Consider the following 57,671-nt stretch of genomic DNA (forward strand, 5'->3'; position numbering starts at 1 on the left):
GTATTCTCCATCTTTTTTCTCACCTTTATCTATAACCGCATAATAATCTTGTATTTCTTTATTTGAAAAGAAGTTGTCTACAAAAGCATGTACACCTTCTGTTTTTGTATTTAAATAATATGCCGTCCCCCCTAAAATAATGGCGAACACAGCTAAAACTTTAATTACCAATTTCATAAATGCGCCTCCTGTTTGCACTTCTTTCTCACTAACCTTATGTCTATACATGTATTATACGAAAAACAACATACTATACTCTATCGAAACGCCTTACACTTTCCTTACATTATTGTAAGAGTTTTTCCCTTTATAGCAAATTCCCATCAAAAAATTTTTCCGTTTAACAAACTTTTATATTATTATTGAATGATACGAATTTTTATTACAAAATCAAAGGAGACAGTTTTCAAATGGCTATCTTGCAAGGTTTAGCACTATTACTTGTTGTACTTTGTCTATTTACACTTTTTAGTTACCGTGCTCCTTACGGCATGAAAGCAATGGGTGCTTTAGCTAATGCAGCAATCGCAAGTTTTCTTATTGAAGCATTTCACCGTTATATCGGTGGGGAAATGTTTCATAATGACTTTTTACAATCAGTAGGAGAAGCTTCTGGTAGTATGAGCGGTGTCGCAGCGGCAATTTTAGTCGCACTAGCAATCGGTGTTTCACCCGTATATGCTGTTTTAATCGGTATCGCTACTAGTGGATTCGGTATTTTACCAGGATTTTTCGCTGGATACATTTGCGCTTTCGTCGTGAAATTTCTCGAAAAGAAATTACCGGCTGGTGTAGAATTTTTAGCAATTTTATTTATTGCTGCACCAATCTCGCGCGGCATGGCAATGCTTATGGATCCACTCGTGAACGCAACGCTCGGTAAAATCGGTTCTATGATTTCAGTTGCAACTACAGAAAGTCCTATCATTATGGGTATTATGCTTGGTGGATTAATAACAGTTATTTCTACCTCTCCATTAAGTTCTATGGCACTAACTGCAATGCTTGGATTAACAGGTTTACCAATGGCAATTGGTAGTCTTGCCGTAGCAGCCTCCGCCCCGATGAACTTTATTTTCTTTAAGCGACTAAAAATTTGCTCGAAGAAAGATACAATCGCTGTAGCAATCGAGCCTTTAACACAAGCCGATGTTGTTTCAGCAAATCCAATTCCTATTTATGCGACAAACTTCGTTGGCGGTGCACTTGCTGGTATTATTACATCTCTGTTCCAGCTCGTTAATAATGCGCCAGGAACAGCATCACCAATCCCAGGACTTCTTGTCTTATTCGGATTTAATGACGTTGTAAAAGTAACAATTGCTGCTGTATTATGTGGAATCGTTACCACTATTGTTGGATATATCGGATCAATCATATTCCGCAAATATCCAATTCGTTCTGCCGATGAAATTCGCGGCATTACTTCAGAAGAGAAAGTTGCATAAGAAAAAGAGCTATTCTCATCGTTTGAGAATAGCTCTTTTTTATGTCGCATGTTGGTAAATGAAATTATATCAGCGATTTATTAAATATATCGACCGTAACTCGAATTATATCGGCGATTTTTCGAATATATCGACTTACCGACACATAACGACAAAGTAAGAGCCCCCTATTCATATAGGGGGCTCTTACTTTATCCAGCTACGGCAGCTAGAATCTCCGACCATTTCACACTCTCGGCCTGCACCAAAAGCGCTTCTCTGTCGAGCATTCCATGACCTGCGATTCTGAGCAAGCCGCTTCACTTTTATTTCACCCAACCGAGCAGCATTTCCCGCACGAATTTGCTTGCTGCGACTGGTGTTTGATCACTATGGTCGTAGACAGGAGCTACTTCTACTAAGTCTGCTCCAACTACATTTATATTTGAATTTGCAATTGCCACGATGGAATCTAATAATTCTTTAGATGTGATACCTCCAGCTTCTAACGTTCCTGTCCCAGGAGCATGAGCTGGGTCTAATACGTCAATGTCGATTGTGACATAGACTGGGCGTCCTGCAAGTTTCGGTAATACTTCTTTTAACGGTTCTAATACGTCAAACTTATATAAGTTCATACCTACTTCTTTTGCCCATTCGAATTCTTCCTTCATTCCAGAACGAATACCGAAAGAATATACGTTTTCCGGACCAATTAAATCGCACACTTTACGAATAGGTGTAGAGTGGGATAAAGGCTCTCCCTCATATGACTCACGTAAGTCAGTATGAGCATCCATATGGATGATTGCTAAATCCGGATATTTTTTTGCCATTGCCTTAAAAATTGGCCAAGACACTAAGTGCTCTCCGCCGAGACCTAGTGGAAACTTACCGGCATCTAAAAGTTTTGATACATACTCTTCAATCATGTCTATGCTGCGCTGTGCGTTTCCGAATGGTAATGGAATATCACCCGCATCAAAATATTTTACCTCTTCTAGTTCACGATCTAAATATGGGCTATATTCTTCAAGACCGATTGATACTTCACGAATACGTGCAGGGCCAAAACGAGAACCTGGACGGTAGCTTACTGTCCAATCCATAGGCATCCCATAAATAACTGCCTCTGACTCTTCAAAACTTGGATGACTTTTAATAAATACTTTACCTGAATAAGCTTCATCAAAACGCATACTCTTTTCCTCCTTGTGTGGAACTTAAGGTATCCCAACCTTTCATTATTTCTCAAATTTGGAGCGAGTTGCTCCTCTTTCTCGATTTACCGGGTCTTCTGTTTCATAACAAGAAGACGATTTTCTTTACAGGAGTGTAAGTAGCTAGCATGTTCAAGTCTTCTGGACAAACACCTTAAATGAGCTACTTACACTTTATTTGTTCAATACGATTCTCTTACTTAATTAAATCGCCAACAAATTTCGGTAATGCGAATGCTGCATTGTGTAATTCTTTTGTGTAGTATTTCGTTTCGATTTCGTGGAAACGCTCTTCACTTACTTCTAATGGATCATGTTTTTTAGATCCAATTGTGAACGTCCAAAGACCACTTGGGTAAGTTGGAATGTTCGCTGTGTATAAACGAGTAATTGGGAAGATCTCTTTTACGTCTTTAAACACAGTTGTAATTAGTTCTGGTGTGAACCAAGGGTTGTCCGTTTGTGCAACGAAAATACCGTCTTCTTTTAACGCTTTAGAAATTCCAGCGTAGAATCCTTTTGTAAATAAGTTTACTGCTGGTCCTACTGGCTCAGTAGAATCTACCATAATTACGTCATATTCATTTTCGCTTTCTGCGATGTGTAGGAAACCGTCTCCTACTTTTACTTCTACACGCTCATTGTCTAATGCGCCTGCAATTGATGGTAAGTATTGTTTTGAGTACTCAATTACTTTTCCATCGATTTCAACAAGAGTTGCTTTCTTTACGCTTGGGTGTTTTAACACTTCACGAATAACACCACCATCGCCGCCACCTACAACTAATACGTTTTCAGGGTTTGGATGTGTAAATAAAGGTACGTGCGCTACCATTTCATGATAAACGAACTCATCTTTTTCTGTTGTCATAACCATGCCATCTAAAATAAGCATGTTTCCGAACTCTTCCGTCTCAACCATATCAAGCTTTTGGAATTCTGTTTGCTCCGTATGTAATGTGCGGTTAATACGCGCCGTAATCCCAAAATGTTTTGTTTGTTTTTCAGTGAACCATAGTTCCATCGTACAATCACGCCTCTCAATGCAAATTTATAATAGGGACATCATTAATGTCCCCTAACAAAAATAAAACAAAACATCCAAAAAGTATAGTTAAAAGTACAAAAATACCGAAAATATATTTTAGTCAGAGGGTTCTAACATATATGTATAAAGAAACCCTTTCTTAAGAAAGGGTTTTTGTCTCTACTTCTACCGGCTTTCCAACCGGAATTAAAATCATTACACAACCGACTAACACAACAATTCCACCAACTAAAAACGGACTTTGCGGTGAAACAGTGTGACCGATGATTCCGGATAAGATTGGTGCAATTGCGCCACCTAACCAACGAACGAAGTTATAAACACCTGATGTAACAGATCTTTCATAAGGTGAAATATCCATTACATAACTTGTAAATAGTGCATTATTTAATCCGGATGCTAATCCTGATAGAACAATTAATACAATTTGTAACCACATAATTTTCACAAAGAATAGTGCGATTAAGAAAAGCGCAAATACAAGTAAACTACCTTTCAACAATGCTTTTGGCTCATATTTACCTTCTAACTTGTGAGCCAAAATGGCAGAACCGTAAGCTAACGCTAATCCCCATCCGCAAAATACAAACCCTAATTGAATCGCAGATAAATGCATAATAAGTGGTGAATATGCTAATACAACGAAAAATCCGTAGTAGTATAACATTCCTGAAATTGCACCTTGCATAAACGGTTTATACTTCACCAGGTTAAGTAATTCTCCCACGCCTGCCGCTTTACGTTTCACTTTTCGCTCCGGTTCTTTTACAAAAAAGAAAACTAAAATAAATGCTAAGAAAATTAAAATACTCGTCGCAAAAAATGGGTAACGCCAAGAATGCCCACCTAATATCCCGCCTAATAACGGTCCGCCTGCCATCCCTAAACCGATAGCTGCTTCATATAATCCTACTGCTTCATGAACCTCTTTACTTAATGCAATCAATAATGTCATTGCCGTTGCAAAGAACATCGCATTCCCTAATCCCCATCCAGCGCGGAAAAGAGATAATTGAGCAATCGTTTGCGATATACCGCATATAAACGCAAATACAGTCACGACCGCAAGACCGATCGTCATCATTCTCTTATCACCAAATCTCGATGCGAATATTCCAGCTGGTAACATCATAATTGCCATCGTTAAAATATATGCTGTAAATAACATCTCTACTTGCCAATGCGATGCACCAATCTTTTCAGCAATAATCGGCAAGATTGGATCGACTACCCCTATACCTGAAAAGGCAAGGAAGGTAGCCACCACTGTAATCAATCTCCCTAGTTTTTGTTTGCTCTCCATTTTGATTACTCTCCTTTTGTATTCTCTAAAAATGTCGCTGCACGATGTAAACTATCTTCGAGTTCCGCCTTTACGCGCTGCATTTGCTCCATTTTCTCGTCTAGCGTTTGCACTTGTTTTTCAAGCATCTCTTTAATTTCTTGAATCACTTCGCGGTCACGAGGATTCTCACTATTTCTTCTTTGCTCCATTCTTTCTTTTAATGATAAGAAATGTTGCATTTCTTGAAGCGTGATCCCTAGCACTTCTTTCGCTTCCACAATCCTTTTAATTCTAGCGATGTCCTCGTCTGTATACAGGCGAATGTTCCCCTCACTACGTTCAGGGGGATGAATTAAACCAATTTCCTCATAATAACGAAGTGTACGTTTTGTTAAACCAACTTGCTTTGTGACTTCATCAATTTTATACATGTTTATTCCTCCCTTCACTCAATTATTACATTTTACGTTAACGTTAACTTTTGTGCAACTGTTAGACTTTTGTAAATGTTTATCCTATTCAATTGTATTTTTCCAAAAGCAGTTTCATAATGAAAGAAAAGAAACGATAAGGAGATTTCCGTATGAATAAACCACTTATTTTCGCTCATCGCGGGGTAAAAGGAACACATCCAGAAAATACGATGATTGCCTTCCAAGAAGCTGAACGCATTGGTGCCCATGGCATTGAACTTGATGTACACCTATCAAAAGATGGTGAACTTGTCGTGATTCACGATGAAACAGTAGATCGTACAACAAATGGCATAGGTCTTGTTTCTGAAAAAACGGTAGCGGAATTACAAGCTTTAGATGCCGGCAGCCATAAAGACCCTTCTTTCCATGAAGCAAAAATCCCAACGTTACGCGAAGTATTCATTTGGCTATCTACAACAAAGTTACAGCTCAACATTGAGTTAAAAACAGATGTCATTCACTATCCAAATATTGAAGAAAAAGTTGTCGCTCTCGTTCGTGAATATCATCTATCTAATCAAATTATATTCTCATCGTTTAACCACGACTCTGTTTCATTACTAGCAGAAATAGCTCCTGAAATCCCAAGAGCAATTTTATATGATACACCACTTGCTGATCCGATTGCTGAAGCAAAAAATAGAAACGCAACTGGTTTACACCCTAACTTTCAATTATTAACAAAAGAATTTGTCCAATTTGCACAAAATCAAGGGTACACTTTCCGTCCTTACACAATTAACGAATACAAAGATTTACAAACTATGATTGACTACGGCGTAGATGTCATTATTACCGACTGGCCAGCACGTGCCTTTGAGCTCCTTTCTTAATTGAAGGAGCTTTTTGTTTTCGAAATTTCATTGTTTAAAATAACCGAAAACCCTCAATACTAATACAATAATGTTTGTATTAGTATTGAGGGGCTGAAAAAGATGAATCAAACTATGAATCCGAAACTTAAAAAATATAAACGTCTTTTCTTCACCGTAATGTTTTCTTCTGTTCTTTTTTTCGTTTTTTCCTTTTTTGTTATTATTATAGTTGCAAAAATTATGGGACCTCCTCCTGTTGCCGTCCCGCAAACGAGTGTCTTTTACGCTAATGATGACACTGTTATCGGACAAAGTAATGAAATGCAAAAACGTTATAATGTATCTCTCAATGAAATCTCTCCTTATGTAAAAGAGGCAACACTATCTATCGAAGATCAACGATTCTACAAACATCACGGCTTTGATATGAAGCGTATTGCTGGTGCTATTGTTGCCGATTTAAAAGCGATGGCAAAAGTCCAAGGTGCTAGTACGATTACACAACAGTATGCTCGTAACCTATACTTAGATCATGATAAAACATGGAAACGGAAACTATTAGAAGCGATGTACACAATTCGCCTTGAAGTGAACTATAATAAAAATCATATTTTAGAAGGATATTTAAATACAATTTATTATGGGCATGGTGCTTACGGAATCGAAGCTGCGTCTCGTCTATATTTCGATAAAACAGCAAAAGAACTAACATTAGCGGAAGCTAGTATGCTCGCAGGTATTCCGAAAGGCCCTAGTGTCTACTCTCCCTTTTTAAAAGAGGATCGTGCGAAAGGACGACAATCTCTCATATTAGACGAAATGGTAGAACAAGGTTATATTACGAAGAAACAAGCAACTTCAGCGAAGAAAGAGCCATTAACCTTTGCCTCATTAGATACGAAAAAAGTGGCAGAAATCGCGCCTTATTTCCAAGATGCTGTACAAGCTTCTCTTCTTCGTGATATCGGATTAGATGAACAAGCATTACAAAAAGGTGGTTTGCGTATTTATACAACGCTAGACCCTAAATTACAATCGGTCGCAGAGCAAGCTGTAAAAGATCATATACCTGACACAACAAACATACAAACGGCACTCGTTTCTATGAATCCGAAAACAGGTGAAGTAGCTGCCCTTGTTGGTGGAACTGATTATAATACAAGTCAATTTAACAGGGCTACACAAGCTGCTCGCCAGCCTGGATCTACGTTTAAGCCATTCCTATATTATGCGGCATTAGAACGAGGATTCACCCCTGCTACGCGCTTAAAAAGCGAATATACTGTTTTCACTTTAGGTGACGGTGTTTCAAAGTATAAACCGAAAAACTATAAAGACTATTATGCAGACGATTTTGTAACAATGGCACAAGCTCTTGCGGTCTCTGATAACGTATATGCCGTGAAGACCAATTTATTTTTAGGCGAAGACATTCTTACAAAAACAGCGAAGCAATTCGGTATTACTACCGCATTAAAGGATGTTCCGTCTCTTGCTCTCGGTACATCTCCTGTAAAACCAATTGAAATGGTTAACGCTTATAGCATGTTCGCAAATGGTGGAAAAGAAGTAAAACCAGTGTTTATTCGCCGCATTATGGACCATGAAGGAAATATGTTATACGATGCTCATTTGGAGAGTAAGCAAGTTCTTGATAAGAGCAAAGCGTTTGTGATGGAAGAAATGATGACAGGTATGTTTAATAAAAAACTAAGTAGTTATGCTGCTGTAACTGGTCAATCGATGTTATCAAAACTATCAAGAACATATGCCGGAAAATCTGGTTCTACTGAAACGGATAGTTGGATGATTGGATTTACCCCGCAAATCGTAACGGGTGTATGGGTTGGATACGATCAACCTAAATCAATTTCAAATGTAGCAGAACAAGGATATGCAAAAAGAATATGGACCGATACGATGGAAAAAGGCTTAGATGGACAACCTAAAAAAGAGTTTAAACAACCAAGTGACGTCGTTGCAGTCGATATTAACCCTGAAAACGGAAAAATCGCTACAAAAAACTGTCCCATTTCAGTTAAAATGTATTTCGCAAAGGGTACAGAACCGACTGAATATTGTATGGACCATGTTGATGATAAAGAAGAATTTGAAAAGACAACTGAAGAAAAGAAAAAAACAAGTTGGTGGAAAAAATATCTTCCTTGGTAAAAAAATAGCTGACGGGCATCCGTCAGCTATTTTTTATTCACTTAATAATGCACGGCGCAATTCTTCACTAGATTCGTTCCAAATCGCTTCATTATGTTCTTTCAAGAACGTACCAAGTACTTTTTTAGATGATTCATCCATATGGTCAACCATAATGTGACGCTTCATTGATTTATCCATTTTGTTTACGTGCTCTGGAAGTGATTTATATCCGCGGCGAATTTCACGGTCAACTGTCATTTCACAAGCTGTTACACCTGCATAGTAAGCACCTGTCGCAGTTCTTTCAATCGTTACCCACACAAGCCAAAATGGTTTTCCGTTTGGAACTTCATCTTTATTTGTTAAAAATTTAATACCTTTTTCGACTGTACTACGAGCATGCATCGCACCGATATCAACAAATGCTGTTTTCTCTAGTACATCGACAAATACAGGTGAAATATTTTCTAGACTTAATGCTCCAACACCAAAACCACCATGTCCATCCGTTGAATCATTTTTCACGATATTAAAACCGATTTTTTTCTTTTTCTCTGTCATATGTAAGCTCCTCCTCGTTTAAAGGCCGAAAATAGGCGCAATGATATTCTGTAAAAATATTAATACATACGGAATAACAACATTAAAAATAGGCTGGATTGTGTAATTGCTAAGCGGTGTAATAACAAGAATTAATAACGCTATCGCTCCATACTTTTCATACTGTGTCATTTTCGCACGAATATTTGCTGGTGCTAGATCCTCCACTACGCGATATCCATCAAGTGGTGGAATTGGTAATAAGTTAAAGACAAGTAAAACGATATTCAACATAATAAAAATCTGGAAAAATTGAGCTAATGTATCTGCTACTGCAGATGGGATTGAGTACAATACGCCAAATTTTAATAAGCTATACCAAATAATTAAACCGATTGCGCTTAAAATTAAGTTACTAATTGGTCCTGCAATCGAAACTAATATTCCCGCAAGACGTGGTCTTTTAAAATTATACGGATTAACTGGTACCGGTCTTGCCCAACCGAAACCAAGAATTAATACAGCAATCATCCCGATAGGATCTAAGTGTGCCATCGGTGATAAAGTTAATCGGCCTTGCCTCTTTGCTGTATCGTCTCCAAATTTATATGCAACATATGCATGCGCAAATTCATGCACTGATAATGCAATAACAATCGCCATTGCTACCAACGGGATTTCTTGCAATGGATATCTAAATAACTGATCCATACTCCAACTCCTCTTCAATATGTCCAAAAAAGAAAATATTTGTTTTTTCGATTGTTCTTCCCCATAATCCGCTATAATAAGAGTGTAACTTACATAAAAGGAGCGATTATATATGCCATACGTAACAGTGAAAATGCTAGAAGGACGCACAGAGGAACAAAAGAAAGCTCTTGCTGAGAAAGTAACAGCAGCAGTAAGCGAAACAACTGGTGCTCCTGAAGAAAACATCGTTGTTTTCATCGAAGAAATGTCTAAAAACCATTATGCAGTTGGCGGAAAACGCTTAAGCGACAAATAATTTCAAGTTCTTTCATAAGAAGCAGCTCTTAGCTGCTTCTTATTTTTTTCCTTCTAGTAACTCGATGATTCTCTCTTTATATTTTCCTTTTCTTCCATCTTCATAGATTAAATCATGCGGATAGAATAGTTTTTGATCCCTTCTCTTCTTACCAGTAATCGCCTCAACAATATCCGATTCACGTGAAAGCTCTCTAAGCTCCCCATTTGGCATAAGAAGTAAGATTGGTAAACGCTCTTCTTCTTCACCAGCACGGTAAAAGTCGTACGGTAAGTCTGATGTTGAATCAACTACTAAATAGTATTCTGGATCAAGTCCAATCTTTTTGAATAAGCTACTTAATTCCATCCAATTATCTAAACCGTGCTTATCTGTAAACTCTACGTATTTAAATAGGTTTCGATTCATAAAACGGCGGCATAAATCACTTAAAATTGGATCTTCTTCGTCTTGCCATACTTGGAAGTAATAATACATAACGTTCTCGTCTAACTTTAAATAATCCTCTACTGTTACTTCTTCTTCAAATAAAGAATAGAAATGAACCGGATGATTTTTAAATGTATAATACTTCTCGTGCAATGATTTTGCACGGTGTAAAATCTTCGTTAAAATGACTTCGGCACTGCGCGTTACCGGGTGGAAATATACTTGCCAATACATTTGATAACGACTCATAATATAATGCTCAACAGCATGCATACCACTATTTTTAATGACTACTTGATTCCCATACGGACGCATGACACGTAGTATACGTTCCATATCAAAGTTTCCATACTTTACGCCAGTGAAATACGCATCTCTTAATAAATAGTCCATACGATCTGCATCAATTTGGCTGGAAATCATACTAATCGCTAATTTATTAGTAGATGTTTTTGCGATTACATCGGCCACCTTTTGCGGAAAGTCTTTATCCACGCGGCTTAACACACGGTTAATTTCCGTATCTCCAACGATAATTTTTTGCGTAAATTTCTCATGATCTAATGAAAATACCTTTTCAAACGAGTGAGAAAATGGGCCGTGACCGACATCATGAAGTAATGACGCACATAAACATAACAATCTATCTTCAGCATTCCAGTTCGGTCTGCCATCAAACACATCATCAATCATACGACGAATAATTTCATATACACCTAACGAATGAGTAAAGCGACTATGCTCTGCACCGTGAAATGTAAAAAATGTCGTTCCAAGCTGCTTAATACGGCGCAAGCGTTGAAATTCTTTCGTTCCGATTAAATCCCAAATAACACGATCGCGTACGTGCACATATTTATGTACCGGGTCTTTAAACACTTTTGTTTCGCTGAGTTTGTCGTTTAAATATACCACCTTCCGACATCCCCCTTTCTTTACTGCATTCTTACTATATATTATAAACGAAATAGGAAACAGAAAGAAATGAAAGACTATATTAATTGCCCTTATATAAAGAAAAAATCACTTTTACCGAAGTAAATGTGATTTCTTTTTATACATTATTTACCTAAAACGAATTCAGCAACTTCATCTAAGATCATTTCTTTACCTAGAGGGAAGTAACCTTTGTTTAAGTCTTCGTTTTTAATTGTAAATACGTGGTTATTTTTAACAGCGTTCATGTTTTTCCAAATTGATTCTTCTTGGAATTCTTTTAGACGCTGAGAACCGTCACCAGTTGTAAATACAAATAGGTAATCTGGGTTGTAATCGATTAAAGCTTCTTTTTGTACTTGTACTAATGGTTTATCCGTTGGTGTACCTTTAACTGCTGGTAATTTCAAGTCATTAAAGATTACGCTACCGTAACCGTAGTCACCGTATACACGGAAAGCATTTGGATATGCAGCCATTTTCATGAATGTTGCATCGCCAGTTTTCGCAACGATTTTGTCATGTAATTTGCTTGCTTTTTCTTCATACTGTTTGAACCATTCTTTTGTTTCTTTCTCTTTACCGAAGATTTGACCTACTTCTTCGAATTTTGGACGCCATTGGTCTAATGGAGTTTTTAACATAACTGTTGGTGCAATTTTAGATAGTTGATCATAGATCTTTTCTTGACGATTGTTTACAAGAATTAAGTCTGGTTTTGCAGCAGCTACTGCTTCGATGTTAATTTTATCGCCCCAAGCAGAGCCAACTGGTTTTACGTCTTTTAATTTCTTTTCAATATGTGCATCAATTTTTTCTTGAGATGTATTAGCAGTAATAATTGGTTTCATACCAAAAATTAATAATTCTTCTGTTGAACCACTAAGGTCAGCAATTTTCTTTGGATTTGCAGGGATTTTAATTTCCCCTTTTGCGTGTTGTACAGTGCGCTCTTCAGTTTTCGCATCCTTCGCATCTGCTTTCTTCTCTTCTTCTTTGTTAGAACAAGCTGCAAATAGTACAGAAGTAACGACTAGTACCATTGCTAATAGTGCCATTTTAAAATTCTTCATGTTCCCACTCCTTCTAGCTGTATTTCTCTTATAAGTTACAATGAACTATAAGAAACAAGATTAACAATTAATAAATATATATCGATTAATTGTTGCTTATGCCCCGTTCTAACGGGTGTTCAACTTCCTATTTACTAATAAGAAGCTCAACGTCCATTAGAAGTCCCCCTCTTTACGAGGGGGATTCTACTTATGCTTTTTTACGCAATTGATTACTAATCATCGCTAGATCATACGTTAAACAAATTGGTTTACAGTTTACTGGACATGGAACGATTTGAGCTTCAATCTCAAATACGTTACGAAGTGTTTCACTCGTCATCACTTCATCTGGCGTTCCTTGTTTCATTAACTTACCCGCTTTTAATGCAATCATATGATCTGAGAAACGAGAAGCATGGTTTAAGTCATGGATAACCATAACAATCGTTCTACCTTCTTCTTCATTTAACTTTTTCAATAAGTTTAATACTTCTAATTGATGCGCCATATCTAAGTACGTCGTCGGTTCATCTAATACTAGTAATTCTGTTCCTTGTGCAAGAGCCATCGCAATCCATACGCGTTGACGTTGTCCACCTGATAACGCTTCTGCTGGACGATTTGCGAATTCTGTCATTCCCGTCACTTCAAGTGCCCAATGAATGTAACGATAATCCTCTTCTTTCAACGTTCCAAATCCTTTTTGATGAGGAAAGCGTCCATATGAAACAAGCTCAAACACAGTAAGGCCAGTTGGCACTTCTGCAGTCTGTGGTAAAATTGCCATTTTCTTTGCGATTTCTTTCGTTGGTTGTTTCTCAATTGCTTTTCCGTCAAGATAAACAGTACCTTTTTTCGCCTTCAAAATACGAGAAGCCGTTTTTAATAATGTGGACTTCCCACAACCATTTGGTCCAATAATTGTTGTAATTTTCCCTTCCGGAATTTCAACTGTTAATCCATCAATAATTAACCCTTCATTATAGCCAACAGATACCGCATCAACTGCTAAAGTTGCCATACAAAAAGCCTCCCTTTATTTTGTCCTCATAAGTAAGTATATGAAATACGGTGCACCAATTACAGAAATAACAAGACCGACCGGTATTTCTGAAGTTGTTAACACACTTCTTGAAATTACGTCTGCGAATAAAAGTAAAAACGTCCCTATTAGTGCAGCCGTAGGCAGCATAATTTGATGTTTACCACCAACAAGGCGCCTCGCTAAATGCGGAGCCATTAAACCGATAAAACCAATTCCTCCGGCAACAGCGACAGATGCACCAGCTAAACAAACTGCAATAAATAATAATTTACGTCTTTCTTTTTCTACATTTACACCAAGGCCAACAGCTGTAGAGTCGCCTAGGTTCATTACATTTAATATGTGCGCCTTACTAATAGCAAGTGGCAAGAAAATAACCATCCATGGAAGTACACTTAATACGAACTTCCAATCTGTGCCCCACAAACTTCCTGCTAACCAAATCGTTGCAAAACGAAAATCGTTAGATGTCATCTTCATAGAAAAAATTAAACTAACAGCACCAAACCCAGCTGCAACAGCGATACCAACAAGTATTAATCTCGTTGATGACACGCCGTCTTTCCATGCTAGTAAATAAATGATAACTGCTGCTAATATCGCGCCAACTAACGCGAAGAATGGAAGGATAAATACAGATAAAAATGTACCAGTCCCAACTTTCCCGAAGAAAAAGTAGACGAATATAACAACTGTTAATCCCGCTCCAGCGTTAATACCGATAATACCTGGATCAGCAAGGGGATTTCGTGATAACCCTTGCAAAATCGCACCGGACATTGCTAAAGCAGATCCAACTAATATAGCAATAACCATACGTGGCATACGGAATTCAAATAAAATAACAGACTGATCTTCAGCCCCAAGTCCAACCAATGACTTTAATACGTCCATTGGTGGTATTTTAAATGTCCCTGTATTTAAACTTACTAAAAATACAGTAACGATTAATCCTACTAAAATTGTTAAAACCGAAACGTTCTTTTTTGTTAAGACACTTGTCCTCACATTTTCCCTCTCCCTTCGTTACGTGCTAAGTAGAGGAAGAATGGAACCCCAATTAGCGCTGTAATTGCTCCAATTGGCGTTTCAAACGGCGGGTTAATAACGCGAGATAACATATCTGCACATTCAATTAACAGTCCGCCTAAGACCGCAGAACATGGAATAACCCATCTATAGTCTGAGCCTACAAGGAAACGAGTCATATGCGGGATTACAAGACCAACAAATCCAACCGATCCTGCCATAGAAACTGCAGAACCTGTTAACACAAGAACAAGTACTGTTCCGATAAATTTAATTAATGTCGTATTTTGACCAAGTCCAATCGCAATTTCTTCACCGAAGCTTAAAATTGTAATATACCTCGACATTATTATTGCAATAAAGAGACAAACAAGACCAATCGGTACTAACATATTAATACTTTCCCATTTCACTCCAGCAACTCCGCCTGCATTCCACATACTCACCTCTTGGGCGAGGTTGAAATATAACGCAATTCCAGATGAAATGGCCCCTAATAAAGCACTAATTGCCGCTCCCGCTAAAGCTAACTTCACAGGCGTTAATCCACCTGGTGAAGAAGACCCAACACCATATACAATAGCCGCTCCAAACGCCGCTCCAATAAAAGATGCGATAACGAACATTAAATAAGGTGAATTAGGGAAGAATGCATACATAATCGCAATCCCAAATACAGCCCCATCTGTAATCCCCATTAATGATGGAGAAGCAAGTGGATTTCGTGTCATACCTTGCATAATTGCCCCTGATACCGCTAAAAAGGCACCAGCAACTACGCCCCCTATCGCTCTAGGCATGCGAAGTTCTTGAATTACGTTATGGTGCGTAATAGAACCGTCAAACTGAAACACAGCTTGCCATACAGTCTTTAAACTAATATCTGCCGCTCCAAACGAAATAGAAACTGCCATGCTTAAAGCTAACAAAATTGTACCTACTATTAAAATAATAGAAGCAATGAGCGGTCTGCTCTTAATCTCTTTAACATTCACATCTTGCTGTTCTATACTCCTTGCGCTCGCTTCCATCCCTCAACCATCCTAACCAACAACATATATTTATTGAAATGAAATTTATTCTCAAATAGTAATAAAAAAATAAGCGAATTAATCTTTTCTTGATAATGATTCTCAGAATCAGACACCTTCTATTCTACCTATCGCTTCCAAAGACTGTCAACTATTATTTTGAAATACAAATTCATATAGGTCGAGACCTTAATACATAGATAATGACCATCTGTCATTATCTATTATCATCACCATTTAAGCTTCCACAGAATAGATCCTTCCTCTTCTGGACATAAAAAAAGAAGAGTAATCTGTTCACTCTTCTTGTTCTTACTTCTTTAACTTTGCTTCAATTTTTACAATTAATTCATCTTCTGTTGGAGCCGCAACTGGACGATTATTTACAAATGCGAATGATTTTTTACGACCAGGACCACAGTAAGACTGGCATGCAACTTCAATCGTTGCACATGAATCTACCTTTTTTAACTTCGGAATTAACGTTTTAACGTTCGTTGCCTGACAATCATCGCACACACGAAATTCGTTTCCCATTATATATAACACTTCCTCTATTTTAAACTTTTCACAAGTACATTTAAAAATAAACACTAAATGGTATTTTACCGCTCTTTGAAGCTCGTTGCAAGTTTCCCTATAAAGCTCTTTCTTCATATAATGCTCCATATTTATATGTTCTCCTACAGAAGTTTCCGTCATTCTTGGCAAAATTTATCCCGCTTTAATGGGCAGTAAGACCTCCACCTCAAAATGCAGCGAAAGCAAAGAATCTAGGGGGGCGGGCTGCCCATTAAAGTCCGATTGGTGAGGGATGATAATCAGTGAGGGATGAAGAAAACCCCCACTGATTAAAGTTTCACTTTATACCTTTCATCGAAATCTACCATATTTTTAAAAGCTTTGTATAAAAGCTCCTTTTTTTGCCCATTATAAAAATAGGAAGTTCATAAAAAGAAAGGGAGTTGAATCTATGAAAGTAAGACAAGATGCTTGGACAGATGAGGATGATTTATTACTTGCTGAAACTGTACTTCGTCACGTTCGAGAAGGAAGTACTCAATTAAATGCATTTGAAGAAGTAGGAGATCAATTAAATCGTACATCGGCTGCCTGTGGTTTCCGTTGGAATGCTGTTGTTCGCTATAGTTATGAACAAGCTCTTCAACTAGCAAAAAAACATCGTAAAGATAAAATGCGTGCTGCAAGCGGTGAACAAGCGAAAAAACGTTTACTTTATACACCACCGGCTTCAGAGGTGATAACTGATTATGAAGAATTCGTACACGAGGAAGCAATTGTACAATATAAAGAAGCTATTCCATATCAAGAATCTACTGTTCCTGCTGCAAAAGGCTCTATGACAATGCAAGATGTTATTTATTTTTTACAAACAGTCGGATCTTCAAATATAAAAGTGACAGCTCTTGAAAACGAGAATACGAGATTGAAACAAGAAATCAAATCACAAATTCTTCGAAATGAAGAACTAGAAAAGAAACTAGAAAAATTAGAAAAACAATCTCATACTGTACAAGAAGATTACGAAACACTTATGAATATTATGAACCGCGCTCGTAAGTTAGCAGTTATGGATGACGAGGAACGTTCTCAAACATCTTTCCGAATGGATCGAAACGGTAATTTAGAAAAAATTGCAGAATAAAAAGGATGCATTGCATGCATCCTTTTTTGTTATTTCACTTCAACCATATGCACTTCTTCTACGTTAGAACCTCTCTTTATATCTGGGAAGATTTTTTCCTTTGGATTTTCTTTAAAGGCTGCTAATCCAATCGTTTTTACCGGTTCATTTATCTTTGTATATTCGGCATCACTAACAACTGCATACATATCTGTATATTTACGCGCATCACCGATTACTACATTACCTTCATATTTCATTTTCTTTCCATCAATTACTACATCTTTTTGTTCCTCTTTAGCAAATACGATTCCCACTTCATCTGAAACAGATGGCAATGCTTTAATTGGTTCCACATCTTCTTTTACTACCTTTTTCAGCATGTTTTCTTTTACCATTTTTTCAGCTGTTGTTTTATTCATAATTAAAACCTTTTTCTCATTAACCGTACCTAGTTTTGCTTCGAATTTACTTTGGGATTCAATTTTATCTTTATATTGGTCCATTGTTTTTTGAACGCCTGTTTCATCTCCGTACATAACAACGCCCTTTGCTTGTGGCGCAATCATATCCATAATCGAACAGCCACTAAATACGGCAGCTGACATAATCGCTACGAGTCCTAATTTAACTTTTTTCATTTGTATGCCTCCTAAAATCATAATTGCATCTCTTAGTTTAACGACAGTAGCTCGTTTTACCAATTCACTTTCCTTACAACAACATTACAATTTAGTAAGATTTCTCCCTAAAACTATTTTTTATATTTTTGCTATAATAGAGATTGTCATTTTAAAGATAAGGGGTTAGTTATATGAGCAATTCCCGTTCCATTTTATCTCAGCCAGAGTGGCGTATTGTAGATCAGTCTAGTTTGGGACCAACATTCCATGCATTGCAGTCATTCGCAATGGATGACACGTTATGCACAAGTATTGGAAACGGTCAATCAGCTGCAACAATGCGTTCTTGGGTTCATCACAATACAATTGTTCTTGGCATTCAAGATTCACGCCTACCACACTTAGAAGAAGGTATTTCCTTTTTAAAGGAAAACAACTTCAATGTTATCGTTCGTAATTCCGGTGGACTTGCAGTCGTACTGGATGAAGGTGTTTTAAACGTATCGCTTTTATTCCAAGAGACGGAAAAAGGTATCGATATTGATCTTGGATACGATACAATGTGGCATTTAATTAAAGAAATGTTAAAAGATTACGATGTTACAATCGAGGCAAAAGAAATTGTTGGTTCTTACTGTCCTGGTAGCTACGATTTAAGTATTCGCGATCAAAAATTCGCTGGCATTTCACAGCGCCGTATTCGCGGCGGTGTCGCTGTCCAAATTTATTTATGTGCTACAGGAAGTGGCTCTGAGCGTGCCGCACTCGTTCGTGATTTTTACAACCTAGCCATTCAAGGAGAAGAAACGCGCTTTACGTATCCTGAAATTGTACCGAGCACGATGGCTTCACTTTCAGAATTACTTGGCGAAACCATTACAGTACAAGATTTAATGATGCGCCTTTTAAAAACATTGCAGCAATTCGCTCCAAAGTTAACACCATCTCAATTAACAATAGATGAAATACCTTTATATGAGACGAATTTACAACGTATTATTGATCGTAACAATAAAGCACTTGGCTTAGAAAAATAAAGACCGTCGCTATTATAGCGACGGTCTTTATTTCAATTCATTATAGAATTAAAGTGCTTGAGCTGCTGTAATTAAAGCTAACTTGTACACTTCTTCTTCGTTACATCCACGAGATAGGTCATTTACAGGCATGTTTAAACCTTGTAAGATTGGTCCTACTGCTTCGAAGTTACCTAAGCGTTGAGCGATTTTGTAACCGATATTACCAGCTTCTAAGCTTGGGAATACGAATACGTTAGCATCACCTTTAATTGTAGAACCTGGAGCTTTTTTCTCAGCTACAGATGGTACGAATGCAGCATCGAATTGGAATTCTCCATCTAAAGTTAATTCTGGAGCCATTTCTTTTGCAATGCGAGTTGCTTCTACAACTTTTTCTGTTTCTGGAGATTTCGCAGAACCTTTTGTAGAGAAGCTTAACATAGCAACGCGTGGATCAATACCGAATAGTTCAGCAGTTTTCGCACTCTCGATACCAATTTCAGCTAAATCCTGGCTGTTTGGTGCAATGTTAATTGCACAATCAGCGAATACATATTTCTCTTCTTCACGTACCATGATGAATACGCCAGAAGTTTTTGTAACGCCTGGTTTTGTTTTGATGATTTGAAGTGCTGGACGAACTGTATCAGCTGTAGAGTGAGCCGCACCACTTACTAAACCGTGTGCTTTGCCCATGTATACAAGCATTGTACCGAAGTAGTTTTCGTCTTTAAGGATTTTGCGAGCGTCTTCTTCAGTTGCTTTACCTTTACGGCGTTCAACGAAAGATGCTACCATTGCATCCATTTCTTCGTATGTAGCTGGGTCGTAAATATCAACGCCTGCTAATGTTAAATTCATGCTAGCAGCTTTTGCGCTAATTTCTTCTTTATTACCAACTAAGATTGGTTGTACTAACTCTTCTTTTGCTAAACGCTCTGCAGCGCCTAAAATTCTTTCATCAGTTCCTTCAGGAAGTACGATAGAAATGCCTTTTCCTTGAACTTTTTCTTTTACTGTTGTAAATAAGTTGCTCACGAATAAACCCTCCTACTTATGTTAAAAAAACTCTATCTTTAAGAATACTGCTTTTCCTCTCTATTTTAAACTTATAGCTCCCAAAAAATAGATAAAATAAAAATGATTATTTTTTCATAAAATTCAGCCTAGGAATAACACCCCTTTAAGCCTTGTCCCCTCCTATTTTCAAATAAACTTAAATGTGACAATTTTATGCGCCAAAGCTTTATATAGATGATTTTAAAACTATATATGCTATAGTTAACGTGTAAAACTATCATTAACTGAGGTGAATAGAATGAGTGAAGCAACAACAACGTTAGATGGCTGGTATTGTTTACATGATTTACGTTCTATTGATTGGGCTGCATGGAAAACATTATCTAGCGACGAACGCGGACAAGCTGTGTCTGAATTTTTAAATGTCGTTGAAAAATGGAACGAAGTATCTACTGCGAAAAAAGGTAGTCATGCAATGTATACAGTTGTTGGCCAAAAAGCTGATATTATGCTTATGATTTTACGCCCAACAATGGAAGAGTTAAATGAAATTGAGACAGAATTGAATAAAACAACATTAGCTGAATATATGGTTCCTGCATACTCTTACGTATCTGTTGTTGAACTAAGCAACTACCTTCCAGCTGATGAAGACCCATATCAAAACCCACAAATCTTAGCTCGCTTATATCCAGAACTACCAAAAGCAAATCACATTTGCTTCTACCCAATGGACAAGCGCCGCCAAGGTGATGATAACTGGTACATGCTTCCGATGGAAGAACGTAAAAAAATGATGTACAGTCATAGTAAAATTGGTCGCCAGTACGCAGGTAAAGTACGCCAAGTTATTTCAGGATCTGTTGGATTCGACGATTTTGAGTGGGGCGTAACATTATTCGCTGACGATGTTCTTCAATTTAAAAAACTTATATATGAAATGCGCTTCGATGAAGTAAGTGCTCGTTATGGTGAATTCGGAACATTTTTCGTTGGAAACATTTTACCAGACGCAAAGGTAGAGAAATTTTTACACATATAAATCGTGAAAAAGGAACGAAATTCGTTCCTTTTTTTATTACCTTCTATATTTCTCTTCAAAAAACTGCTTTTCTCCGCAAATTTGAACAAAAATCGACAAATCCCTTTCAAATTCCTTACAAAATTGTAACCTTTCTATATCCAAATTTATGCTAAAATGGTACGAGCTACATGCTAATAACGATGCGAAGGTGATAATCTATATGAAGAAAATCTTGTCTATTTTACTAGTGTTTTTATTGTCAATTTCTTCCTTAGGAGTAACAACATCCCATGCGGAAGAAAAAATACACATTGAGGCCGCTGCTGCACTTCTATTTGATGCAGATACAGGAAAAATACTGCATGAACAAAATCCAGATGAATTGCTAGCTATCGCTAGTATGTCAAAACTAATTGTTGTTTATGCTGTATTAGAAGCAATTAAAGAAGGAAAAATCACTTGGGATACAAAGGTAAATATTTCTGATTACGCTTATGAAGTTTCACGTAATAATGAATTCTCTAACGTTCCGTTTGAAAAGGGACGTCAGTATACTGTAAGAGAATTATATCATTCTATCGTTATCTTCTCTGCAAACGGATCTAGTATTGCCTTAGCAGAACTTCTTGCAGGAAGTGAGAAAAACTTCTTAAATCTTGCAAATGAACATGCAAAGAAACTAGGGTTAAAGAAATATAAATTTGTAAACGCTACTGGGTTAAATAACGCTGACTTAAAGGGAAAACATCCTGAAGGAACGGATCCGAATGGAGAAAATTCCATGTCAGCTCGCGATATGGGTATGCTTTCAAAAGCAATGATTACAAAGTATCCAGAAATGCTAGAGGATACAAAACAAAGATTTAGAAACTTTCCAGATAATCATCCGAAACCAATTCGTATGGAAAACTGGAACTGGATGTTACCAGGTGCTGCTTTCTCTTATGAAGGAACAGATGGTTTAAAAACTGGTAGTTCTGATACCGCTGGATACGGATTCACTATTACAGCAAAACGTGGCGACTTACGCCTTATTTCAGTAATTATTAAAACAAAATCAATGGACGAACGTTTCACTGAATCTCGTGCATTAATTGAATATGGATTTAATAACTTTGAAAAACAAAAATTAAAAGTTGATAAGCACAATACAATCTCTGTAGTAAAAGGTAAAGAAGATCAAGTAACTGTTGCACCTGAAAAAGAAATAACAGTCATTGCGAAAAAGGGTGACAAATCACCTTACAAAATTTCTACTGAAGCGGATAAATCACTCGCTGAAGATGGACATTTAGTCGCTCCTGTTAAGAAGGATGCAAAGGTAGGTTCCATCGTTCTAGAACCGACTGATAAATATGGATTCTTAGATGGAAATAAAAATATGAAAGTTACTGCAAAAACGACAGAAGAAATTGAAAAAGCAAATTGGTTCGTATTAACAATGCGCTCTATTGGAGATTTCTTCTCAAACTTATGGTCTAAAGTATTTTAATGATGAAAAGCTAGCTCACGCTAGCTTTTTTTATTTTCCTCCCTCCATGTAAAACTTCGTTTGGTTGTCATATCTGAGTCCTTTTCCTCATACGTATGAACTAGTAATTGTTACACACTTCATCTAGAGATAAACCTCTTTCCACAAGGTATTCCAAAAAGAGAGGTGACACATAATGGGAGTTATTGCTTATAACGAAGAAGATGTAAAGTTATTAGCTAGACTGATGCGTGCTGAAGCTGAAGGAGAAGGTCAACAGGGGATGTTGATGGTCGGAAACGTTGGGGTAAATCGTGTCCGCGGAAACTGTTTAGATTTTAAAAAAATACGTAATTTACGTCAAATGGTTTATCAAAACCCTGGTGGTTTTGAGGCAACACAAAAAGGGTATTTTTATCAACGTGCAAGGGAACAAGATATCGCTTTAGCAAGACGAACGATTCAAGGACAACGTTTTTGGCCTGCCAATTTTGCCTTATGGTTTTTTAGACCGGAAGGCCCTTGTCCGTCAACTTGGTATAATCAACAAAACTCTGGTCGCTTCAAAAAGCACTGCTTCTTCCAGCCATCTGGCGAAGATTGTCCTAGCGTTTATTAAGGATTGATAATGAGGAGGGATTTTTGAATGGCACAGCAACAAAACCCGTATTACGGAACTGGATTTTATCAACCATCTGGAACTTATGTACAACCGCAACAAATGACCCCACAACAACAGCAACAACAGCAAGCAATGCAACAACAAGCTGCGCAAGCTCAATATGCCGTTTCTCAAGGCATGTTACCATTAGAACAGTCGTATATTGAAAATATTCTCCGCTTGAACAAGGGCAAGCAAGCTACGGTTGTAATGACTTATGAACGTGGTAGCTCACTCGGTACCCAATCGTATACAGGTATTATCGAAGCAGCTGGTCGTGATCATATTGTAATTAGTGAGCCACAATCAGGGAAACGTTTTTTACTATTAATGATTTACTTAGATTATGTGGAATTCCCAGAAGAAATTGCATATTTACCCGGGCAACAAGCTACCTATGCTCCAAGACCATAAAAAAAGCTGGCATATGCCAGCTTTTGTTTTTTATAATCCTTTTACAACTGCAGTTCCAACTAAGATCCATGCCACGATAAATGCTACACCACCAAGAGGTGTAATTGGGCCAAAGAACTTAATACCTGTCGTACTTAATGCATACAAACTACCTGAAAACATAATAATCCCAGCTACCATAAGCCAGCCAGCAGTAGTTAAAAGTGATGATTGAATCTTATCCATCAATAAAGCAACTACGAATAGTCCACCTGCATGAAACATTTGATATGTAACGCCTGTTTTCCAAACTTCTAACATTTTTGCAGAAACTTTATTTTCTAAACCGTGTGCTCCAAAAGCCCCTAACGCAACAGATAATCCCGCTGCAATACAACCTAGTAAAAAGAAAATTTTCATCTTAATTCCCCTTTTTTACCTTTATCATAAGCAATTTTTTCATATAAGCCAAACGATTTATCTTCTAGAAATCAAATAAAGAATTACCGTTTGCACCTTCTTCTTTTATATAAACAGGTTCTCCAGAAACCGGCATAACTGGTTGAACTGTCGTCATTGGCTGAGATCCAATTACTTGCGATGGAATCTCAGGTTCTCTATACATAGAAGGCTCAACTTGTTCATCTAATAATAAATCACATAACGCTCGCACAACTAATAAATGCGCTTTTGATTGTTGTCCTTCACTGCTTTTTGCCTTTGCAATTTCATTCGCCATTTTATTTAAAATCTTATCGCTCGATATTTGCATTCCTTGTCACCTCATACTTTGTAGTTCTTTCTCAAATTGTCCCAGCTTCTCTACTGAACCAAACACTATTATCATATCATGTTCTTGTAGTTTTTCCTGCCCAGTCGGATTATGTATAACATTCCCATTTCTCAAAATCGCTAAAATTGTTACATCAAATTGATTTCTCACATCGCTCTCTAGTAACGATTTACTAGCTAAAATAGAGCCCTCGCCGACTGCAATTTCTTCAATTACAAATGACTGCTCCACACCATACAGTACTGTATCAATATAATGAACTGTTAGTGGATTCGCAATACCTTTTGCAATATGAATTCCTGCCATGCTAGATGGATTAATCACCTTATTTGCCCCAGCCCGCTTCAATTTATCTTCAGTTTCTGGTTTTTCTGCTCTTGCCACAATTTTAATTGCATCGTTTAATCCTCTTGCCGTTAATGTAATAAATACATTTTCAGCATCATTTGCTACGATGGCAACTAAACCAGCTGCCTTTGAAATTCCAGCATGATGTAACACTTCGTCTTCCGTTGCATCCCCGTGTACATATAAAAGTTTTTCCTTCTCTAATATGCTTTCATCTTTATCCACAACGACAAATGGAATTTTCTTTTCTTGCAATTCATGTACAACTTGAAGCCCTACTCTACCACAACCACATACGATAATATGATTTTGTAACTGTGCTATTTGCTTATCCATCTTTTTCCTCCGCACTGCATGAAATAAATTCCCTTCAACAATCATAGCTGCCACTACACCAATTGCATACGTAACAATACCAACGCCAACAGGTATGATAAGAAGCGCAAAAACTTTTCCTGCCTGTGTTACAGGAACGGCATCTCCGTATCCAACAGTTAATACAGTAATCATCGTCATCCAAAATGCTTGAAACAAACTAATCTCTTCAATCGCCATAAATCCTAACGTTCCTAGAATTACAACGAAGGTCATACATATAACTGCTATCCATAATTGCTTACGTGCATTCATATCGTGTTTCAACTCTTTTCTCTATCTACAATCTTTGCCAGTGGAAATGAAATACATATATACTAGATACGGAATCTATGAAAGAGGTTGATATAATGAAAACATTTCTTTCCGCCTTACAATGGGCGCTATTTATTTTAGCTGGGAGCCTTATTGTACCAATTAGCGTCGCAACTAATTATGGTCTCGATGGCGCTGAAGCTATTGCATTCGTACAAAGAACATTATTTGTTCTTGGCTTTGCTGGCCTACTGCAAGCTATATTTGGGCATAAACTTCCTATTCAAGAAGGTCCAGCAGGCCTTTGGTGGGGGATTTTCTCCCTTTATGCAAGTTTAGGTGTCGTATTATTTGGATCCAGCAATGAAACGCTGAAAGTCCTTCAGTATGCCTTCCTATTAAGTGGTATCATTTGTATTATTCTTAGCGTTTTTGGACTCATCGATAAACTAGTTCGCTATTTTACACCGACAGTCATTGGAACATATTTATTTCTTCTTGTCGCGCAACTTAGCGGTTCCTTCCTAAAAGGAATGTTCGGCCTTGACGGACAACATACAGAAGTACAAGCTAACGTATTTATTCTTTCACTCATTGTTATTTTACTATCCTTTTTCATCATGAAGCTACCTATTATTGGACAATATTCCGTTCTTTTCAGTATCGTCTGCGGCTGGATATTATTCGCATGCTTCGGATTATCTAATCCAGTAACGCCTGTGAACGATATAATCCGTTTTCCGTCTCTGTTTGTTTTCGGAATGCCTCGTATTGAATGGAACATGGCAATTACGGTAGTTTTCGTTACACTATTACTTCTAACAAATATGTTGGCAAGTATTCGCGTTGTCCAAAAGATTGTCTCTAAGTATGAAAAAAATGCAGCACCAGATCGTTTCAAACAAGCCGGCATTATAACAGGAATCAATCAATTGCTAGGAGGTCTTTTTTCAGCTATTGGACCTGTCGCCATTTCTGGATCAGCAGGCTTTATCGCAACGACTAATATTTATAAGCGACTCCCATTTATGTTAGGATCAAGCTTTATTATTCTCGTTAGTATATTCCCAAAGATTACTTCATTCTTTGCGGCAATCCCTGTCGCAGTCGGATATGCTGCCATTTATCCTGTATTTGCAAGCATGATTGGTCTTGCCTTTCGCGAATACGAAACAGTACAAGATAAAGAACGATTATTTAAAGTAGCAGGTCTTTCAATCTTTACAGGAGTCGGGGTTATGTTTGTTCCAGCAGGGGCATTTTCTACGCTCCCACCATTTTTAGCATCGTTTTTAAGTAACGGTCTCGTTCTTGGATCTGTAATGGCAATTTTGCTTGAAATACTATTTTCTCGTTCAACAGAAAAACAACCATCGTAAATTGGAAAACTTCCATTATTGCACTCTATCTTTAGAGTTGTTACGATAATGATAAAGTGAAAGCTAATCAGGCGTTAGCGATATAAATTATCATGGGCAACATGCTCATGGTAATTTATACTAACAATATAGAACTTTTCCTAATTGCATATGAAGAAGTTCGATGTCTTACTATATATTCCCCAATATCTTCATAAAACTTTATTTCTATTTCAACAAAGAGAGGAATTTTCAATATGACTTATAAAATGATTGTTTTAGATTTAGATGATACTTTATTACGTGACGACCATACTATTTCACCTCGTACGAAAGAGGCTCTAATGACTGCGCAAGAGCAAGGTGTAAAAGTTGTACTTGCTTCTGGACGTCCAACATTCGCAATGCGTGCAATTGCAAAGGAATTACATTTAGAAGAGTACGGTAGCTTCATTCTTTCCTTTAATGGCGCAAAAATTATTAACTGTAAAACAGATGAAGAGTTATTCAGTAGTACGTTATCCCCTGAAATCGTTCACAGTCTATATGATATTAGTAAAGAAGAAAATGTATGGATTCACACATACATTGGCGACGATATTATCACTGAAAAAAACAACTCTTATACAGAAATTGAAGGTCAAATTACGGGTATGCCAATCGTAGAAGTAAATAATCTGAAAGAATCTGTACAACAACCAGTTGTAAAAGTATTGATGGTAGAAAATCCAGAGCATTTACAAACGGTAGAAGCAAAACTACAAAAACAACTAGAAGGCCAATTAAGCGTTATGCGTTCTAAACCATTTTTCTTAGAGTTTACTGAATATGGTGTTACAAAAGGAACAAGCTTAAATCAATTAATTCAAACACTAAACATTCAGCGTGAAGAAGTTATCGCAATGGGTGATAGCTATAACGACCAAGCGATGATTGAATTTGCTGGTCTTGGTGTTGCAATGGGCAATGCACCAGATGATATTAAAGAAATTGCAAACTACGTAACAGATACAAATATGAACGATGGCGTTGCAAAAGTAGTTGAGAAATTTGTACTAAAAACCGAGGTACTTGTTTAATATTTTCATTCACAAAACCTATTTGAAGTCAAATACTTCAAATAGGTTTTTATTTAAATTACCACGCTTTTGTGACTATATTTTGAACTTTGCACTATTCTCGTAGTGTAAACTTTCTTTTTGTATATAATGAAACAAAATAGACTATTTTATTTTGAAAAAGAATACAAATTTACTATATACAAGCATACGTTAAAGGAGGCTATTTCATGTTATCTACACCGATCGGACGATTAAGAGCAATCGGCTTAATTGAGGGGATTTCTTTCCTATTACTATTATTTGTAGCAATGCCATTAAAATATTTCGCAGGATTTGCAACAGCCGTTAAAATTACAGGTATGGCTCATGGTGTTTTATTTATTCTATTCATCTTTGCGGTAATTCAAGTAACAATCGTACACCGCAAATCAATTGCATGGGCACTTGGGGCATTTGTTTCATCAATTATTCCATTTGGCACGTTTGTACTAGATGCAAAATTAAAGAACGAACAACAATAACAAAAAGGTAGTTAACAACTGTTAACTACCTTTTCTATTTATAGATTTGGAATTTTCCAATCAATTTCTCTCTCACCCATATTAGCTAAAATCGTATTTACTTTAGAGTATGGTTTACTACCAAAGAAACCACGTCTTGCTGATAGTGGGCTTGGATGTACAGATTCGATAATATGATGCTTCGTATTCGTAATTAACTTTTTCTTCGCCTGTGCATGACGTCCCCACAATATGAAAATAACTGGGTTTTCACGTTCATTTAATAGCTCAATTACACGATCTGTGAAATGCTCCCATCCTTTCCCTTTATGAGAATTCGCCTCACCTTGACGAACTGTTAATACCGTATTTAATAGTAAAACCCCTTGTTCTGCCCACTTTACTAAATAACCGTTATTCGGGATTTCATAACCATATTCATCTCGGAGTTCTTTATACATATTTAACAATGACGGTGGCGTTTTAATACCGGGTTGTACCGAGAAGCTTAAACCATGCGCTTGCCCCGGTCCATGGTATGGATCTTGTCCTAAAATAACGACCTTTGTATTTTCATAACTTGTATACTCTAGAGCACTAAAAATATTTTCTAGCTTCGGATACACAACATGTGTACTGTACTCTTCTTTCAAAAAACCAGCCAGCTTGTGATAATATTCTTTCTCAAATTCTGGCGCCAATAAAGAACCCCAATCATTTTTCAAAACATTTTTCATGCGTTCACTTCCCGTCCAATTAATTCACCATATCCTGCTTTGTAAATACTACAAACGAAATAATAAGGGACACAACAGCCCAAACAGTTAAATTCATTAAAGAAAACCCCATCGATAACCCTTGTAATGCAGGTAATTTCCCTGATAGATAATCTGTTAATGATAAATTCACACTAAAAATATATTTCGCGCCTTCCCATGATGTTGCGAATGAGCTTAAAATACCACCTGCGATTAATGCCGCTAACATAACGCCCATACCAGCTGGTGTATTTCGAATTAAAACAGAGACCATAAACGAGATAGTTCCGATAACGATAGCAACAAACCAAGCTAATCCATACGCCATCAAGATATATTGCCACTGCGGAATAAGATGTACAAAATTCGTATTTAACGTTTCCTTATCAATAACAAACCCTGTTAAAACAGGTAAATTCCATCCCGAGTATCCAAATACAAGCCCTGATAATACGTAAGCAAACAAGCCGACAAGGAGCAGTATAAGTGAAATGAAAAATAACATCGTCACGTACTTACTAAGGAGTACTTTCCAGCGCCGAATCGGCCGCGTAAGTAGCATCTTCATCGTTCCATCACTTCGTTCTCCTGAAACAATATCAATAGCGACAATCATTACAAGCAGCGGAATAAACAATGTAATTCCTTGCTCAATAAACGCCCTTACAAAAGTTGGCGCGCCCGGTGCCATCGGGTTAATATCATGATCTAAATAATATTGTTGCTGCTCCACTCTTACCTTCAGCCAATCACGCCATTCTTCCGGTAGTCTAGAATTGTTCAAGCGGTTTTGAGAATCAACAATTTGTTGTTGCAACGAAACTTTCCAATCCGTTGTACCTAGCCTTTTTTGTGTCGTTTCTATTTCACGATACTGCGCATACACAAAGAGCGGGATTAAGATGGCTAAAATAAGCATGACAACAAAAATACGTTTCTTACGATAAATTTTCTCCGATTCATTTAAAACTAGATTCGCAAATTCACGCATGCTGCTCACCCCTTGTGAGTTCAATAAATAAATCTTCTAGCGTAAATACAAGCTCTTTAACACTATGCACATCCACCCCATGTTCTACAAAATGTTTATTCCAATTACTTATAGATTTGATATCCATACGGCATAGTAATCGATTACCTTCTATACCTACTTCTCTTACTTCCTCAGCATCTTCTAGCATATCTTTCGCCTTAGAAATCGGTGTAACAATCCATTCTACACGATCACTTGCTGTTTTAATTAACTCTTCAATCTTGGCAACTGTTATCATTTTTCCTTTATGAATAATCGCAACCCGATCGCATATCATTTGTACTTCGCTTAGCAAGTGACTTGAAATAAACACACTCATATTTTCTTCTTTCACAAGCTTATGTATAAATTCCCTAAGTTCTCTAATTCCAGCCGGGTCTAAGCCATTTGTTGGTTCATCTAATATGAGCAATTTTGGATTTCCAAGAAGCGCTTGCGCAATGCCAAGGCGCTGTTTCATACCGAGTGAGTACGTTTTTACTTTATCGTGAATTCTTTCATCTAAATGAACCATTTGAGCAATTTCAATAATACGTTCATCTGATATATCACCTAACATACGGGCAAATTGTTTTAAATTCTCCCATCCCGTTAAATATGTATACAGTTCAGGGTTTTCAACGATACTCCCAATTTGACGCATCGCTTCTCTGAAATTTTCCTTAATAGAATAACCACCGATAGAAATTGTACCCTCTGTTTCTTTAATCAATCCAACTAGCATCCGAATAGTAGTTGTTTTTCCAGCGCCATTTGGTCCTAGGAAGCCAAAAACTTCTCCTTGCTTTACATCGAAGGAAATATTCTCTACAATAGTCTTCTTTCCAATTACCTTCTTCACGTCTCGTACAGAAAGTATCGTCGTCATTTTACCCCTCCTTGTTCTAGTTTTAATTTACTCGCAACATTTTGAACTAATCGGTCCGCCATATATGTATACCCTACTTCATTCGGATGGAAATGATCGGAGTATAATAAATCTTTCCCGCGGTTTTGGAATAAATCAAATGTCGGTGTAATATACACATTTTTATTATTTAGCGCTAATTTTTCTAGAGATGCATTCCAGTCTACAACAATGTTTGATGATCCCTTTAAATCTTCTACATCTTCAAAAGGATTGTATAAACCAAGCCAAAAAATAGGACTATCTGTATTGAACTTACGAATTTCTTCTATAATTTTCTTCGCTTCATTTTGGAACGTTTCTGTATCAGGACGGTATGTTTCTAAATCTATCTTTCCGAGCGATTCCCACCCTGGAAATAAATCATTTCCCCCTATCGTTAAAACGATTACATCTGCTTGCTTAATTGAATATTGAGCGCCACTACTCTCCATTTGTTTTAATAAGTCGGGCATTTTTGCACCACTAACAGCTAAGTTAGTTAAAGCAACCTTTTGCTTATAATCTTTTTGTAAGTCTTCTTTCATCCGTCCAATATAGCCAATTCCTTCTTTATCACCAACACCGCGTGTTAATGAATCACCTAGACTAACAATTTGTAACGCTCCCGTTTTCTTTTTCTCTTTTGCCACTACATCGGTCTTTTTAATTAAATTTGAAGCTTTCGGATTTAACACATCATTTACACCTGAAACAAAGCCATATGCAAATAAACAGAAAGATGCAATTGTGATGAGTAGAATTACTTTTACTACTTTTGATCTCATATCAAAACCCCTTTTAGCCCTCATAGATTGTCCATAATTATACCAAACGCAATTTTGAAAAGCGATTTTCACACCTTGTCTATTATGTTGTTTCCCTATGTACTAATTCTGGCAATAACTCTACGTGCTTTACATCTATTTTCTCATCATTAATCTTTTCATATAATAATTCGAATGCCTTCACACCAACATTTTTACTACAATACGAAATCGTCGTAATGCCTAAAATATCTGCCACACCTTGATCATCACAACCAATAATCGTAATATCTTCTGGAATACGAATGCCTTGTTTTTTCGCTTCTGTTACCATTCCCGCTGCAATATGATTGCAAGATACAAGAAACGCTGTCGGTTTTACTGACATATGGGCCCATTCCCTAATTACATTACGCCCATCCTCCACCGTAAAACAGCCTTTAAATTTCCAGTCCTCTATCGGTGTTACAGCAATCGGTTGAAGCGAATCCTCATATGCTTGTTTTCTTCTCTGGCTATTAATGCTATTACTTCTTCCAATGCAATACCCAATACTTGTATGGCCGGCATCTATTAAGCTCTTCATCCCGCGCGAAAAGACTTTATAGTAATCAATATGCACACTCGAAATGAAATTCGAATCTATTTCTTCACACATAACAATTGGACCAAATTTCGTATATTCTTCAAGCTTTTCCTTACTATTCGCCCGGGAGCATATAATAACCCCATCAAGCTTTTTCATTTTTAACATATTCAAAATTTCTAATTCTCTTTCCTCACTATAATTCGTCTGACAAAGCATCATATTATAATTATTTTTTGCTGTTTCCTTTGATATCCCCTCGATAATAGCACTATAATATTGATCATTTACGTGCGGTAATAAAACGCCAATGACATTCGTTTTTCCTTTCACTAAATGAATTGCATTCACATTTTGCGTATAATTTAATTCTTCTATAATTGCTAAAATTTCTTTTCGTTTCTGTTCATTCACATATGGATGATTATTCAGTACACGTGAAACAGTTGAAACAGATACCCCAGCAAGTTCAGCAATCTTTCTTATATTCGTCATTTCATTTTCCCCTTCTCTGCAAAAATTCTCCCTTGACCTGGTAAGCTTTCCACAATATATCCTTTCCTAGCAAATACATTTTGAAAGGATATACAACTATGCTTCGATTCAGATTAGAATATATATTTTTCATTGGTGGTCTACTCACTCTCGCCATCGGTATTAATATGATGACGACAATTACTTCCTTTGGACTTAGCCCTTATGATTCCTTCTTTATTGCACTATATCAAAATTTTGGGATAAGTATCGGTTTTTGGATTTTCATGATTAATTTTGCATTTACACTTATCGTACTCTTTTGGAATAAAAAACAAATAACAATTGGTACCATTGTAACGATGGTTCTTATTTCGCTTTTTGTTGATTGGATTGGTTCCATTACAATTATTATGGACGCTATCCGCTCTCTTCCAAAATATATAACACTTATTTGTGGAAATCTATTTGTTGGAGCTGGGATTGGTCTTTACGTCTCTACAAACCTTTGCGCGGCGCCTCAAGAAGCTTTCGTTTTGACGGTTGCTGAGAAAAAGAAGTGGACATTTAGAAGAACAGAAATTTCGTTAGCGTTTTTATTTTTAACATTAAGCTTCCTATTAGACGGACCTATCTATTTTGGAACAATCATCTTATCTTTTACAACAGGCTGGATTATCCAAGCATTTATTCAAGTTGGTACGCAGATTTTAAATAGAAAAAAACCTATTAAGCAGGCTGCTTAATAGGTTTTTTATTAGGGGAGATGCTACTTTGCATCTCCTTCAATTCGGTAATTTGCTTTCAGACAATCTATTTCTTCATACCCTTGCAACGTATGTAGAATATAATCATAATCAGCAAGAGATGCACGATGCGTTACAATTACAATTTCAGCTTTTCCTTTCTCTTCAAGTGGCATTTGAATAATCTTTTCAAAGCTAACACCACGCTCAGAGAACAATGAAGTAATTTTTGCAAATACACCAATTTCATCTTTTACATGAAGTCTTAAAAATTTCTTCACAACAATTTCGTCTGGCTCTTTTAATACCTTTTTATACTGCGGGGATACCGCGCTATTTCCGTTTACACCTAATCGAATATTTTGCATGACAGCTACTAAATCTGAAACAACAGCTGTTGCTGTTGGTAAACTTCCTGCACCTGGTCCATAAAACATCGTTTCTCCAACCGCTTCACCATACACATAGACAGCGTTATATTCATTTTGCACAGCCGCAAGGGGATGTGTATTTGGAAGTAGCGTTGGTTCAACTGTAACTTCTAATTTTTCACCATCTCGCTTCGCAAGACCGATTAATTTAATCGTGTAACCTAAACTCTTACTGTATTCAATATCTTCTTCTGTAATAGAAGTAATTCCTTTTACCTTCACATCTCCAAGCTCCACATTTGTAGAGAAACCAAGGGTAGCCAAAATCGTCATTTTTCTTGCTGCATCTAAACCTTCCACATCTGATGTTGGATCTGCTTCTGCAAATCCAAGTTGTTGGGCTTCTTTTAACACGTCGTTATATGCTCTCCCTTCATCTGACATTTTCGTCAAAATAAAATTTGTCGTTCCATTTACAATTCCCATTACCTTCGTAATAAGATCTGAAGAAAGTCCTTCTACGATACTTCGTAAAATCGGGATCCCTCCGGCTACACTTGCTTCATAAAACAAGTCTGCTTTATTATCTTTTGCTACCGCTAAGAGTTCCGCCCCATGTAACGCCATTAAATCTTTATTGGCAGTTACAACATGCTTTCCACTTTGTAAAGCTTGCAAAATATATGCTTTTGCATCATCAATGCCACCCATCACTTCGATGACAACGTCAATATTCGGATTATCTAAAATTTCATTTGCATCTTGTGTTAATAGAGTAGAAGGTACCTCTACTTCTCTCTCTTTTTCAATATTTTGTACTAGTACTTTCGTTACTTTCACGGGACAACCCACTTGATGTATGAGTCTCTCTTGATGATCTGTAATAATACGAACTACACCGCTACCAACTGTCCCAAGACCTAATAAGCCAACTTGAATTTCCTTCATAATACTGTCCACCCCTCAAAAATTGTGTTTAGATGAAATTATATGAGTAAAAAATCTGAAAAACAATGTTTTTTGAACATTCGGAAAAATATAAGTTAATTTTTACAAAGAAAACGTTGCCACGTGTTACACAATCTTTTTTTATAATACATAAGGGGTTTCTTGATACACGTAATAATTCAGCCAATTAGAGAATAATAGATTCCCATGACTTCTCCACCTTACAAGCGGTTTCTCATTTGGGTTATTATGCTTAAAATAATTTTTCGGCACATCAATATTTAACCCTTTGTCGCGGTCTCGTTCGTATTCTTCTTTTAACGTATCACAACTATATTCACTATGCCCGAGCGCGAACACTTGTCTTCCTTCTTGCCCAATAACAAGGTGGACACCCGCTTCCTCAGAGTTTGCTAATAATGTTAATTCTGTCACCTCTCTAATATCACTCTCTCGTACTTCTGTATGACGAGAATGCGGGGCGAAAAACAATTCATCAAACCCTTGTAGCAATTTCACATGTTGCTCACGGACTTCATGCTCAAATACACCGAACATTTTTTCCTTAAGAGGATACTTTGGAACGCCATAATGATGATACAAACCAGCCTGTGCCCCCCAGCAAATATGAAGCGTAGATGTTACATTCTTTTTTGAATACTCCATAATACGTTTAAGCTCTTCCCAATAATCTACCTCTTCAAAAGAAAGAGTTTCAACTGGTGCTCCCGTAATAATCAATCCATCAAATTTCTCATTCTCAATATCACGGAATGTTTTATAGAAGCTCGTTAAATGTTCCTGTGCTACATTACGTGACAAATGTGATTCCATATGAAGTAAATGAACATCTAATTGCAACGGCGTGTTGCCAATTAAACGAAGTAATTGCGCTTCTGTGTCTTGCTTTGTAGGCATTAAATTTAATATAGCAATTTTCAATGCCCGGATATCTTGTGTTTCTGCTCGCTCCTTCGTCATTACAAAAATTTTTTCCTCCTGCAACACTTTGCGAGCTGGTAAATCTTTATCAATTATGATCGGCATGTTCTTTGCCTCCGACTAGCGCTGCTTCTAAATCTGCAATAATATCAGAAACATCTTCTATACCAACTGATAAACGAATTAAATCTGATGTAACGCCAGCTAGACGCTGATCTTCAGCACTTAATTGTCTATGCGTCGTGCTAGCAGGATGTATAACGCAAGTTCGTGCATCCGCTACATGTGTTACGAGAGTTGCTAGTTTTACATTTGCGATAAATTCTTTCGCTGCCTCTAATCCTCCCTTAATGCCGAATGTTAAAACACCACTAGCACCTTTTTTCAAATACGTTTGTGCTAACGAGTAATTTTCATTACTATCTAGTCCCGGATAATTCACCCATTCAATACGTTCATGGTTAGCAAGCCACTTAGCAACTGCAAGAGCATTTTCACTATGACGCTCCATTCGTAAATGCAGCGTTTCTAAGCCAATATTGCTAATATACGCATTGAATGGGCTCATACAGTTTCCGTAGTCTCTTAATAATTGAACACGTGCCTTCACAATATAAGCTGCTGCACCAAAATTTTGAACGTAACTTACGCCGTGATAACTTGGGTCCGGTTCAACAAGTTCAGGATATTTCCCATTTGTCCAATCGAAGTTCCCTCCGTCAATGACAATACCGCCTAAAGAACTTGCATGACCATCGATATATTTCGTCGTAGAATGAACGATAATATTTGCCCCGTGCTCAAATGCTTGGCATAAATAAGGAGTTGCTAATGTATTATCCACGATAAAAGGTACTTCCAACTCTTTCGCTGCATCTGAAAATTCTTTGAAATTTAAAACGTTCATCGCTGGATTTCCTAGCGATTCTGCATAAACAAGCTTCGTCTTACCATTAGCAAGAGCCACGATTTCATCAGCAGTTAAATTTGGATTAAAGAACGTAACATCGATACCAAGCTTACGCAAACTCACCCCAAACAAATTAAACGTTCCACCGTAAACTGTGGAAGAACAAAGCAAGTGGTCTCCGCTACTACAAATATTTAAAACAGCAAGCATAATAGCAGCCTGCCCAGAAGCCGTTGCAACAGCTCCTACACCACCCTCTAAATCCGCTAATTTTTGCTCAAATGCAGCTAAAGTAGGATTTCCAATACGCGTATATATATATCCTTCTGCCTCTAAATTAAATAGTGCTGCTAAATCATCCGAAGTATCATATTTATACGTTGTACTTTGATAAAGTGGCAAAACACGCGGTTCACCATTCTTTGGTGTATAGCCACCTTGCACACAAATTGTTCCTTTTCCCCATGATTCTCCCATCTCTCATTCTCCTTTCTTCTATGCAAAATAAAAAAACTACTCCTTTCCTGAAAACAAGAAAGGAGCAGTTTGAAAACACGCTCTAAAGGCTCTTTCTTATCTCTCAGGATTTATTACCTGCAGGATTTGGCACAATTCCGTTATACGGCTGTTGCCAAGGTTTCATCGGGCCTGTCCCTCCACCTTTTCTTGATAAGACTATGCAATTACCGTTGATTTTATAGCAATAATTTCCTAATGTCAATCAGTTTTTCTGAATGTTCTAAATTAACTACAAAGGATTTGACATGCATAACAAAAGAAATATATTCCATATCCCTTTGAAAAAGACCTTTTAAAACTCACGATTACTATATAGAATTAAGTAAGTAGTTTAACTGTATACATTTCAAATTCTCACGAGACCCCAATATATTGAATAAGCCAACCTCTCAAAAAGATACTATACATATTCATTTCATTTCGCAGGAGCATATTTAATCCTTTCGACATTCCAACTTACATAACGGAGGTATAACATGACAAACACAAAGGACATGCACTATATACTCGTCCTATACGGCATTCTTTTAGGCTCTATAGTAGGAGCAACAGTCTGGCTATTTTTAGTTACAATAAATATCGGCATTCACTTTATTTGGGGATACTTGCCTACTATTTTCTCTTCTCCCCCGTATTACACTATTTGTGTAACAACTATCGGTGGTATTCTCGTCGGTTTAACTCAAAAATATTTCGGCACATATCCACGTCTTATGCCGGAAGTAATGGGTGAATATAAAAAAACAGGTAGAATTGAATATCGTTTCGTACATAAAGCTACTTTAACTGCGATTATCGTTTTAATATTTGGAGCTAGCTTAGGTCCCGAAGCAGCACTTGTTGGCATTATCGGTGGACTTTGTACATGGATAGGAGATCGCTTTACATTCGCCTTAAAAGGAATGAATGAACTAACAGAGGTTGGAATTGGTGCTACTTTAAGTGTAATTTTTAACGCGCCATTATTCGGTTATTTAGCTCCAAATGAAAATGAGGGTGAGCAAATTAACGAATTTTCTAAAGGAAAAAAAGCAATTGTATATTTAGCTACCACTTTCGCTGGTTTTTCCGTTTATTTATTACTTAGTAAATTCGATAATCGTGGATCCTTTATCGTTGATTTTGGAGAAGGTTCCCTTTCTCTTAATGAATGGATTGCCTTTCTACCACTTGCTAGTATTGGTGCTATAGTTGGCTTCTTTTATTTCAAATTAGAATTCACATTAGAGAAATTAATCCATCCCTTAAAAGAATATAAACTATCACTTGGAATTATCGGTGGTATTTTATTAGGAATTACAGGAACTTTTCTCCCTTACACGTTATTCTCAGGAGAACATCAATTAAAAGATTTAGTCGTTGAATGGAGCCATTTATCCTTCTGGGTGCTACTTCTTTCAGGGGTTTTAAAATTATGTATTACTGCCGTTTGTTTGAATACAGGTTGGCGCGGTGGACACATTTTCCCAATTATATTTGCTGGATCTAGTATCGGATATGCTATAGCGTCCATTATCCCTATAGATCCAATTGCTTCGGTAGCCATCGTCACGACAGCAATTTCAAGCTATGCATTAAGAAAACCAATTGCAATAACATTACTATTACTCATGTTTTTCCCGCTCAATTTACTACTACCGATGCTTGGAGCGGCAGCGATTGGTAATGCATTTCCTCTTCCTAAAAACAACGAAGCTACAAGCGAATAAAAGTAGGCAGTAGGGACAAAAGTTCCACTGCCTATTTTTATTACACACGTTGCTTCAATAGTGCGTATAACTCTTCAAAATTTTGCACTTCATATGTTGGCACAACCTCGCTATCATTTGATTTCTTTTCTCGATTAAACCAACAAGTATCAATTCCCGCTGCATATCCGCCTTTCATATCAGCACTTAACGAATCCCCAATAATGAGCCCCTTTTCTGGAGCAAAATTAGGAATTCGTTCAAAAACATAATCAAAATACTCTTTCATCGGTTTTTGGAATCCTGTATCCTCAGAAACAAAAATATCTTGAAACAAGGCATGTAATCCTGCATTACGTAAACGTTTATCTTGCGTCTGAGAAATACCGTTTGTCACAATATATAAATCGTACTCACTTTGAATTTGACTTATAAATTCAAATGCGCCTTGCATGAGCTGATTTCCTTCTTCTAAGTAGCTACGATAATTATTTTCGAATAATATCCCATCTACCTCTTCCCCATATTCTTTCAACAAAATCGAAAATCGTGTATTTAAGACTTCATCACGATTTATTTCCCCTTCTTCAAAAGCCTCCCAAAGGCGTTTATTAATTTTTTTATATTGCGCCTCAATCTCTCTAGTTAGATTAATCCCTCTCTCTTCAAACAGCATACGTAACGCCACTTTCTCCGCCTTTTGAAAGTCTAACAATGTATCATCTACATCGAATAACAATGTTTTATATTTTTTCATAAGCACTTCACACCCTCTTTTCTACAAAAATAAATTTACGTAAATCGTATCATTCCTTCTTGTAAACATAATAGGAGATATCTCATACTAAACAGGAGGTGAAAACATGAAAGTTAGCAAAAATAGCAAAGAAATCTCCCATTACGTGCAAACTTCCAACTTCCATACCCTTTTTTCTTTTAATGTCTTACCATATGTTGAACTACACTCCTTTCAAAAGAAAGAAAGGATATGTAATGAAGGCGTTGATGTTCCTTATCTTTATTACTTAATTTCCGGGAAAGCAAAAATATATATGAGTCACAAAAACGGGAGGATCTCCTTAATTAACTTTATTCAAGAACCTTCGTTCATTGGGGAATTAGGGTTAATCGGCGTTGAATCCGTTACGAAAACGGTGGAAGTGATTGAAGATTGTATGTGCTTGGCACTCCCTCTTAAAGATTGTCAGCATCTTTTATTACAAGATCCTATCTTTCTACAGAAACTATGTAAATTTATCGGCGAAAAAACAATTACCCGAACAGAAAGTTACGCCAAAAATAATAGTTATCCGTTCGAAAACCGGTTAGCGGCATTTATTCTATTAACAGAACAAAATAACAGTTATACAGAGAAACATACCGAAGCTTCGGAATACTTAAATGTCAGCTACCGTCATCTTTTATATGTATTAAACCAGTTTTGCCAACAAAATTACTTACAAAAAGACGGAAGAACCTATTACATACAAGATCGAATTCAATTAGAAACACTAGCTGATGAACTTAAAATATAAAAAAGCAGCATTAACGTTTATATGTTAATGCTGCTTTTTTCGAGTGACGATTCTATTTTCAATTAAAATTTGCTTGCTACTTTAGCTGCTTCTTCAAGACCTGCTGTAATGATCTCTTCTGCTTTATCTGGGAATTGGTTATGTCCTTCAATAACTACTGTTTCCATATTTGTTGCACCGAAGAAGCCCATCATGCTTGCTACATATTTAACAGCCATTTCTACTTCAGCTGCTGGACCTTCAGAATATACGCCACCGCGCGCGTTTAATAATGCAATCTTCTTATCTCCAATTAGACCAACTGGACCTTCTGGCGTGTATTTAAACGTTTTGCCAGCACGGTTTAAATAATCAATATATGTGTGCAATACTGCTGGGATTGTTAAGTTCCATAATGGGAAACCGAAAACGACTTTATCAGCTTCTAAAAATTGATTTAAATACTTATCAGCAACTGCTACCGCTTTTGCTTCCTCTTCATTTAAATCAAATCCTTTACCTGCTTTGAATGTACCATTAATCATATCTACGCCTACATATGGTAATTCTTCTTTATATAAATCAAGTTCTACTACTGTATCATTTGGATGTGCTTCTTTATAGTTTGCTAAAAATGCCTCGTATAATTTCACACTAACTGCTTGTTCCGCTGGGCGGTTGTTTGCTTTTACAAATAAAACTGTTGCCATTGTTTTTCCTCCTAGTACTCACTCTTCTGTTATTATATGCTTTTAAAAAAGGTATCCCTTGTAATTGTTGTTTTGTTGCTTACAAACATATTTTATCTTTATATCAAGACAATTTCGTCCTCACATAGACGTATTTTTCCATAAAAAAAGTCTACCTTCTAAAGGCGAACTAGGTCTTACGACTTTTGTCTTATACAATTCCGTTTTTCACTGCATATAATGCCGCTTGCGTGCGATCAGATAAATTCAACTTACTCAAAATACTACTTACATGAGCTTTTACCGTTTTTTCTGTAATAACTAAAACGGAAGCGATCTCTTTATTACTCATCCCTTTCGCTAATAGCTGCAACACTTCATTTTCTCTCGCTGTTAACACATCCACTTGAATAGAAGGTTCTTCTTCTTTTTCTTCCATAGGTAATGTTTGAGAGAGAAGAGCATTTGCTATATCCGGATGTAATTGAATATTACCTTTATATGCGCTTCGAATAGCTTCAACAAGCTGATCCGGTTCTACATCTTTTAAAATATAGCCGCTTGCTCCCGCCCTTAACGCTGGTAAAACATGCGCCTGATCAGAGAAACTAGTTAATACAATTACTTTCACATTTGGATATTCTTTTTTGATGCACGCCGTCGCCTCGACACCATCCATTTCGGGCATATATAAATCCATTAGTACCACATCAGGATTTGTCTCCCCTACTTTCACTAATGCTTCTTTCCCGTTATTTGCTTCTCCAACTAACGCTAAATCTTCCTGTGTACTCAAGAAAAATGCTAACCCTTTTAAAACGACTGTATGATCATCAACTAACAATACTTTTATTTTCACAAACTTCCCTCATTTTCACATCATAATGGTACGTTTACTTTTACACTTGTTCTTTTCTTATCACTTACGATTTTAATTGTTCCACCAACTAATTCTACTCTTTCACGCATCGTAGTCATACCGAGTGATTTCTTCTCTTTTATATTCTTTTCTACAAAGCCGTTTCCTTGATCGACTATTTCTAATGATACATTCTTCTCCGTCACTTTGAAATAAATCGCCGCTTCTCTGACATTCGCATGTTTACTTACGTTATTTAACGCTTCTTGTCCAATTCGCCATAGTGCTTCCTCTACTACGCGCGGCAAATCTCGAACACCCGTAACTTGTTCCCGAATTTTCAATCCCAAACTTTCGCCATATTGCTTTAAAGCTGGTAATAATCCTTTCTCTAATCCCGCTGGACGTAGTTGCCAAATTAACGTCCTCATTTCTTTTAAAGCACCTTGCGATAACTCACGTATCTCATGCAAAGATTGATCTACCTTTTCATTTTTCCCCTTTAAGACAGCTTCGGCACCTTTCGTCATAAAGGTTAATGAAAATAACTTTTGTGAAACAGAATCATGCAAATCTCTAGCTAAACGATTACGTTCTTCCATTCGTACAAGTTCTCGGCGCTTTTCATTTAACCTTAAGTTCTCTATCATCAAAGATATATGGTTTGCTAACGCCTGTACTACATCTATCGTATTTATATCAAATTCTCCATTATTCGAACTTACACTTAATACGCCAAATATATGATCTTGAATGTGTATAGGAATGGCAATAACTGCACGATTAGGATGTACGATATTCCCAACCTGACTCTTTAACAAAACAGGTTCTTCTTTTTTCAGCGCTTCCTGTGCCGCTGACTTCAAATCCTCTTGCAACTCATCTATCTTATACGAAGCTCTTACAGCAAGTTCATTTTCTTCTCTAATAAAGAATACAACTTGCTCCCATAGAAATAACTTCCCTATTTGTTTTACAATCTCCTCAGGCAATGCATTAAATTTATGAATCGTCCTTAAAGCTTGAATAAAACGTTCTAACTTCACATAATAATGAGCCCTTCTCTTTTCATTCTCATACAGTTTTGTACGTTTTAATGCTGTTCCAATTTGGAACGCAACTGATTGTAATAACACTAATTCTTCTTCAGAAAAATGTGTTTTACCCGGGCTAGCGACATTTAATACGCCAAATTCATCTTCCCCAGCTTTTAACGGCACTGTCGCATGATGCACAATTCCTTCTGTATCTCCCCAGTTATATTCAATCGCATTATTAATTCTCTTACATTCAATAATATTAACGGCTCTCTCTAGTTTCCCTTCCACAAATCGGTGTAAACACCAACAATTCCCCTCACACATCGGTCGTTTATTTTCAAATCTCAATCCCTCTGGCAATTGATAATCAATTAATTTCGTATATCTACCATTTTCATCCGCAAGAAATATCCATCCTGTCGTTAAACCCGTTACATTCAATAGTTTTTCCAATACAGCTTGCATCACATGATATGTATCATTTGAAGTGTTCAACGTCTCTGCAATCTCTTTTAATATAACTAATTCATTTGTACGATTTTCTTGAAACATAACTCGTCTCCTACATACAAGATTTTCAATAGCCCCTAAAATAAATCATCTACTTTTCACTTTGTACTTATTCGTAACATTGATATAATGGTGAAAACATAGTTTTCATTATATCACTTGAGGGGGCTTTCATAATGACATTAAATAAAGCACTTACTATCGCTGGTTCTGATACAAGTGGCGGTGCTGGTATACAAGCAGATTTAAAAACATTCCAAGAACTTGGTGTATACGGAATGACATCTCTTACGACAATCGTAACGATGGATCCACATAACGGTTGGGCACATAACGTATTCCCAATCCCGGCTTCTACATTAAAACCACAATTAGAAACAACAATTGAAGGTGTTGGCGTAGATGCTTTAAAAACAGGTATGCTAGGATCAGTAGAAATTATTGAAATGGTTGCAGAAACAATCGAAAAACATAATTTTAAAAATGTAGTAGTTGATCCTGTTATGGTATGTAAAGGTGCTGATGAAGCATTACATCCTGAAACGAATGATTGCTTACGTGACGTTCTTGTTCCAAAGGCATTAGTTGTAACACCAAACTTATTTGAAGCTTACCAATTAAGTGGCGTAAAGATCAATTCTCTTGAAGACATGAAAGAAGCAGCGAAAAAAATCCACGCTTTAGGCGCGAAATACGTCCTAATTAAAGGCGGTAGCAAGCTTGGTACAGAAACTGCAATCGACGTCCTATATGATGGAGAAACATTCGATCTTTTAGAATCAGAAAAAATTGATACAACAAATACACACGGCGCAGGTTGTACATATTCTGCTGCAATTACAGCAGAACTTGCAAAAGGAAAACCTGTGAAAGAAGCAGTAAAGACTGCTAAAGAATTTATCACAGCTGCTATCCGTTATTCGTTCAAGATTAATGAATACGTAGGCCCAACACATCACGGTGCATATCGTAAATTCGTTGTATCAAAAGAACTTGTCTAACCTATAAATGAAAACACCCACAGAGTTTACATTTTCTCTCTGTGGGTGTTTTTTATAAGCTCCTCTGGTCATCGTATCTTTAAGATGCAGAACTAACTTGATTTCTACCATTTCTTTTGGAGTAATATAATGCATCATCAGCAGCTTGAATAAATTGCTCTGGTGATTCTTCATACACTGAAACGCCTACTGAAACTGTAATTTTTATTTTTGTTCCATTTAACAATTGGAATGAATGGTTTTCAACAACTGTGCGAACTTGTTCCCCTGTACGCATTCCATAAGCTAATCCCTTCTTTGGTATCAAAAGTGCAAACTCCTCTCCACCCTTTCGAAAGGATAAATCTGGAAATGGTGAAATTTCTCTTAAAATACATCCAATTTGTTTTAACACTTCGTCTCCTGCAGGATGTCCATACGTATCATTTACACACTTAAAATGATCAATATCTATAAGTAGTAAACAAAGTGAGTCATTTTTCATAAGCTTACTCCCAATATGACGATTCATCTCTAAATCAAACTGTCTTACGTTTCCTAAACCTGTCAATGCATCTATCGTTGCATATTGTCTCATCGTTTGAAATAACTCATTGGATTGCAATACATAATTTGCGCTTATAAATGTGATATATGCTGCAACACTACTACAAACTACATATAATGCTACGATAGACATATCCTTAAATAAAATAGAAAGTGGCACTACTAAGATAGATAAACTATATACATTAAACCAGATCCATCTTGTAAATATAGAAGCTTTCATCCGCCAAATAAAAACAACTCCAACACCTATCAATACAATACTATAACAAGCCAATTCAGAGGCTAAAGAATACTCTGTAAAAAATAATCGGGTAATTAAAATAATAGTAACTGTTATACTACTAGCTATCGGACCTCCGATTATAATCGCTAAAATAACAGCTAAATAACGTAGATCCAACATAATATCCTCAATATGTACACCAAAATGCATCAATAGTACACTTAATATTCCAGTAAGCATACCTACTACACATTTCTGCCAAAGAGAAAACTCTTCTTTTAACGGCCTATCTCTTAAAATCTGACCTCCAACAAAAATAAAGGAAAGAATAAGTGTTGTGTTTACAAATAAGTCCCTTAACATAAAATAATCTCCCTACTTTTCTATCTATTCCTTTCCTTATTTTATTGTATACGAGATACCTATAATTCCCAAAGCTTTTTATTTATTTTTGCTGTTCCACGTGAAACAGAAAAAAATAAAAAGGACGAAAATTCGCCCTCTTCATTAACAACATCGTGATATCTTTCCGCCCTTTGCATTAAACCTAGCTTCTTGCGCTTCTGCAAAAAACTGTTTTTGACATACCACTTCTTCTTCTGGATGATGCTTTTTCATATGCTCTACATATGTTTCATAGCTTGGTACCCCAACGAGTAAACTAATAAAGTGTTTCCTTTTTCCCCATACTTTCCTTAGTCGTTTAAGCATAATAGTTCCTCGACTCACTTTCATCTCTAGGTATATATGGTGCCTCTTTTAGCGGCATTGGCTTATTTCTTAATACTTGAATCCAAATTCGAATTGCAGAAATTAATACAGCAATTACAACTATCATAAAAATCCCACAAAGCGCTGCATCAATATAATCATTGAAAATAATTTGTTTCATTTGGGCGACATTTTTAGCCGGTGCTAACACTTTCCCCTCATCTAATGCTCCTTGAAATACCTTTGCATGAGATAGAAATCCTATTTTAGGATTTTCATGAAATAGCTTTTGATAACCCGCCGTCATCGTTACAATAAGCAACCCGACAGTTGGAATAAGTGTCACCCAAACATATGCCTTTTTCCCCATTTTGAACAAAATTGTCGTTCCAAGTAATAATGCAATACCTGCTAACATTTGGTTTGCAATACCGAAAAGTGGCCATAATGTATTAATTCCACCAAGCGGATCTACTACCCCTTGATATAAGAAATAACCCCATCCTAATACACATAATGTTGTAGCTATTACATTCGCTAATGTAGAATCCGTTTTCCCAAATGGCTTATATACATGTCCTAAAATATCTTGAATCATAAATCGGCCTACACGCGTTCCAGCATCAATTGTTGTTAAAATGAATAGCGCTTCAAAGAGGATTGCAAAATGATACCAAAAGGCCATCATAGCCGTTCCACCTATTACTTGTGAGAAAATATATGCCATACCTATCGCTAACGTCGGTGCACCACCTGTACGTGATAAAATCGTTTGCTCTCCAACGTTTACAGCGAGATCTTTTAGTTCATTTGGTGTAATAGCAAACCCCCATGAAGAAATAACTTGAGCTGCCTGCGAGACATCCGTACCGATAAGTGCTGCGGGACTATTAATCGCAAAATAAGTTCCTGGTGTTAATACACATGCTGCAATCATCGCCATCGCGGCTACAAATGACTCCATTAACATTGCTCCATAACCAATTGGTTGTGCGTGTCCCTCTTGTTCAATCATCTTTGGTGTCGTACCTGATGAAACGAGAGCATGGAATCCAGACACCGCACCACAAGCAATTGTAATAAATAAGAACGGGAATAAGTTTCCAGAGAAAACAGGACCTGTTCCATCGATAAATTTCGAAACTGCTGGCATTTGTAAATCTGGTGCTACAATTAAAATACCGATTGCTAATCCAACAATTGTCCCGACTTTTAAAAATGTGCTTAAATAATCACGTGGTGCTAAAAGCATCCAAACTGGTAATGCCGATGCGATAAACCCATATACAATAAGCATAATAGCAATCGTTTCACCGCTAAATGTGAACATACTTGCAAGTGTTGGATGTTCTGCTACATACTGTCCTCCAATAAGAGACAGTATAAGTAGAATAATTCCGATTACTGACCCTTCACCAACCCGTCCAGGCCTAATGTAGCGCATGTACACTCCCATTAAAATAGCGATAGGAATCGTTGCTGCTATCGTAAACATTCCCCAAGGACTTCCTACAAGCGCCTTTACTACTACTAATGCTAATACCGCTAATAAAATAATCATAATGCCTAAAATACCTATCATTGCAATAAGCCCTGTAACAGGACCAATCTCATCTTTAATCATTTCTCCTAAAGATTTACCATTCCGTCTCATTGAAGCAAATAAAATTACAAAATCTTGCACAGCTCCAGCGACAACTACCCCAACAATAATCCATATTGTCCCTGGTAAATAACCCATTTGCGCCGCCAAAATCGGTCCTACTAAAGGGCCTGCCCCAGCAATGGCTGCAAAATGATGTCCAAATAATACCCACTTATTTGTCGGAACATAATCTTTTCCATCATTTAATGTATGGGCTGGCGTTTGTCGATTATTATCTAAACCGAATACCTTTCTCGCTATAAATCTACTATAAAAGCGATAAGCAACTGCATACACACATACCGCAGCTACTAAGAGCCACACGGCATTAATAGTTTCACCTTGTGATAAAGCTATTACACCAAAAGCACCTGCTCCTACTGCTGCAATAACTCCCCAAAGTAAAATCGACTTCAATGTTTTCACATACAATCCCCCCAATACTATTGCTTAGTGGGATTGTACTAAATTTTCTGAATATTTTATTTGAATCCTCCTTATCATGAAGGATTTTTAGTTTATCATGTTAAAAATTTCGCATTATCTACTATAATTCTATTTTATTTCGAAGTTTTTTCACGTAATTCCGACTAACTGGAATCGGTTGCTCATCATATTTATCTAAATACAAATTATATGTGCCATTATAATAAGGTTTTAGTTCTTGTACATATGACATATTAATTAAATAACTTTTATGTACGCGTAAAAAATCATATGCATTTAACTTATTTTCCAGCTCCTGAAGTGTATATGTTGAAATATACTGATTATTCGTTGTATAAATTGAAACCGTTTTGTTCTCCTTATTTTTGCTTATATATACAATATCTTCAGGGAAAATATATCTAATCCCCTCTTGACCTTCTATCGGTAGTTTTCGCAAATAACTCTTTGCTTTCTCGCCGTGCTCTTTACACATTCTATATAAAAGGAATTGCAAATCTTCCTCACGAAATGGGCGTAGTAAATAATAGAATGCTTGAAAACGAAATGCCGTAATCGACTCTTCTATATCTTCACCCATAAAAATCAATTTCGTATAACAATTTACTTCCCGTAATAAACTCGCATATTCAAAACCAGTTCCATCTAGTAATTTTGAATTCAAGAAAACAAAATCTGGTGTATGCTTTTTCATGATAAATAATGATTCTGTTCCCGTATTCGCTTCAAAACATTCTACATTCTTTATATTTTCAGTGAATTTTTCAGCTAAACTTCTTCGCTCTTCTACTTCTTCCATGATCAGTAAAATTTTCATTTCTTCAACCACCTAATTCTTTTGTCCATATGTCCTGTTGTATACATTCGCTTTTATAAGAAACATTCCCTTTTTCTTACTATACCATTATTTATCTAAAAAAACAGAAAAAAGGAAACCACGACGGTTCCCCCTGCCCTTTTATTCCATTATTTGTAGGTAGTAAAACTCACTGAATGCGAAATTTTACTGCCTCAAAAACACAATTGGTGCTGGCTAATAATCAGTGAGAGATACCCCCTCACCTTATACTAATTCTCGTTGCTTCGTTTCTTGCCCAAGTACAATTACAGCAACTACACCAATTAAAATTGATCCACAGAAAATCGTAAATATTAGTGATAATGAAGCCTGTGAAGCAACTAAATACCCTACTAATAGCGGCCCAAGAATACCACCAATACGGCCAAATGCTGCTGCCATTCCTGCACCTGTACCACGAATAACCGTTGGATACTGTTCCGGTGTATAAGCATATAAGGCACCCCAAGCACCTAAATTAAAGAAGGATAGTAACATCCCTGCTACGATCAATACTGTTAATGACTCCGCCACTCCAAACAAGTAAGCACTACACGCTGTACCGATTAAATACGTAACTAAAACAAACTTACGACCAAGTCGTTCAATAAACCAAGCCGCTGTGAAATATCCTGGCAATTGAGCTAACGTCATAATAAGTACGTACTGGAAACTTTTTATTAAACTAAATCCTTTTAATACCATTACACTAGGTAACCAAAGGAACATCCCATAATAGGAAAAGACAACAGAAAACCATAGAATCCATAACATAATTGTTGCCCTACGATATTCTCCAGACCAAACTGACTTTATATTTTCAATAACAGATGGTCTTTTTTCAACCTTTTGGAATCTCGGTGAATCTGGTAAATTCCATCTTAAATATAAAGCATATAGTGCCGGAACTGCGCTCAATACCATCGCAACTTCCCAACCATATTTCGGAATTACAAAATACGAGATAAGAGCTGCAATTAGCCATCCGCCTGCCCAAAAGCTTTCTAATAGCACAACTATTTTGCCACGTTCATGTGCTTCAACACTCTCTGATACTAATGTAGAAGCAACTGGAAGCTCTCCACCAAGCCCCATACCAATTAAAAATCGTAACACAAGGAACATCGCAAGTGTCGTCGTTAAAGCAGTTAAACCACTACCGATAGAAAATAGTAATAATGTAATAATAAAGACTGATTTCCGCCCTATTTTATCTGATAGTATTCCAAAAACGAGCGCTCCGACTGCCATACCAATTGAATTAATGCTGCCTATCCAGCCCATTTCTTGCGTACTTAATCCCCAATCTTTTTGCAATGCCACCATTACAAATGAAAGCATTCCAACATCCATTGCATCGAATAACCATCCAAGCCCCGCTATTCCAAGTAGCTTTCGCTTCGAAATTTCTTTCACCTTGCCCACAAGAAGTCCTCCTTACACAGCTGTCTTTACACATCATTTTACATGTGTGAATTGTATAAGTAAAATACTTTCGTTCAAAAAATTCTCCTTCATCATTCCCCAAAAGTAAAATACTTATCACACTATTTGAGGGATGTAAGACTTCCACTTCAAAATTTAGCTGAAGCAAAGAGGTTAGATGGAAAATCAACTGCCGTTAAACGTCCAATTGGTGAAGGTTAACAATCAGTGGTGGATGAGTAAAACCCCACTTTATCAAAAATGGACAAATAAAAAAGTAGCGATATTCCGCTACTTTTTCGAACGCATAACTTCTTTTAAAAATTCCGCTAATACTAACTGACGACGCCAGCGTGTTGGATTACTACACAATCTATAAAACCACTCTAAGTTAATCGCTTGAATCCACTTTGGTGCACGTTTTACCTCTCCAGCCCATACATCTAAACTTCCGCCCACTCCAACAGCCATTCTCGTTTCTAAACGATGCTTGTTAGTTTGGATAAAGTTTTCTTGTCTCGGGAAACCCAGTGCGACAAGTAATAGATCTGGTTTTGCTTCTTGAATACGAGAAACGATATTCTCTTCTTCGTCTTGTTTAAAATAACCATCTTGTGTACCCACAATAGATACAGCTGAATACGTCTTCGTTAAATGATCGGCTGCAGCTTGTACAACATGCGGTTTTGCACCAAGTAAGAAAACAGATACCGGTTTATTCTCCTCTGATAACTTTGCAAATAGATTACACATTAAATCAAAACCTGCTACACGTTCCTTTACAGGTGTACCTAACATCCCACTTGCTTTTACAACTCCAATACCATCAGGTGTAATTAAATCTGTATTTAATAATGTTTGATGGAATGCTTCATCCTTTTTTGCACACATAACAATTTCAGGATTTGCTGTTACTACCTGAAAAGTATGAGCGCGCTCCAATTCTAGTTGTCCCTTCAAATATTGGACTGTTTCATCCATTGTCATTGTAGAAAAAGGAACACCTAGAATATCAACCGTTTTTACTTCCATGATTAACTATCCTCTCTATTTCAGTAAAAGTTTTTTATATGCATTATAAGTATCTTCATACAAATTCTTTAGCGAGAAATGGGTAGATGCGTGATTATATAAACGATTTCCCATCGCTTCTAATTCACCATTCAACCATTTTTCATGAGCATCTTCTAATGCGTTTGCTAACGCGTTTGCATCACCAATTGGTACAATCCATCCATACGTATCATCAACTATTAACTTTTTCATATCACCTACATTTGTTGCAATAGATGTTAAACGTTGATTAGCCGCTTCTAGTAAAACAAGGGGGAAGCTTTCGCTATAAGAGGTTAACAAATTAATGTGTGCAGATGCATATAGTTCTTTTGAATCTGTACGGAAACCTAGAAATATCACCTTATCCTCTAAGCCCTTTTGTTTCACCATCTCTTTTAATTCTGCTTCTATAGGCCCATCACCCAGCAAGAGCACCTTAATGTTTGGAATTTTAATTTTTTGTAATGCTTCAAATAAAATATCATGACCTTTGACAGGATGAAGACGTGCTACTTGAACGGCTGTAAATACTCCTTCATCGATGCCAAATTCACTCTTATCATAAGGTTTTGCTGGAGTACTATCATACTCAATTCCATTATAAACCGTACAAATTTTCTCTTCTGGTACACCTAGTTTTATTATGTTTCTCTTAAAGTTTTCCGTAATTGCAAAGAATAAATCTACCTTCCTGAAAGAACGTAAATTTAACTTCGTAAATACCCATCCTTTTAATCCCCTCTTCATAAAATCCAAAGTTGGATCACTGTGGACAGTCATTATCCATTTCGCTTTTATACCTTTTTTCAAGAGGGAGAGATAGAAATTTGCTCGTGCGCCATGTGTATGCACAATGTCAAATTGATTTTCATTAATAAATGCCTTTATTTTTGAAAGAATTGATAGGTCGTACCGAGATGATTGGGTAAAAACATGCACTTGAATACCAAGGTTTCTCGCCTCTCTAGCAATTGCACCTTCTTCAAATACCATTAATTCCACTTCTTCCTTTGAAAATTGAGATAAAAGTGAAATAATATGTGTTTTCCCCCCACCTTCTTCTGCACCAGCATTCATATGCAACACTTTCATTTCTTACATCCCCCATTTTTTCTTTTTATTTACTATAACAAAATAAAAGCTAACATATGCTAGCTTTTATTTTTCTATCATTCAATTTCCAAGTCAACGATTAAATATGCCATGATTAATACTAAGAAGAAACTCACTCCAGGTGACATTAAAATATGACCAGCTATAAATGAGATACCTAATCCAAGAAGTATTGCTGCAATCACCATTGCATATTTCACGGTGAATATTTGTTTAAATTTAGTAAATATACATGCAATAAATCTAATGCCAAAGTATAGGAATGGAATTACAAATAAAATGAACCCTATAATTCCGAAAGAATAGAACCAATCGTGAAAGTCACGTTCAATTAATTTCGGCTCTGCTTTATAGTTACCAGCATAACCCATACCTAATAATTTTTGAGACATTGGGGCTTCTTTATAGAAATCTTTATACATTTGTTCAAATAATTGACGCCCACTAAAAATAATAGCTTGTGTTTCTTCTTTTTTCTCTGCAACTTTTTCTTTTTCTTTTTCTTTCACTTTTTCTTTTTCTGTAACAGGAGGTTTATGCTCTTTAGCTTCCTCTTTCTTTTTCTCTTCCTTTTTCGCTGTCTGTTGTTCTTCAATTAATTGAACATGAATCCCCATATTTTTTAGAAATGGTGAAAAAGGTGTATATGCCATGATTCCTACAAAAACAGTCATTGCAATAAAACCATTTAATAAGTATATATTTTTCTTTCCTTTTTTACCTTGTATAAAAGCTTGAATAAAGCACATAACAACTGCAATAGCCATTGTTGCATAGATTGCTCCTATACCAACCTTCGTACCAACTGCAAATAATGAAAAAACAACTAAAATAGAAGGAATCCAATAGTATATTTTGCTCATACTTTTTGTTTTTTCAATTGAATATAAAATAACAATCGGACACATGATGGCTAAAATAGATCCTAACTCATTACCTGCATAAAACCAACCGCGTGATCCTAATTTTAACCATTCATAATTATTGTAATCTGTTCCAGTTGCAATCGAAGCTACCATTACTATTCCAATAATTAATGATGCATACGTAATATAGTCACGCATTTTTGAATGACCTTTTTCTTTTAAGGACTTAAATACAAATACATAACAAGTAAGCATAACAAACGGATATAAAGCTTTTGCTATAAATTTAATTTCCTCTGAAAGTACCATAGGATCTTTTGTAAGCTTATTATTTACCAATCCAATGGTGAAGACTATTCCTACTAAGATTATATACAATATATATTTTATATTTCCTTGTTTCTTCGTTTGAATTAAAATATATATCCCACTTAGGAACATAACGAATAAGCGTGTAATAACTCCAATGGTCGTATCAATTTTTAAAACCATGATACAGAATGCCGTGAGCAAGTCTAAAATTGGTTGCAACAAAATAAAGATTAATAGAAAATTTTCAAATTTATTACCTTTACTATTTTCGCTTAACATCTAGAACCTCCATAACTATTACCTAATTTCAATCTATACTGTTAATATTTTTTCTTATCTCAAATATTTATTATAACATATATTTTTTAATTAAACGTCTCACATTTCTCCCCAATCTTACCTTATAGAAAAAAGCATATTTGCATTTTCAAGCGCTTTCTTTCCTCATTTTTTCTTTTTTTCTACATGTAAAGAAAATGCATTGTTATTTACATAACTTTAGTGTATATTTTTTCTCTGGAACATCTTTAGGAGGAAGGGATTACAGCAATGTTATTAATCGATATATTTACGTTTCTTGGCATTATCGCCGCTGCTATTTCTGGTACATTAGTTGGTTTAAAAAAAGATTTAGATTTATTCGGTGTCCTTTGTTTAGCTGTAGCCACTGCGCTCGGCGGCGGTATTATTCGTGATATTATGATCGGTAACCTGCCTCCTGTCGCATTTGTTAAACCCATTTACTTTTTCGTAAGTGTATTATCAGCATTATTTACTTGTATGTTTTTTGAGCGTATCAATAAACTGCAAGTCGTTATTATGCTTTCTGATGCTGTTGGCTTAGGTGTTTTTACTGCTATTGGTGCAAATGCGGCAATGTCACATCATGTTGACGCCTCATTTTTAGTTGTTTCAATGGGAGTCATTACAGGTATTGGAGGCGGTATTTTACGTGACATTTGCGCTCAAGATATCCCCTACGTATTCCGAAAAGAGATTTACGCAATCGCTTCTATTTTAGGAGCAATTAGTTTCCTAATCACATATGCAATGGGGGCACACATATTAGCTTTCTATGTCTGTTTATTAGTAACATTCATTATTCGTGTTGTCACTGTAATATATAATGTACATTTCCCAGTTTTCTTTAAAACACATGCTAAAATTAATAAAGGCCATTAAGAGAATTCTGCATAGAATTCTCTTAATTTATATACTATTCTACACACTAATGTAGAGTAATTGTATATAAAAATATATAATTATATCAGAACCGAAAATTGAAAACGCTTTACAAACAGGGGGAAGAACAATGCTTGGGGTTTTTAAAAAACATACAAATAAAACAAACGCCAGTATACTTGAATTAAGTAAGGATCAACAAATCACTTTTAACGTGCCTACTAATTCTGAACTAAAAATTCAAATGGATATGCTGCATATTTCAAAAGAAGATTTACAAATCGTAAAGGTACTTCAGCCCTTTATTTATGAAGAAATTGATTGGATTACGGAAAAATTCTATGCCAATATTACAAAACAGCCTAATTTAATTACTATTATTGAACGTTATAGCTCTATTCCAAAACTAAAGCAAACTTTAAAAACGCATATAAAAGAATTATTCAGCGGAGATATGCATGAAGACTTTATTGAACAACGTATTAGGATTGCTAAAAGACATGTACAAATCGGTTTACATAGAAAATGGTATACAGCCGCTTATCAAGAATTATTCCGCTCTATCATGAAGATTTTGCAAATAAAAATTACAACAATTGATGATTTCTCTTATTCTATAAACGTAATAAATAAATTATTCACCCTTGAACAAGAACTCGTTATTGCGGCTTATGAATCTGAATATGAAAGAATACAAAAAGAACATGAAAAAGAAAAAGAAATAACAGCTATGACAATTACACATATTGCAACAGAACTAGCATCTGTATCTGAAAAAACGAGCGCTTCTATTCAACAGTTAACCACTAAATCTGAAACGATTGTAGAAATTGCCAAAACAGGTACATCATTAGCTACAACATCGGAAGAAAAAGCGAATAAAGGGAAAGAACAATTAAATCAGCAAAATAAACGAATGGAATACATTCAAACAAACATGGAAACGATTATTACAGATACTCATGAACTTCTCGATATTTCTAACAAAATTAACGAAATTATAGATATTGTAAAATCAATTGCAGAGCAAACAAATTTACTCGCACTAAATGCTGCGATTGAATCTGCGCGTGCTGGCGAATTTGGTAAAGGCTTTTCTGTTGTAGCTGGAGAAATTCGAAAGTTATCAGAGCAAACGAAAGAATCCATATTCAACGTTACAAAGCTCGTTGAAAAAACAAATGAACAAATTATTCGTGTCTCTTCTTCAGTGAAGCAGATTAGCTCCCTCGTATCTGAAGGAACGGATAGTATGTCTGCAACAGATCAATACTTCCAAGAAATTGTAAAAGACATGTCTAACTCGAAAGAACAGAATAAAAAAATTGAAAATGAGCTAGAAACCATTTCACAAGTAATGAAAGGAATTCAAGACGATTCCTCAAAAATGGCTCTAACAGCTGATAGTTTACAACTAGAACTGAATCGATAAAGTGAAGCTTATGTCAGTAGAGGTTCTTCATCTCTGCTGACTCTTAGTCCTCATCTTCCATTCATACAAAAAAGAATCCAAACTGGATTCTTTTTATTTTCTGAAGAATATTTTTTGACAATACACATAGCTCATGTAAACACCAAAGCTTTGTAAAATAAACAAAGCTGGCACCATAAGGTTGTAATATGCCATATTTACTTGGAAGAGCCTTAACAATACGTATCCGCTAATTAACAAAACGAACAACATATATCCTTCGTTTTGTTGTTTCTTAATAAGAAAGTGTAATAAAGCTATAGACATAAATAAAGTTACCGCTATATATATAAGTTTTTCACATTTAAATAGAATAGAATGTATTCCCTCACCTGAGAATTGATTAATTACTGGCTTTAAAAGTTTAAATCTTTCTTCTTCAATCTCTTTTAGTTTTTGATCAATATGCTCTGTTACGCTTTGATTTTTTGTTATTTTTTCCTCATTTTTACCTTTTCCAATTAAAACAGATTGAACATACGTCTCATTTGAAATTGTATATTGTGACATTCCCATCGTTTGAATTCCATAACTCACACCAAAATGAGCACTATAAAATAGAATAAGTATCCCTATCATCTTTAATAGTACTTTTTGCTTCATTGCTGATTGAAAGAGTTCAATTAACAACACATATACAGCAATAAAAATAGGAAGAAATAATCCCATTGGGAAAATCATATTACTGCATGCAAATAAAATTGCTGAAAGTACCCACATATAAGGGTGATCTAAACCTTTATATAAAAGTATGTAGCAAGCCAAATAAAATAAAAATATTGCGAGTGATTCCGGTGTTAATAAGGAACTCATAAATATATTCGGAATATATAAAGCGTAAAATACAGACGCAATACGGCCGCATTCTTCTCCAAAAATCATTGCTGCAATACGATAAATGAAAAATGCAGTCCCTGTGCAAAATAAAATATTAAATAACTGTAATGCGAATACTGTATCGCCAAATACACGAATAATAATTGATTCATAAATAATAAAAGGTAACTGCGCTACATTCTCTACGTTATTCCCAATTGCAATCTGCTTTGCAGACTCAAACATTGCTTTCATATCACCGATTATCGGAACATCTACAAATAGAACCATACTAAGTCTCACAACTATAGATGTACTTATAAGAAAAATAAGAAATTGTTTATCTGTAAAACGATACTGTAAAATCGATGCCACTAACAGCATGAGAATAACAAAAATAACTAATACGATTGATACACTTGTTGTACTATCGCCAAAAAATTGTTTACTTGTTTCAAACGCAGACCAACAACTATAAACAAAAAATGCGAGCATCGCACCAATCATTATTTTACTAAAGAAAGATGAAAAATTTGTTTGTATATGATTCATATATCTATTGCACCTCTATTTCCATTCATAACAAAACGATTCTATCATGAATAGGCACACAGCTGATAGGGAATTTCTATGACAAATACAGGGTCCTAATTTTTTCACTTGCAATGTAAGCGAATCCTCTTTTACACTACATTTTATATATGATAAATTTTCTTTCAGTTACATGAATA

General features: G+C 36.2%; 58 protein-coding genes, 1 pseudogene and 1 riboswitch (1 of these 60 running past the window's edge). Of the genes and pseudogenes, 20 read left to right on the plus strand and 39 right to left on the minus strand.

The features are described from left to right. Positions 1–177, minus strand: partial view of a YxeA family protein gene (locus MHB74_RS26540; protein ID WP_061680051.1) — the beginning only. 186 nt of this gene lie to the left of the window's left edge; the window shows 177 of its 363 coding nt (coding positions 1–177); it begins with the start codon at positions 175–177; its stop codon lies off the left edge, out of view. Positions 178–410: 233 nt separating this feature from the next. On the opposite strand from MHB74_RS26540, the gene MHB74_RS26545 reads away from it, so the two are divergent. Then, positions 411–1,448 (plus strand): PTS sugar transporter subunit IIC, encoded by a 1,038-nt coding sequence (locus MHB74_RS26545; protein ID WP_000996305.1) that lies wholly within the window; start codon positions 411–413, stop codon positions 1,446–1,448. A 305-nt stretch (positions 1,449–1,753) separates the two neighbouring features. On the opposite strand, the gene speB is transcribed toward MHB74_RS26545, so the two are convergent. The 4 genes from speB to MHB74_RS26565 form a co-directional block, all read right to left on the minus strand. Continuing rightward, positions 1,754–2,626: an agmatinase gene (speB, locus tag MHB74_RS26550; RefSeq protein WP_061680052.1), complete on the minus strand. Its 873-nt coding sequence runs from the start codon at positions 2,624–2,626 to the stop codon at positions 1,754–1,756. Positions 2,627–2,843: 217 nt separating this feature from the next. After that, positions 2,844–3,671 (minus strand): polyamine aminopropyltransferase, encoded by an 828-nt coding sequence (speE, locus tag MHB74_RS26555; RefSeq protein WP_000424696.1) that lies wholly within the window; start codon positions 3,669–3,671, stop codon positions 2,844–2,846. A gap of 163 nt (positions 3,672–3,834) precedes the next feature. After that, positions 3,835–4,998: an MFS transporter gene (locus MHB74_RS26560; RefSeq protein ID WP_061680053.1), complete on the minus strand. Its 1,164-nt coding sequence runs from the start codon at positions 4,996–4,998 to the stop codon at positions 3,835–3,837. Positions 4,999–5,003: 5 nt separating this feature from the next. Continuing rightward, the gene (locus MHB74_RS26565; protein ID WP_061680054.1) at positions 5,004–5,411 is read right to left on the minus strand and encodes a MerR family transcriptional regulator; all 408 of its coding nucleotides are present in this window, start codon (positions 5,409–5,411) and stop codon (positions 5,004–5,006) included. A 152-nt stretch (positions 5,412–5,563) separates the two neighbouring features. On the opposite strand from MHB74_RS26565, the gene MHB74_RS26570 reads away from it, so the two are divergent. Together MHB74_RS26570 and MHB74_RS26575 are read left to right on the plus strand one after the other, a co-directional pair. Beyond that, the gene (locus tag MHB74_RS26570; protein WP_061680055.1) at positions 5,564–6,289 is read left to right on the plus strand and encodes a glycerophosphodiester phosphodiesterase; all 726 of its coding nucleotides are present in this window, start codon (positions 5,564–5,566) and stop codon (positions 6,287–6,289) included. A 102-nt stretch (positions 6,290–6,391) separates the two neighbouring features. Next, a complete protein-coding gene (locus MHB74_RS26575) occupies positions 6,392–8,443 on the plus strand; it encodes a transglycosylase domain-containing protein (RefSeq protein WP_061680056.1) in 2,052 nt (683 codons plus the stop codon). A 33-nt stretch (positions 8,444–8,476) separates the two neighbouring features. On the opposite strand, the gene MHB74_RS26580 is transcribed toward MHB74_RS26575, so the two are convergent. After that, on the minus strand, positions 8,477–8,986 hold the full coding sequence (locus tag MHB74_RS26580) for a YwhD family protein (RefSeq protein ID WP_000136683.1): 510 nt from the start codon (positions 8,984–8,986) through the stop codon (positions 8,477–8,479). An 18-nt stretch (positions 8,987–9,004) separates the two neighbouring features. Continuing rightward, a complete protein-coding gene (locus MHB74_RS26585; protein WP_061680057.1) occupies positions 9,005–9,676 on the minus strand; it encodes a site-2 protease family protein in 672 nt (223 codons plus the stop codon). 112 nt (positions 9,677–9,788) lie between these two features. Here MHB74_RS26585 and MHB74_RS26590 point away from each other — a divergent pair, with 112 nt between their 5' ends. Further along, positions 9,789–9,974, plus strand: coding sequence for a 2-hydroxymuconate tautomerase (locus tag MHB74_RS26590; RefSeq protein ID WP_001147171.1), 186 nt, complete (start codon positions 9,789–9,791; stop codon positions 9,972–9,974). Between the two features lie 39 nt (positions 9,975–10,013). Here MHB74_RS26590 and MHB74_RS26595 read toward each other — a convergent pair whose 3' ends face one another. The 6 genes from MHB74_RS26595 to MHB74_RS26620 all read right to left on the minus strand — a co-directional run bounded on the left by MHB74_RS26595 (position 10,014) and on the right by MHB74_RS26620 (position 16,036). Next, positions 10,014–11,318 carry an HD domain-containing protein gene (locus MHB74_RS26595; RefSeq protein ID WP_000262748.1) on the minus strand — a complete coding sequence of 435 codons (1,305 nt, stop codon included), beginning with the start codon at positions 11,316–11,318 and terminating at the stop codon, positions 10,014–10,016. Positions 11,319–11,464: 146 nt separating this feature from the next. Continuing rightward, positions 11,465–12,412 carry an ABC transporter substrate-binding protein gene (locus MHB74_RS26600; protein ID WP_000787719.1) on the minus strand — a complete coding sequence of 316 codons (948 nt, stop codon included), beginning with the start codon at positions 12,410–12,412 and terminating at the stop codon, positions 11,465–11,467. Positions 12,413–12,602: 190 nt separating this feature from the next. Next, on the minus strand, positions 12,603–13,415 hold the full coding sequence (locus MHB74_RS26605) for an ABC transporter ATP-binding protein (protein WP_000212060.1): 813 nt from the start codon (positions 13,413–13,415) through the stop codon (positions 12,603–12,605). A 15-nt stretch (positions 13,416–13,430) separates the two neighbouring features. Then, entirely contained in the window at positions 13,431–14,447 is a 1,017-nt protein-coding gene (locus MHB74_RS26610; protein WP_001260777.1) for a FecCD family ABC transporter permease, read from the minus strand. Continuing rightward, positions 14,444–15,499: a FecCD family ABC transporter permease gene (locus MHB74_RS26615; protein WP_061680058.1), complete on the minus strand. Its 1,056-nt coding sequence runs from the start codon at positions 15,497–15,499 to the stop codon at positions 14,444–14,446. Before MHB74_RS26615 ends, MHB74_RS26610 begins: the two co-directional genes overlap by 4 nt. 312 nt (positions 15,500–15,811) lie before the next feature. Continuing rightward, positions 15,812–16,036, minus strand: coding sequence for a DUF1450 domain-containing protein (locus MHB74_RS26620; protein WP_000526074.1), 225 nt, complete (start codon positions 16,034–16,036; stop codon positions 15,812–15,814). A 436-nt stretch (positions 16,037–16,472) separates the two neighbouring features. On the opposite strand from MHB74_RS26620, the gene MHB74_RS26625 reads away from it, so the two are divergent. Continuing rightward, on the plus strand, positions 16,473–17,165 hold the full coding sequence (locus tag MHB74_RS26625; protein ID WP_061680059.1) for an RsfA family transcriptional regulator: 693 nt from the start codon (positions 16,473–16,475) through the stop codon (positions 17,163–17,165). A 29-nt stretch (positions 17,166–17,194) separates the two neighbouring features. Here the strand turns inward: MHB74_RS26625 and MHB74_RS26630 are convergent, their stop codons facing one another. Beyond that, entirely contained in the window at positions 17,195–17,785 is a 591-nt protein-coding gene (locus MHB74_RS26630) for a lipoprotein BA_5634 family protein (protein ID WP_061680060.1), read from the minus strand. A gap of 173 nt (positions 17,786–17,958) precedes the next feature. Between MHB74_RS26630 and MHB74_RS26635 the strand changes: the two genes are divergently transcribed. After that, entirely contained in the window at positions 17,959–18,804 is an 846-nt protein-coding gene (locus tag MHB74_RS26635) for a lipoate--protein ligase family protein (RefSeq protein ID WP_060633002.1), read from the plus strand. A 48-nt stretch (positions 18,805–18,852) separates the two neighbouring features. On the opposite strand, the gene pta is transcribed toward MHB74_RS26635, so the two are convergent. Beyond that, positions 18,853–19,824: a phosphate acetyltransferase gene (gene pta, locus MHB74_RS26640; RefSeq protein WP_000067226.1), complete on the minus strand. Its 972-nt coding sequence runs from the start codon at positions 19,822–19,824 to the stop codon at positions 18,853–18,855. A 280-nt stretch (positions 19,825–20,104) separates the two neighbouring features. Between pta and hemQ the strand changes: the two genes are divergently transcribed. From hemQ to gerQ, 4 genes are all read left to right on the plus strand, one after another. Then, the gene (gene hemQ, locus MHB74_RS26645) at positions 20,105–20,848 is read left to right on the plus strand and encodes a hydrogen peroxide-dependent heme synthase (RefSeq protein ID WP_061680061.1); all 744 of its coding nucleotides are present in this window, start codon (positions 20,105–20,107) and stop codon (positions 20,846–20,848) included. A 196-nt stretch (positions 20,849–21,044) separates the two neighbouring features. Further along, positions 21,045–22,322, plus strand: coding sequence for a serine hydrolase (locus MHB74_RS26650; RefSeq protein WP_141658098.1), 1,278 nt, complete (start codon positions 21,045–21,047; stop codon positions 22,320–22,322). 175 nt (positions 22,323–22,497) lie between these two features. After that, entirely contained in the window at positions 22,498–22,920 is a 423-nt protein-coding gene (gene cwlJ, locus MHB74_RS26655) for a cell wall hydrolase CwlJ (RefSeq protein ID WP_000538161.1), read from the plus strand. Between the two features lie 27 nt (positions 22,921–22,947). Continuing rightward, the gene (gerQ, locus tag MHB74_RS26660) at positions 22,948–23,376 is read left to right on the plus strand and encodes a spore coat protein GerQ (RefSeq protein WP_061680063.1); all 429 of its coding nucleotides are present in this window, start codon (positions 22,948–22,950) and stop codon (positions 23,374–23,376) included. Positions 23,377–23,406: 30 nt separating this feature from the next. On the opposite strand, the gene MHB74_RS26665 is transcribed toward gerQ, so the two are convergent. From MHB74_RS26665 to MHB74_RS26675, 3 genes are all read right to left on the minus strand, one after another. Beyond that, entirely contained in the window at positions 23,407–23,775 is a 369-nt protein-coding gene (locus MHB74_RS26665) for a DUF423 domain-containing protein (RefSeq protein ID WP_000688322.1), read from the minus strand. Between the two features lie 64 nt (positions 23,776–23,839). Further along, complete coding sequence (locus MHB74_RS26670; protein ID WP_061680064.1) at positions 23,840–24,127, minus strand: YwdI family protein; 288 nt, start codon at positions 24,125–24,127, stop codon at positions 23,840–23,842. Between the two features lie 6 nt (positions 24,128–24,133). Beyond that, complete coding sequence (locus MHB74_RS26675) at positions 24,134–25,126, minus strand: potassium channel family protein (RefSeq protein WP_061680065.1); 993 nt, start codon at positions 25,124–25,126, stop codon at positions 24,134–24,136. 95 nt (positions 25,127–25,221) lie between these two features. Between MHB74_RS26675 and MHB74_RS26680 the strand changes: the two genes are divergently transcribed. The 3 genes from MHB74_RS26680 to MHB74_RS26690 all read left to right on the plus strand — a co-directional run bounded on the left by MHB74_RS26680 (position 25,222) and on the right by MHB74_RS26690 (position 28,066). Next, on the plus strand, positions 25,222–26,505 hold the full coding sequence (locus tag MHB74_RS26680; protein WP_061680066.1) for a purine/pyrimidine permease: 1,284 nt from the start codon (positions 25,222–25,224) through the stop codon (positions 26,503–26,505). Positions 26,506–26,741: 236 nt separating this feature from the next. Then, positions 26,742–27,563, plus strand: a complete 822-nt coding sequence (locus MHB74_RS26685; protein WP_061680067.1) for a Cof-type HAD-IIB family hydrolase — start codon at positions 26,742–26,744, stop codon at positions 27,561–27,563. A gap of 209 nt (positions 27,564–27,772) precedes the next feature. Then, on the plus strand, positions 27,773–28,066 hold the full coding sequence (locus MHB74_RS26690) for a DUF3817 domain-containing protein (protein WP_061680068.1): 294 nt from the start codon (positions 27,773–27,775) through the stop codon (positions 28,064–28,066). 38 nt (positions 28,067–28,104) lie between these two features. Here MHB74_RS26690 and MHB74_RS26695 read toward each other — a convergent pair whose 3' ends face one another. The 5 genes from MHB74_RS26695 to MHB74_RS26715 are packed head-to-tail and all read right to left on the minus strand — an operon-like array spanning position 28,105 to position 32,570. Continuing rightward, positions 28,105–28,782, minus strand: a complete 678-nt coding sequence (locus MHB74_RS26695; RefSeq protein WP_061680069.1) for a uracil-DNA glycosylase — start codon at positions 28,780–28,782, stop codon at positions 28,105–28,107. A gap of 19 nt (positions 28,783–28,801) precedes the next feature. Further along, positions 28,802–29,794: an ABC transporter permease subunit gene (locus MHB74_RS26700; RefSeq protein ID WP_061680070.1), complete on the minus strand. Its 993-nt coding sequence runs from the start codon at positions 29,792–29,794 to the stop codon at positions 28,802–28,804. Beyond that, positions 29,787–30,704, minus strand: coding sequence for an ABC transporter ATP-binding protein (locus MHB74_RS26705; RefSeq protein WP_061680071.1), 918 nt, complete (start codon positions 30,702–30,704; stop codon positions 29,787–29,789). Before MHB74_RS26705 ends, MHB74_RS26700 begins: the two co-directional genes overlap by 8 nt. Continuing rightward, a complete protein-coding gene (locus MHB74_RS26710; RefSeq protein WP_132133204.1) occupies positions 30,701–31,582 on the minus strand; it encodes an SGNH/GDSL hydrolase family protein in 882 nt (293 codons plus the stop codon). Before MHB74_RS26710 ends, MHB74_RS26705 begins: the two co-directional genes overlap by 4 nt. A 10-nt stretch (positions 31,583–31,592) precedes the next feature. After that, on the minus strand, positions 31,593–32,570 hold the full coding sequence (locus MHB74_RS26715; protein ID WP_061680073.1) for a LacI family DNA-binding transcriptional regulator: 978 nt from the start codon (positions 32,568–32,570) through the stop codon (positions 31,593–31,595). Between the two features lie 98 nt (positions 32,571–32,668). Between MHB74_RS26715 and MHB74_RS26720 the strand changes: the two genes are divergently transcribed. Continuing rightward, positions 32,669–33,295, plus strand: a complete 627-nt coding sequence (locus MHB74_RS26720; RefSeq protein WP_061680074.1) for a YczE/YyaS/YitT family protein — start codon at positions 32,669–32,671, stop codon at positions 33,293–33,295. Positions 33,296–33,318: 23 nt separating this feature from the next. On the opposite strand, the gene MHB74_RS26725 is transcribed toward MHB74_RS26720, so the two are convergent. The 3 genes from MHB74_RS26725 to MHB74_RS26735 all read right to left on the minus strand — a co-directional run bounded on the left by MHB74_RS26725 (position 33,319) and on the right by MHB74_RS26735 (position 36,943). After that, positions 33,319–34,614, minus strand: a complete 1,296-nt coding sequence (locus MHB74_RS26725) for a homoserine dehydrogenase (protein WP_000659102.1) — start codon at positions 34,612–34,614, stop codon at positions 33,319–33,321. Positions 34,615–34,755: 141 nt separating this feature from the next. Further along, a complete protein-coding gene (gene metA, locus MHB74_RS26730) occupies positions 34,756–35,661 on the minus strand; it encodes a homoserine O-acetyltransferase MetA (protein ID WP_061680075.1) in 906 nt (301 codons plus the stop codon). Continuing rightward, positions 35,645–36,943 (minus strand): bifunctional O-acetylhomoserine aminocarboxypropyltransferase/cysteine synthase, encoded by a 1,299-nt coding sequence (locus MHB74_RS26735; RefSeq protein WP_061680076.1) that lies wholly within the window; start codon positions 36,941–36,943, stop codon positions 35,645–35,647. Before MHB74_RS26735 ends, metA begins: the two co-directional genes overlap by 17 nt. Positions 36,944–37,036: 93 nt before the next feature. Then, a riboswitch (SAM riboswitch) is annotated at positions 37,037–37,142 on the minus strand. 319 nt (positions 37,143–37,461) lie between these two features. On the opposite strand from MHB74_RS26735, the gene MHB74_RS26740 reads away from it, so the two are divergent. Next, positions 37,462–38,694: a chloride channel protein gene (locus MHB74_RS26740; RefSeq protein ID WP_061680077.1), complete on the plus strand. Its 1,233-nt coding sequence runs from the start codon at positions 37,462–37,464 to the stop codon at positions 38,692–38,694. Positions 38,695–38,734: 40 nt separating this feature from the next. On the opposite strand, the gene MHB74_RS26745 is transcribed toward MHB74_RS26740, so the two are convergent. Next, positions 38,735–39,430, minus strand: coding sequence for a YjjG family noncanonical pyrimidine nucleotidase (locus MHB74_RS26745; protein ID WP_061680124.1), 696 nt, complete (start codon positions 39,428–39,430; stop codon positions 38,735–38,737). A gap of 106 nt (positions 39,431–39,536) precedes the next feature. Here MHB74_RS26745 and MHB74_RS26750 point away from each other — a divergent pair, with 106 nt between their 5' ends. Continuing rightward, complete coding sequence (locus MHB74_RS26750; protein ID WP_061680078.1) at positions 39,537–40,208, plus strand: transcriptional regulator YeiL; 672 nt, start codon at positions 39,537–39,539, stop codon at positions 40,206–40,208. 62 nt (positions 40,209–40,270) lie between these two features. On the opposite strand, the gene MHB74_RS26755 is transcribed toward MHB74_RS26750, so the two are convergent. The 3 genes from MHB74_RS26755 to MHB74_RS26765 form a co-directional block, all read right to left on the minus strand. After that, the gene (locus MHB74_RS26755; protein ID WP_061680079.1) at positions 40,271–40,897 is read right to left on the minus strand and encodes an FMN-dependent NADH-azoreductase; all 627 of its coding nucleotides are present in this window, start codon (positions 40,895–40,897) and stop codon (positions 40,271–40,273) included. Between the two features lie 190 nt (positions 40,898–41,087). Beyond that, on the minus strand, positions 41,088–41,735 hold the full coding sequence (locus MHB74_RS26760; protein WP_061680080.1) for a response regulator: 648 nt from the start codon (positions 41,733–41,735) through the stop codon (positions 41,088–41,090). A 20-nt stretch (positions 41,736–41,755) separates the two neighbouring features. Then, complete coding sequence (locus MHB74_RS26765) at positions 41,756–43,327, minus strand: GAF domain-containing sensor histidine kinase (protein ID WP_061680081.1); 1,572 nt, start codon at positions 43,325–43,327, stop codon at positions 41,756–41,758. 134 nt (positions 43,328–43,461) lie between these two features. Between MHB74_RS26765 and pdxK the strand changes: the two genes are divergently transcribed. Continuing rightward, the gene (gene pdxK, locus MHB74_RS26770; RefSeq protein ID WP_000174252.1) at positions 43,462–44,286 is read left to right on the plus strand and encodes a pyridoxine/pyridoxal/pyridoxamine kinase; all 825 of its coding nucleotides are present in this window, start codon (positions 43,462–43,464) and stop codon (positions 44,284–44,286) included. A 79-nt stretch (positions 44,287–44,365) separates the two neighbouring features. Here pdxK and MHB74_RS26775 read toward each other — a convergent pair whose 3' ends face one another. From MHB74_RS26775 to MHB74_RS26810, 8 genes are all read right to left on the minus strand, one after another. After that, positions 44,366–45,421 (minus strand): GGDEF domain-containing protein, encoded by a 1,056-nt coding sequence (locus MHB74_RS26775; RefSeq protein WP_061680082.1) that lies wholly within the window; start codon positions 45,419–45,421, stop codon positions 44,366–44,368. Between the two features lie 144 nt (positions 45,422–45,565). Continuing rightward, positions 45,566–45,769, minus strand: coding sequence for a YbdD/YjiX family protein (locus MHB74_RS26780; RefSeq protein ID WP_000919820.1), 204 nt, complete (start codon positions 45,767–45,769; stop codon positions 45,566–45,568). Continuing rightward, positions 45,762–47,840, minus strand: a complete 2,079-nt coding sequence (gene cstA, locus MHB74_RS26785) for a carbon starvation protein CstA (protein WP_061680083.1) — start codon at positions 47,838–47,840, stop codon at positions 45,762–45,764. Before cstA ends, MHB74_RS26780 begins: the two co-directional genes overlap by 8 nt. A 121-nt stretch (positions 47,841–47,961) precedes the next feature. Then, positions 47,962–48,678, minus strand: coding sequence for a LytR/AlgR family response regulator transcription factor (locus tag MHB74_RS26790; RefSeq protein ID WP_061680084.1), 717 nt, complete (start codon positions 48,676–48,678; stop codon positions 47,962–47,964). Positions 48,679–48,924: 246 nt separating this feature from the next. After that, positions 48,925–50,124, minus strand: coding sequence for an MFS transporter (locus MHB74_RS26795; RefSeq protein WP_061680085.1), 1,200 nt, complete (start codon positions 50,122–50,124; stop codon positions 48,925–48,927). Between the two features lie 291 nt (positions 50,125–50,415). Further along, on the minus strand, positions 50,416–51,156 hold the full coding sequence (locus tag MHB74_RS26800) for a WecB/TagA/CpsF family glycosyltransferase (protein ID WP_061680086.1): 741 nt from the start codon (positions 51,154–51,156) through the stop codon (positions 50,416–50,418). Between the two features lie 15 nt (positions 51,157–51,171). Then, a complete protein-coding gene (locus MHB74_RS26805; protein ID WP_061680087.1) occupies positions 51,172–52,272 on the minus strand; it encodes a glycosyltransferase family 4 protein in 1,101 nt (366 codons plus the stop codon). 77 nt (positions 52,273–52,349) lie between these two features. Further along, complete coding sequence (locus tag MHB74_RS26810) at positions 52,350–53,750, minus strand: O-antigen ligase family protein (RefSeq protein ID WP_061680088.1); 1,401 nt, start codon at positions 53,748–53,750, stop codon at positions 52,350–52,352. A 270-nt stretch (positions 53,751–54,020) separates the two neighbouring features. Between MHB74_RS26810 and MHB74_RS26815 the strand changes: the two genes are divergently transcribed. From MHB74_RS26815 to MHB74_RS29265, 3 genes and pseudogenes are all read left to right on the plus strand, one after another. Then, the gene (locus tag MHB74_RS26815) at positions 54,021–54,653 is read left to right on the plus strand and encodes a trimeric intracellular cation channel family protein (protein ID WP_000924375.1); all 633 of its coding nucleotides are present in this window, start codon (positions 54,021–54,023) and stop codon (positions 54,651–54,653) included. A 250-nt stretch (positions 54,654–54,903) separates the two neighbouring features. After that, positions 54,904–55,281 (plus strand): annotated as a pseudogene (locus MHB74_RS29260) (protoglobin domain-containing protein); the annotation flags it as partial. Further along, positions 55,279–56,085: a methyl-accepting chemotaxis protein gene (locus MHB74_RS29265; protein ID WP_416241274.1), complete on the plus strand. Its 807-nt coding sequence runs from the start codon at positions 55,279–55,281 to the stop codon at positions 56,083–56,085. The pseudogene MHB74_RS29260 and the gene MHB74_RS29265, both read left to right, overlap by 3 nt. Before the next feature lie 93 nt (positions 56,086–56,178). Here the strand turns inward: MHB74_RS29265 and MHB74_RS26825 are convergent, their stop codons facing one another. Continuing rightward, on the minus strand, positions 56,179–57,492 hold the full coding sequence (locus tag MHB74_RS26825) for an ArnT family glycosyltransferase (RefSeq protein ID WP_061680090.1): 1,314 nt from the start codon (positions 57,490–57,492) through the stop codon (positions 56,179–56,181). Positions 57,493–57,671 lie beyond the last annotated feature (179 nt).

It is taken from the genome of Bacillus sp. FSL K6-0069 (assembly GCF_038007785.1).
Classification (GTDB): Bacteria; Bacillota; Bacilli; order Bacillales; family Bacillaceae_G; genus Bacillus_A; species Bacillus_A mobilis.

Coding starts and splice junctions, on each gene's coding strand:
- MHB74_RS26545 (WP_000996305.1), top strand. CDS start 411: ATGGCTATCTTGCAAGGTTTAGCACTATTACTTGTTGTACTTTGTCTA.
- speB (WP_061680052.1), bottom strand. CDS start 2,626: ATGCGTTTTGATGAAGCTTATTCAGGTAAAGTATTTATTAAAAGTCAT.
- speE (WP_000424696.1), bottom strand. CDS start 3,671: ATGGAACTATGGTTCACTGAAAAACAAACAAAACATTTTGGGATTACG.
- MHB74_RS26560 (WP_061680053.1), bottom strand. CDS start 4,998: ATGGAGAGCAAACAAAAACTAGGGAGATTGATTACAGTGGTGGCTACC.
- MHB74_RS26565 (WP_061680054.1), bottom strand. CDS start 5,411: ATGTATAAAATTGATGAAGTCACAAAGCAAGTTGGTTTAACAAAACGT.
- MHB74_RS26570 (WP_061680055.1), top strand. CDS start 5,564: ATGAATAAACCACTTATTTTCGCTCATCGCGGGGTAAAAGGAACACAT.
- MHB74_RS26575 (WP_061680056.1), top strand. CDS start 6,392: ATGAATCAAACTATGAATCCGAAACTTAAAAAATATAAACGTCTTTTC.
- MHB74_RS26580 (WP_000136683.1), bottom strand. CDS start 8,986: ATGACAGAGAAAAAGAAAAAAATCGGTTTTAATATCGTGAAAAATGAT.
- MHB74_RS26585 (WP_061680057.1), bottom strand. CDS start 9,676: ATGGATCAGTTATTTAGATATCCATTGCAAGAAATCCCGTTGGTAGCA.
- MHB74_RS26590 (WP_001147171.1), top strand. CDS start 9,789: ATGCCATACGTAACAGTGAAAATGCTAGAAGGACGCACAGAGGAACAA.
- MHB74_RS26600 (WP_000787719.1), bottom strand. CDS start 12,412: ATGAAGAATTTTAAAATGGCACTATTAGCAATGGTACTAGTCGTTACT.
- MHB74_RS26605 (WP_000212060.1), bottom strand. CDS start 13,415: ATGGCAACTTTAGCAGTTGATGCGGTATCTGTTGGCTATAATGAAGGG.
- MHB74_RS26615 (WP_061680058.1), bottom strand. CDS start 15,499: ATGGAAGCGAGCGCAAGGAGTATAGAACAGCAAGATGTGAATGTTAAA.
- MHB74_RS26620 (WP_000526074.1), bottom strand. CDS start 16,036: ATGGGAAACGAATTTCGTGTGTGCGATGATTGTCAGGCAACGAACGTT.
- MHB74_RS26625 (WP_061680059.1), top strand. CDS start 16,473: ATGAAAGTAAGACAAGATGCTTGGACAGATGAGGATGATTTATTACTT.
- MHB74_RS26630 (WP_061680060.1), bottom strand. CDS start 17,785: ATGAAAAAAGTTAAATTAGGACTCGTAGCGATTATGTCAGCTGCCGTA.
- MHB74_RS26635 (WP_060633002.1), top strand. CDS start 17,959: ATGAGCAATTCCCGTTCCATTTTATCTCAGCCAGAGTGGCGTATTGTA.
- hemQ (WP_061680061.1), top strand. CDS start 20,105: ATGAGTGAAGCAACAACAACGTTAGATGGCTGGTATTGTTTACATGAT.
- cwlJ (WP_000538161.1), top strand. CDS start 22,498: ATGGGAGTTATTGCTTATAACGAAGAAGATGTAAAGTTATTAGCTAGA.
- gerQ (WP_061680063.1), top strand. CDS start 22,948: ATGGCACAGCAACAAAACCCGTATTACGGAACTGGATTTTATCAACCA.
- MHB74_RS26665 (WP_000688322.1), bottom strand. CDS start 23,775: ATGAAAATTTTCTTTTTACTAGGTTGTATTGCAGCGGGATTATCTGTT.
- MHB74_RS26670 (WP_061680064.1), bottom strand. CDS start 24,127: ATGCAAATATCGAGCGATAAGATTTTAAATAAAATGGCGAATGAAATT.
- MHB74_RS26675 (WP_061680065.1), bottom strand. CDS start 25,126: ATGAATGCACGTAAGCAATTATGGATAGCAGTTATATGTATGACCTTC.
- MHB74_RS26680 (WP_061680066.1), top strand. CDS start 25,222: ATGAAAACATTTCTTTCCGCCTTACAATGGGCGCTATTTATTTTAGCT.
- MHB74_RS26685 (WP_061680067.1), top strand. CDS start 26,742: ATGACTTATAAAATGATTGTTTTAGATTTAGATGATACTTTATTACGT.
- MHB74_RS26690 (WP_061680068.1), top strand. CDS start 27,773: ATGTTATCTACACCGATCGGACGATTAAGAGCAATCGGCTTAATTGAG.
- MHB74_RS26695 (WP_061680069.1), bottom strand. CDS start 28,782: ATGAAAAATGTTTTGAAAAATGATTGGGGTTCTTTATTGGCGCCAGAA.
- MHB74_RS26700 (WP_061680070.1), bottom strand. CDS start 29,794: ATGCGTGAATTTGCGAATCTAGTTTTAAATGAATCGGAGAAAATTTAT.
- MHB74_RS26705 (WP_061680071.1), bottom strand. CDS start 30,704: ATGACGACGATACTTTCTGTACGAGACGTGAAGAAGGTAATTGGAAAG.
- MHB74_RS26715 (WP_061680073.1), bottom strand. CDS start 32,570: ATGACGAATATAAGAAAGATTGCTGAACTTGCTGGGGTATCTGTTTCA.
- MHB74_RS26720 (WP_061680074.1), top strand. CDS start 32,669: ATGCTTCGATTCAGATTAGAATATATATTTTTCATTGGTGGTCTACTC.
- MHB74_RS26725 (WP_000659102.1), bottom strand. CDS start 34,614: ATGAAGGAAATTCAAGTTGGCTTATTAGGTCTTGGGACAGTTGGTAGC.
- metA (WP_061680075.1), bottom strand. CDS start 35,661: ATGCCGATCATAATTGATAAAGATTTACCAGCTCGCAAAGTGTTGCAG.
- MHB74_RS26735 (WP_061680076.1), bottom strand. CDS start 36,943: ATGGGAGAATCATGGGGAAAAGGAACAATTTGTGTGCAAGGTGGCTAT.
- MHB74_RS26740 (WP_061680077.1), top strand. CDS start 37,462: ATGACAAACACAAAGGACATGCACTATATACTCGTCCTATACGGCATT.
- MHB74_RS26745 (WP_061680124.1), bottom strand. CDS start 39,430: ATGAAAAAATATAAAACATTGTTATTCGATGTAGATGATACATTGTTA.
- MHB74_RS26750 (WP_061680078.1), top strand. CDS start 39,537: ATGAAAGTTAGCAAAAATAGCAAAGAAATCTCCCATTACGTGCAAACT.
- MHB74_RS26755 (WP_061680079.1), bottom strand. CDS start 40,897: ATGGCAACAGTTTTATTTGTAAAAGCAAACAACCGCCCAGCGGAACAA.
- MHB74_RS26765 (WP_061680081.1), bottom strand. CDS start 43,327: ATGTTTCAAGAAAATCGTACAAATGAATTAGTTATATTAAAAGAGATT.
- pdxK (WP_000174252.1), top strand. CDS start 43,462: ATGACATTAAATAAAGCACTTACTATCGCTGGTTCTGATACAAGTGGC.
- MHB74_RS26775 (WP_061680082.1), bottom strand. CDS start 45,421: ATGTTAAGGGACTTATTTGTAAACACAACACTTATTCTTTCCTTTATT.
- MHB74_RS26780 (WP_000919820.1), bottom strand. CDS start 45,769: ATGCTTAAACGACTAAGGAAAGTATGGGGAAAAAGGAAACACTTTATT.
- MHB74_RS26790 (WP_061680084.1), bottom strand. CDS start 48,678: ATGAAAATTTTACTGATCATGGAAGAAGTAGAAGAGCGAAGAAGTTTA.
- MHB74_RS26800 (WP_061680086.1), bottom strand. CDS start 51,156: ATGGAAGTAAAAACGGTTGATATTCTAGGTGTTCCTTTTTCTACAATG.
- MHB74_RS26805 (WP_061680087.1), bottom strand. CDS start 52,272: ATGAAAGTGTTGCATATGAATGCTGGTGCAGAAGAAGGTGGGGGGAAA.
- MHB74_RS26810 (WP_061680088.1), bottom strand. CDS start 53,750: ATGTTAAGCGAAAATAGTAAAGGTAATAAATTTGAAAATTTTCTATTA.
- MHB74_RS26815 (WP_000924375.1), top strand. CDS start 54,021: ATGTTATTAATCGATATATTTACGTTTCTTGGCATTATCGCCGCTGCT.
- MHB74_RS26825 (WP_061680090.1), bottom strand. CDS start 57,492: ATGAATCATATACAAACAAATTTTTCATCTTTCTTTAGTAAAATAATG.